Source organism: Citrobacter sp. Awk 2, assembly GCF_028069815.1.
In the GTDB taxonomy this organism is placed as follows: domain Bacteria; phylum Pseudomonadota; class Gammaproteobacteria; order Enterobacterales; family Enterobacteriaceae; genus Citrobacter.
Genome location: NZ_JANEWL010000022.1, coordinates 1 through 52,002 on the forward strand (window position 1 = coordinate 1; position 52,002 = coordinate 52,002).

General features: G+C 52.0%; 51 protein-coding genes and 3 tRNA genes. 20 read left to right on the top strand and 34 right to left on the bottom strand.

Annotation, left to right across the window (positions count from 1 at the left end):
• Positions 1 to 78: 78 nt before the first annotated feature.
• Complete coding sequence (gene ompC, locus NNO02_RS08225) at positions 79 to 1,278, top strand: porin OmpC (RefSeq protein ID WP_271454556.1); 1,200 nt, start codon at positions 79 to 81, stop codon at positions 1,276 to 1,278.
• Between the two features lie 170 nt (positions 1,279 to 1,448).
• On the opposite strand, the gene NNO02_RS08230 is transcribed toward ompC, so the two are convergent.
• Positions 1,449 to 1,538, bottom strand: a tRNA-Ser gene (locus NNO02_RS08230).
• 93 nt (positions 1,539 to 1,631) lie between these two features.
• Between NNO02_RS08230 and mtfA the strand changes: the two genes are divergently transcribed.
• Both mtfA and NNO02_RS08240 read left to right on the top strand, forming a co-directional pair.
• On the top strand, positions 1,632 to 2,429 hold the full coding sequence (gene mtfA / locus NNO02_RS08235; RefSeq protein ID WP_121584795.1) for a DgsA anti-repressor MtfA: 798 nt from the start codon (positions 1,632 to 1,634) through the stop codon (positions 2,427 to 2,429).
• A gap of 99 nt (positions 2,430 to 2,528) precedes the next feature.
• A tRNA-Asn gene (locus NNO02_RS08240) sits at positions 2,529 to 2,604 on the top strand.
• Between the two features lie 42 nt (positions 2,605 to 2,646).
• On the opposite strand, the gene cbl is transcribed toward NNO02_RS08240, so the two are convergent.
• Positions 2,647 to 3,597 (bottom strand): HTH-type transcriptional regulator Cbl, encoded by a 951-nt coding sequence (gene cbl / locus NNO02_RS08245; RefSeq protein WP_271454557.1) that lies wholly within the window; start codon positions 3,595 to 3,597, stop codon positions 2,647 to 2,649.
• Between the two features lie 101 nt (positions 3,598 to 3,698).
• Positions 3,699 to 4,616, bottom strand: a complete 918-nt coding sequence (nac, locus tag NNO02_RS08250; protein ID WP_271454558.1) for a nitrogen assimilation transcriptional regulator NAC — start codon at positions 4,614 to 4,616, stop codon at positions 3,699 to 3,701.
• Positions 4,617 to 4,942: 326 nt separating this feature from the next.
• Here nac and NNO02_RS08255 point away from each other — a divergent pair.
• The 4 genes from NNO02_RS08255 to NNO02_RS08270 all read left to right on the top strand — a co-directional run bounded on the left by NNO02_RS08255 (position 4,943) and on the right by NNO02_RS08270 (position 9,916).
• Positions 4,943 to 5,018: transfer RNA gene (locus NNO02_RS08255), tRNA-Asn, on the top strand.
• A 214-nt stretch (positions 5,019 to 5,232) separates the two neighbouring features.
• Positions 5,233 to 6,549 carry a shikimate transporter gene (gene shiA / locus NNO02_RS08260; protein WP_271454559.1) on the top strand — a complete coding sequence of 439 codons (1,317 nt, stop codon included), beginning with the start codon at positions 5,233 to 5,235 and terminating at the stop codon, positions 6,547 to 6,549.
• A 118-nt stretch (positions 6,550 to 6,667) separates the two neighbouring features.
• On the top strand, positions 6,668 to 8,122 hold the full coding sequence (locus NNO02_RS08265; RefSeq protein WP_271441747.1) for an AMP nucleosidase: 1,455 nt from the start codon (positions 6,668 to 6,670) through the stop codon (positions 8,120 to 8,122).
• Between the two features lie 15 nt (positions 8,123 to 8,137).
• Positions 8,138 to 9,916: an aminopeptidase P family protein gene (locus NNO02_RS08270; protein ID WP_271441746.1), complete on the top strand. Its 1,779-nt coding sequence runs from the start codon at positions 8,138 to 8,140 to the stop codon at positions 9,914 to 9,916.
• A gap of 54 nt (positions 9,917 to 9,970) precedes the next feature.
• On the opposite strand, the gene ptsG is transcribed toward NNO02_RS08270, so the two are convergent.
• From ptsG to yceD, 14 genes are all read right to left on the bottom strand, one after another.
• On the bottom strand, positions 9,971 to 11,404 hold the full coding sequence (gene ptsG / locus NNO02_RS08275) for a PTS glucose transporter subunit IIBC (protein WP_137383018.1): 1,434 nt from the start codon (positions 11,402 to 11,404) through the stop codon (positions 9,971 to 9,973).
• A 421-nt stretch (positions 11,405 to 11,825) separates the two neighbouring features.
• Entirely contained in the window at positions 11,826 to 12,623 is a 798-nt protein-coding gene (locus NNO02_RS08280) for a metal-dependent hydrolase (protein WP_101742067.1), read from the bottom strand.
• 10 nt (positions 12,624 to 12,633) lie between these two features.
• Entirely contained in the window at positions 12,634 to 13,638 is a 1,005-nt protein-coding gene (gene holB, locus NNO02_RS08285) for a DNA polymerase III subunit delta' (protein WP_271450144.1), read from the bottom strand.
• Positions 13,635 to 14,276 (bottom strand): dTMP kinase, encoded by a 642-nt coding sequence (gene tmk, locus NNO02_RS08290; protein WP_271441744.1) that lies wholly within the window; start codon positions 14,274 to 14,276, stop codon positions 13,635 to 13,637. The genes holB and tmk overlap by 4 nt, the downstream gene beginning before the upstream one ends.
• The gene (yceG, locus tag NNO02_RS08295) at positions 14,266 to 15,288 is read right to left on the bottom strand and encodes a cell division protein YceG (protein WP_271441743.1); all 1,023 of its coding nucleotides are present in this window, start codon (positions 15,286 to 15,288) and stop codon (positions 14,266 to 14,268) included. The genes tmk and yceG overlap by 11 nt, the downstream gene beginning before the upstream one ends.
• Before the next feature lie 2 nt (positions 15,289 to 15,290).
• Entirely contained in the window at positions 15,291 to 16,100 is an 810-nt protein-coding gene (gene pabC / locus NNO02_RS08300) for an aminodeoxychorismate lyase (RefSeq protein WP_271441742.1), read from the bottom strand.
• A gap of 130 nt (positions 16,101 to 16,230) precedes the next feature.
• Complete coding sequence (gene fabF, locus NNO02_RS08305; protein WP_005129014.1) at positions 16,231 to 17,472, bottom strand: beta-ketoacyl-ACP synthase II; 1,242 nt, start codon at positions 17,470 to 17,472, stop codon at positions 16,231 to 16,233.
• Positions 17,473 to 17,558: 86 nt separating this feature from the next.
• On the bottom strand, positions 17,559 to 17,795 hold the full coding sequence (gene acpP / locus NNO02_RS08310; RefSeq protein WP_000103754.1) for an acyl carrier protein: 237 nt from the start codon (positions 17,793 to 17,795) through the stop codon (positions 17,559 to 17,561).
• A 155-nt stretch (positions 17,796 to 17,950) separates the two neighbouring features.
• Positions 17,951 to 18,685 (bottom strand): 3-oxoacyl-ACP reductase FabG, encoded by a 735-nt coding sequence (gene fabG / locus NNO02_RS08315; protein ID WP_003036255.1) that lies wholly within the window; start codon positions 18,683 to 18,685, stop codon positions 17,951 to 17,953.
• A 12-nt stretch (positions 18,686 to 18,697) separates the two neighbouring features.
• Positions 18,698 to 19,627, bottom strand: coding sequence for an ACP S-malonyltransferase (gene fabD, locus NNO02_RS08320; protein WP_271441741.1), 930 nt, complete (start codon positions 19,625 to 19,627; stop codon positions 18,698 to 18,700).
• Between the two features lie 15 nt (positions 19,628 to 19,642).
• Positions 19,643 to 20,596, bottom strand: coding sequence for a beta-ketoacyl-ACP synthase III (fabH, locus tag NNO02_RS08325; RefSeq protein ID WP_271441740.1), 954 nt, complete (start codon positions 20,594 to 20,596; stop codon positions 19,643 to 19,645).
• A gap of 78 nt (positions 20,597 to 20,674) precedes the next feature.
• Positions 20,675 to 21,754 carry a phosphate acyltransferase PlsX gene (plsX, locus tag NNO02_RS08330; protein WP_271454560.1) on the bottom strand — a complete coding sequence of 360 codons (1,080 nt, stop codon included), beginning with the start codon at positions 21,752 to 21,754 and terminating at the stop codon, positions 20,675 to 20,677.
• Positions 21,755 to 21,876: 122 nt separating this feature from the next.
• The gene (rpmF, locus tag NNO02_RS08335) at positions 21,877 to 22,050 is read right to left on the bottom strand and encodes a 50S ribosomal protein L32 (RefSeq protein WP_003036242.1); all 174 of its coding nucleotides are present in this window, start codon (positions 22,048 to 22,050) and stop codon (positions 21,877 to 21,879) included.
• Positions 22,051 to 22,066: 16 nt separating this feature from the next.
• Positions 22,067 to 22,588, bottom strand: a complete 522-nt coding sequence (gene yceD, locus NNO02_RS08340; RefSeq protein WP_003036239.1) for a 23S rRNA accumulation protein YceD — start codon at positions 22,586 to 22,588, stop codon at positions 22,067 to 22,069.
• Between the two features lie 197 nt (positions 22,589 to 22,785).
• Here yceD and NNO02_RS08345 point away from each other — a divergent pair, with 197 nt between their 5' ends.
• On the top strand, positions 22,786 to 23,370 hold the full coding sequence (locus tag NNO02_RS08345) for a Maf family protein (protein WP_271441738.1): 585 nt from the start codon (positions 22,786 to 22,788) through the stop codon (positions 23,368 to 23,370).
• A gap of 82 nt (positions 23,371 to 23,452) precedes the next feature.
• On the opposite strand, the gene rluC is transcribed toward NNO02_RS08345, so the two are convergent.
• Positions 23,453 to 24,406, bottom strand: coding sequence for a 23S rRNA pseudouridine(955/2504/2580) synthase RluC (gene rluC, locus NNO02_RS08350; protein WP_170974373.1), 954 nt, complete (start codon positions 24,404 to 24,406; stop codon positions 23,453 to 23,455).
• A gap of 698 nt (positions 24,407 to 25,104) precedes the next feature.
• On the opposite strand from rluC, the gene rne reads away from it, so the two are divergent.
• Entirely contained in the window at positions 25,105 to 28,347 is a 3,243-nt protein-coding gene (gene rne, locus NNO02_RS08355) for a ribonuclease E (RefSeq protein WP_271454561.1), read from the top strand.
• A 41-nt stretch (positions 28,348 to 28,388) separates the two neighbouring features.
• Here rne and NNO02_RS08360 read toward each other — a convergent pair whose 3' ends face one another.
• Positions 28,389 to 29,324 (bottom strand): LysR family transcriptional regulator, encoded by a 936-nt coding sequence (locus NNO02_RS08360; protein WP_271441735.1) that lies wholly within the window; start codon positions 29,322 to 29,324, stop codon positions 28,389 to 28,391.
• A gap of 111 nt (positions 29,325 to 29,435) precedes the next feature.
• On the opposite strand from NNO02_RS08360, the gene NNO02_RS08365 reads away from it, so the two are divergent.
• Positions 29,436 to 30,635, top strand: a complete 1,200-nt coding sequence (locus tag NNO02_RS08365; protein WP_271454562.1) for an MFS transporter — start codon at positions 29,436 to 29,438, stop codon at positions 30,633 to 30,635.
• A 78-nt stretch (positions 30,636 to 30,713) separates the two neighbouring features.
• On the opposite strand, the gene flgL is transcribed toward NNO02_RS08365, so the two are convergent.
• The 11 genes from flgL to flgB all read right to left on the bottom strand — a co-directional run bounded on the left by flgL (position 30,714) and on the right by flgB (position 40,568).
• Entirely contained in the window at positions 30,714 to 31,667 is a 954-nt protein-coding gene (flgL, locus tag NNO02_RS08370) for a flagellar hook-associated protein FlgL (protein WP_271441733.1), read from the bottom strand.
• Positions 31,668 to 31,681: 14 nt separating this feature from the next.
• Positions 31,682 to 33,340, bottom strand: a complete 1,659-nt coding sequence (gene flgK / locus NNO02_RS08375) for a flagellar hook-associated protein FlgK (protein ID WP_271441732.1) — start codon at positions 33,338 to 33,340, stop codon at positions 31,682 to 31,684.
• Positions 33,341 to 33,404: 64 nt separating this feature from the next.
• Positions 33,405 to 34,355, bottom strand: coding sequence for a flagellar assembly peptidoglycan hydrolase FlgJ (gene flgJ, locus NNO02_RS08380; protein WP_121584801.1), 951 nt, complete (start codon positions 34,353 to 34,355; stop codon positions 33,405 to 33,407).
• Positions 34,355 to 35,431 carry a flagellar basal body P-ring protein FlgI gene (locus tag NNO02_RS08385; RefSeq protein WP_137383046.1) on the bottom strand — a complete coding sequence of 359 codons (1,077 nt, stop codon included), beginning with the start codon at positions 35,429 to 35,431 and terminating at the stop codon, positions 34,355 to 34,357. Before NNO02_RS08385 ends, flgJ begins: the two co-directional genes overlap by 1 nt.
• 33 nt (positions 35,432 to 35,464) lie before the next feature.
• Positions 35,465 to 36,163, bottom strand: a complete 699-nt coding sequence (gene flgH / locus NNO02_RS08390; RefSeq protein WP_003836756.1) for a flagellar basal body L-ring protein FlgH — start codon at positions 36,161 to 36,163, stop codon at positions 35,465 to 35,467.
• Between the two features lie 57 nt (positions 36,164 to 36,220).
• Positions 36,221 to 37,003, bottom strand: a complete 783-nt coding sequence (flgG, locus tag NNO02_RS08395) for a flagellar basal-body rod protein FlgG (RefSeq protein ID WP_005129045.1) — start codon at positions 37,001 to 37,003, stop codon at positions 36,221 to 36,223.
• A gap of 13 nt (positions 37,004 to 37,016) precedes the next feature.
• On the bottom strand, positions 37,017 to 37,772 hold the full coding sequence (locus tag NNO02_RS08400) for a flagellar basal body rod protein FlgF (protein WP_045441661.1): 756 nt from the start codon (positions 37,770 to 37,772) through the stop codon (positions 37,017 to 37,019).
• Between the two features lie 20 nt (positions 37,773 to 37,792).
• On the bottom strand, positions 37,793 to 39,007 hold the full coding sequence (flgE, locus tag NNO02_RS08405) for a flagellar hook protein FlgE (RefSeq protein WP_271454563.1): 1,215 nt from the start codon (positions 39,005 to 39,007) through the stop codon (positions 37,793 to 37,795).
• Between the two features lie 26 nt (positions 39,008 to 39,033).
• Entirely contained in the window at positions 39,034 to 39,732 is a 699-nt protein-coding gene (gene flgD, locus NNO02_RS08410; RefSeq protein ID WP_271441729.1) for a flagellar hook assembly protein FlgD, read from the bottom strand.
• 11 nt (positions 39,733 to 39,743) lie between these two features.
• Positions 39,744 to 40,148, bottom strand: coding sequence for a flagellar basal body rod protein FlgC (flgC, locus tag NNO02_RS08415; RefSeq protein ID WP_045441655.1), 405 nt, complete (start codon positions 40,146 to 40,148; stop codon positions 39,744 to 39,746).
• 3 nt (positions 40,149 to 40,151) lie between these two features.
• Positions 40,152 to 40,568: a flagellar basal body rod protein FlgB gene (flgB, locus tag NNO02_RS08420; protein ID WP_003036189.1), complete on the bottom strand. Its 417-nt coding sequence runs from the start codon at positions 40,566 to 40,568 to the stop codon at positions 40,152 to 40,154.
• 157 nt (positions 40,569 to 40,725) lie between these two features.
• On the opposite strand from flgB, the gene flgA reads away from it, so the two are divergent.
• From flgA to flgN, 3 genes are all read left to right on the top strand, one after another.
• On the top strand, positions 40,726 to 41,385 hold the full coding sequence (gene flgA, locus NNO02_RS08425; RefSeq protein WP_271441728.1) for a flagellar basal body P-ring formation chaperone FlgA: 660 nt from the start codon (positions 40,726 to 40,728) through the stop codon (positions 41,383 to 41,385).
• A gap of 93 nt (positions 41,386 to 41,478) precedes the next feature.
• Positions 41,479 to 41,772, top strand: a complete 294-nt coding sequence (gene flgM / locus NNO02_RS08430; protein ID WP_005129057.1) for a flagellar biosynthesis anti-sigma factor FlgM — start codon at positions 41,479 to 41,481, stop codon at positions 41,770 to 41,772.
• A gap of 3 nt (positions 41,773 to 41,775) precedes the next feature.
• Entirely contained in the window at positions 41,776 to 42,198 is a 423-nt protein-coding gene (gene flgN, locus NNO02_RS08435) for a flagella biosynthesis chaperone FlgN (RefSeq protein ID WP_271441727.1), read from the top strand.
• An 88-nt stretch (positions 42,199 to 42,286) separates the two neighbouring features.
• Here flgN and murJ read toward each other — a convergent pair whose 3' ends face one another.
• The 4 genes from murJ to rimJ all read right to left on the bottom strand — a co-directional run bounded on the left by murJ (position 42,287) and on the right by rimJ (position 46,236).
• Positions 42,287 to 43,822 (bottom strand): murein biosynthesis integral membrane protein MurJ, encoded by a 1,536-nt coding sequence (gene murJ / locus NNO02_RS08440; RefSeq protein ID WP_271441726.1) that lies wholly within the window; start codon positions 43,820 to 43,822, stop codon positions 42,287 to 42,289.
• A 221-nt stretch (positions 43,823 to 44,043) separates the two neighbouring features.
• Positions 44,044 to 44,967: a Gfo/Idh/MocA family protein gene (locus NNO02_RS08445; RefSeq protein ID WP_271454564.1), complete on the bottom strand. Its 924-nt coding sequence runs from the start codon at positions 44,965 to 44,967 to the stop codon at positions 44,044 to 44,046.
• Between the two features lies 1 nt (position 44,968).
• A complete protein-coding gene (locus tag NNO02_RS08450; RefSeq protein WP_048211222.1) occupies positions 44,969 to 45,616 on the bottom strand; it encodes a YceH family protein in 648 nt (215 codons plus the stop codon).
• Positions 45,617 to 45,651: 35 nt separating this feature from the next.
• The gene (gene rimJ / locus NNO02_RS08455) at positions 45,652 to 46,236 is read right to left on the bottom strand and encodes a ribosomal protein S5-alanine N-acetyltransferase (protein WP_271454565.1); all 585 of its coding nucleotides are present in this window, start codon (positions 46,234 to 46,236) and stop codon (positions 45,652 to 45,654) included.
• A gap of 260 nt (positions 46,237 to 46,496) precedes the next feature.
• Between rimJ and mdtH the strand changes: the two genes are divergently transcribed.
• From mdtH to NNO02_RS08490, 7 genes are all read left to right on the top strand, one after another.
• Entirely contained in the window at positions 46,497 to 47,705 is a 1,209-nt protein-coding gene (mdtH, locus tag NNO02_RS08460) for a multidrug efflux MFS transporter MdtH (RefSeq protein ID WP_137383040.1), read from the top strand.
• 116 nt (positions 47,706 to 47,821) lie between these two features.
• Positions 47,822 to 48,382, top strand: coding sequence for a lipoprotein (locus NNO02_RS08465; RefSeq protein WP_061068127.1), 561 nt, complete (start codon positions 47,822 to 47,824; stop codon positions 48,380 to 48,382).
• Positions 48,383 to 48,487: 105 nt separating this feature from the next.
• Positions 48,488 to 49,534: a dihydroorotase gene (gene pyrC, locus NNO02_RS08470; RefSeq protein ID WP_271454566.1), complete on the top strand. Its 1,047-nt coding sequence runs from the start codon at positions 48,488 to 48,490 to the stop codon at positions 49,532 to 49,534.
• Positions 49,535 to 49,608: 74 nt separating this feature from the next.
• Positions 49,609 to 49,854: a DNA damage-inducible protein I gene (dinI, locus tag NNO02_RS08475; RefSeq protein WP_202038314.1), complete on the top strand. Its 246-nt coding sequence runs from the start codon at positions 49,609 to 49,611 to the stop codon at positions 49,852 to 49,854.
• A gap of 339 nt (positions 49,855 to 50,193) precedes the next feature.
• Complete coding sequence (bssS, locus tag NNO02_RS08480) at positions 50,194 to 50,448, top strand: biofilm formation regulator BssS (RefSeq protein ID WP_003036154.1); 255 nt, start codon at positions 50,194 to 50,196, stop codon at positions 50,446 to 50,448.
• A 246-nt stretch (positions 50,449 to 50,694) separates the two neighbouring features.
• Positions 50,695 to 51,813 carry an N-methyl-L-tryptophan oxidase gene (solA, locus tag NNO02_RS08485; protein WP_271454567.1) on the top strand — a complete coding sequence of 373 codons (1,119 nt, stop codon included), beginning with the start codon at positions 50,695 to 50,697 and terminating at the stop codon, positions 51,811 to 51,813.
• Between the two features lie 52 nt (positions 51,814 to 51,865).
• A complete protein-coding gene (locus tag NNO02_RS08490; RefSeq protein ID WP_003846814.1) occupies positions 51,866 to 51,979 on the top strand; it encodes a YceO family protein in 114 nt (37 codons plus the stop codon).
• The last annotated feature ends 23 nt before the right edge of the window (positions 51,980 to 52,002 follow it).

The window sequence follows — 52,002 nt, forward strand, 5'->3', positions numbered from 1 at the left end:
CTTCATAGATAGTATCAAAATGTAGTTTTTTGGATGCACTACATATTCATATAAATTATTATCATAAGGAAATACATAATGAAAAGAAAAGTACTGGCAATTATTGTCCCCGCGTTATTAGCGGCCAGCGCTGCAAATGCAGCTGAAATCTATAATAAGAACGGCAATAAATTAGATCTGTACGGTAAAGTAGATGGCTTACATTATTTCTCTGATGATGCGAGCGATGATGGCGACCAGACTTACGTTCGTGTTGGCTTCAAAGGCGAAACTCAGATCAATAACATGCTGACGGGTTACGGCCAGTGGGAATATAACGTTCAGGCTAACAGCACCGAAGGTGAAGGCGCAAACTCCTGGACTCGTCTGGGCTTCGCTGGTTTAGGCTTTGGCGAATATGGCACCTTCGATTACGGTCGTAACTATGGCGTGGTATACGATGTAGAAGCGTGGACCGATATGCTGCCAGAATTCGGTGGCGATACCTACACCCAGACCGACGTTTATATGACAGGCCGTACCAACGGTGTTGCCACTTATCGTAACCATGGTTTCTTTGGTCTGGTCGACGGTCTGAACTTCGCTCTGCAGTACCAGGGTAATAATGAAAACCCAGGTTCAGGCGAAGGTACTGGCAACGGTGGTGACCGTAAACTGTCTCGTGAAAACGGCGACGGGTTCGGTATGTCCACCTCCTATGACTTCGACTTCGGTTTAAGCCTGGGTGCGGCGTATTCTTCATCTGACCGTACCGATAATCAGGTCGCCCGCGGTTACAACGATGGCATTAATAGCCGTAACAGCTATGCTGGCGGTGACAAAGCGGATGCCTGGACCATTGGTGCAAAATATGATGCCAATGATATCTATCTGGCTGTGATGTATGCAGAAACCCGCAATATGACTGCATACGGCAAAGGTACTTATAAAAATGCTGCTGGTGACGATGTTGATAAAGGCGGTATCGCAAACAAAACGCAAAACTTTGAAGTTGTGGCTCAGTACCAGTTCGATTACGGTCTGCGTCCGTCCGTATCTTACCTGCAGTCCAAAGGCAGTGATTTAGGCGGTCAGAGAGTCAGCCATGGTAATTGGCGTTACGTTGACAAAGACCTGGTAAAATATGTTGATGTCGGTGTGACTTATTACTTCAACAAAAATATGTCCACCTACGTTGATTACAAAATCAACCTGCTGGATGAAGATGACAGCTTCTATGAAAGCAATGGCATCGCAACCGACGATATTGTTGCCGTTGGTTTAGTCTACCAGTTCTAATTTTGTACAAGACGTATCAGGCCTGCTTCATATGAAGCGGGCTTTTTGTTTATTTGAAGCGGATTTTTATGTCGCGAAGGCAATAGAACGACAAACTTGTGAGGATACTCAAAGAAAAAAACATCTGTAGCTGCTGTCGTTGAAAGCAAGGCGTGCAAGTGTTTGAATAGTGGCGGAGAGAGGGGGATTTGAACCCCCGGTAGAGTTGCCCCTACTCCGGTTTTCGAGACCGGTCCATTCAGCCGCTCTGGCATCTCTCCGTTCTGGTGGTTGCCATGATGCCAGGTAATTTGGCATTTTAACAGACCCAGTTCCGTCAATTTCGTTCAAGTGACGAGTTTGCGAGCAAAACGATGATTAAGTGGCCCTGGAAAGAGCAAGAAACAGCCCGGAATGATGACTGGCCCTGGGATGATGCCCTGGCAATTCCTCTTCTGGTGAATCTTACTGAACAAGAACAAGCCAGGCTTATTGCCCTGGCCGAGCGTTTTTTACAGCAAAAAAGATTGGTTGCACTACAAGGATTTGAACTGGACGCACTAAAAAGTGCACGAATTGCTCTGCTTTTCTGTTTGCCTGTTCTGGAATTAGGCATCGAGTGGCTTGATGGTTTTCATGAAGTCCTCATTTACCCTGCCCCGTTTGTCGTGGATGACGAATGGGAAGATGATATTGGGCTGGTGCACAATCAACGGATTATTCAGTCAGGCCAAAGCTGGCAACAGGGTCCTGTGATCCTGAACTGGCTTGATATACAGGACTCCTTCGATGCTTCCGGCTTTAATCTGATTATTCATGAAGTGGCACATAAACTTGATATGCGTAATGGCGATCGCGCCAGCGGCGTTCCGGCTATCCCGCTGAGGGAAATTGCGAACTGGGAGCATGATCTCCATGCCGCGATGAACAATATCCAGGATGAAATCGATCTAGTGGGTGAAACGGCCTGCAGTATAGATGCCTACGCAGCAACCGATCCTGCAGAATGCTTTGCGGTATTATCCGAGTATTTCTTCAGCGCCCCCGAGTTGTTTGCACCACGTTTCCCGGCATTGTGGCAACGCTTTTTCCAGTTCTATCGCCAGAATCCAATGCTTCGGTTGCGCGATAGCCAGGAAGAAGACCATTTTCGCTCATCAAATGTGCATTAATACTGAATTTGAAGATTAATTAACCAATTGATATGGCGTATTAATTTTACTGTTGACACGTCATGGTGAGGTCAGTAATATGCGCCTCGTTCACACGATTCCTCTGTAGTTCAGTCGGTAGAACGGCGGACTGTTAATCCGTATGTCACTGGTTCGAGTCCAGTCAGAGGAGCCAAATTTAAGAAGCCTGCTTAGGAAACTAAGCAGGCTTCTTGCTTTATATTTGATAATCAATCATCACTTCATCAGGCTCCATTGCCTGGCGTTTAATCTCTTCCACAGATAAACCTGCGTTGCATAGCTCGATGAAGCGCCAGACGTAATTGCGCTGCAACTGACCGCGTTTGAGCCCCAGCCAAACGGTGTTCGCATCAAATAAATGCCGGGTATCAAGGCGGGTTAACGTCCCCTCCTCCTGCTCGTCACTGGATTGCTCCGCCACCAGCCCGATTCCCAGCCCAAGCGCGACATACGTTTTAATCACATCCGAGTCCTGTGCACTGAGGATAATATCCGGCACCAACCCTTTACGCGCAAATGCCTCATCAATACGTGAGCGCCCCGTAATACCCTGCCGATAGGTAATGAGCGGCCAGTGAGCAATAGACTCAAGCGTAAGCGGGGAAGCCTTAACTAATGGATGATCATGTGGAACGAGCAGGCTGTGCTGCCAACGAAACCAGGGAAACGCCACCAACAGCGGATCGCTGCTGAGTCGTTCACTGGCAATACCAATGTCAGCGCCACCATTTTGCAGAAGAACGTCAATTTCTTGCGGTGTCCCCTGGATAAGCTCCAGGCGAACCTCCGGGAAGAGTTCACGAAATGCTTTGATCACCGCAGGCAGACTATAGCGCGCCTGTGTGTGTGTGGTCGCAATGGTCAACACACCAGACGTATCATTGGTAAACAGGTCCGCCAGTCGGCGAACATTGCTGGCTTCATTAAGAATACGCTCAGCGATCACCAGCAACGCCTTCCCCGGTTCGGTCATGCCAAGTAAACGCTTGCCACGGCGAATAAAAATTTCGATGCCAAGTTCGTCTTCAAGTTCACGAATATGCCGACTTACCCCCGACTGAGAGGTATAAAGAATATTCGCGACTTCCGTCAGGTTGTAATCCTGGCGGGCCGCCTCGCGGATTATTTTAAGTTGCTGGAAATTCACTTTTCGCTCCGGGTACATCAGACATTACGCTATTGTTAAAGTCTGACGCCCGGCATAACAAATAATAAAAACCTGCATCTTATTCCTGGCTGGAATAAGGTTTAACTCACCAACTGTAGCTCACGATTGTCCAGAGCCGGACGGCTAACCAGCGACAACAGAATTTCTTTCACCGCCTGAGCCTGTGGTGTCAAACTGCCTCTGGCTGACATATTAAGCGAGAGGGGCAGATTCATTGAGGGCGTTGTAATCCGCGCCATCCAGCCATTCGCTGCATGACATAATGCCCGGGCTGCTGATTCAGGCAAAACCGTCACCCCCATACCGCTGGCAATCGCGGCCGTTAGGGTAGAGATAGAATCAATTTCACCTATTACTTTGGCCGTTAAGCGGCGCAGTGAGAAGGCTTCGTCAACACGGAGGCGAACCGCACTGTAATCCCGTGGCAGAAACAAATTCATCTCGGCGACTGCCGTTAAATCGACACTTGGCCCAGGACATTCACGCGTCCCCACCAGGAAAAGATCCTCTTTGAGTAACGGTTGACTGGAAATACCCGCGATCGGCGAGCGCTCGTAGAGCACCGCCATATCTAATTGACCACTGAGCAATTTATCGTTCAGCACCGCCCCGCTGTTTTCATGCAAATAGACCAGTACATCGGGCAGCTCGGCGCGAACGGTCTGTAATAACGGCATGGTAATTGATGATGCTGCAGTGCCAGGTGCCAGGCCAATAGAGACGTGTCCACTCAGGGTCTGCCCTACATTATTGACCGCAAGCTGTGCCTGTTCACACTGACGTAATATCGTCCGGGCGTGCGTATACAACACTTTCCCCGCCTCCGTCGGCGTCACCCCGCGTTTAGTGCGGATCAACAACTGTTGATCCAGTTCCCCCTCCAGCGTAGCAACCTGCTGGCTCAGCGCGGGTTGAGCGATATGCAACACTTCCGCTGCCTGGGTCAGGCTACCAATATCGACGATTTTTACGAAGTATTTCAGTCGTCTGAAGTTCATTTTGCCTCCTGTCGGAATACCAGAACCCATGCTGGCAGTCATGAAACTCAGGATTGCAAGATACTTGCCAGTTTCATCTGTCGACGATTATTTAATGTTAAGCTCCCGTTAAGTAAGGGATAGCGCAGGAAAGGGATAGCTTCTACTGATTCCGCCTTTTTCCGGACTGCCCCACAAGAGGTAGACACGCACCAGAATGGGGCAAATGCCTAAAAAGCATGAAAGATCGCCGCTTTGTTGAATTTGTCAGCAAACGAACACACAATTTCATTTACCCCTTTGACAACCCCCATCGCCCCCGCTAATATGCGCCTCGTTCACACGATTCCTCTGTAGTTCAGTCGGTAGAACGGCGGACTGTTAATCCGTATGTCACTGGTTCGAGTCCAGTCAGAGGAGCCAAATTTAAGAAGCCTGCTTAGGAAACTAAGCAGGCTTTTTGCTTATTAATTTCTTCAATCGTCTTATTTTTCATCTTGCCCTCTTGTAAGGGATAAAATCGTTTTATCTTCTCGTCTGTCGCGGTAGTCTCATTACAGTCGTTTATATCTCGACTGCAATGTGCGTAACCTAACTCCAATACTAATAATTAAAAAACAGTACAGACAGGATAACTATGGATTCCACCCTCACCTCCACGGGTCCCCAGCAGGACACCTCATCGCTTAACCGTGCCCGACGCGCCGCACTCGGCAGCTTCGCGGGTGCCGTGGTCGACTGGTATGACTTTCTGCTTTATGGCATCACCGCCGCGCTGGTATTCAACCGCGAATTTTTTCCGCAGGTTAGCCCAGCAATGGGGACGCTCGCTGCCTTCGCCACCTTTGGTGTCGGGTTTCTGTTCCGCCCACTAGGCGGAATCATCTTCGGCCACTTTGGCGATCGCCTGGGCCGCAAACGAATGTTGATGCTTACCGTCTGGATGATGGGGATTGCAACTGCACTGATTGGTATCATTCCCTCTTTCGACACCATTGGCTGGTGGGCACCTGTCCTGCTGGTGACGCTACGTGCCATTCAGGGTTTCGCCGTCGGCGGCGAGTGGGGTGGCGCGGCATTACTCTCTGTTGAAAGTGCCCCGAAAAATAAAAAAGCTTTCTACAGTAGCGGCGTTCAGGTCGGTTACGGCGTCGGGCTACTGCTCTCTACGGGGCTGGTCTCGTTGATTAGCTCGCAAACAACCGATGAGCAGTTCCTGAGCTGGGGCTGGCGTATTCCGTTCCTGTTCAGCATTGTGCTGGTTCTGGGCGCGCTGTGGATGCGCAACAGAATGGATGAATCGGCTGAATTCGAACAGCAAAAACAGGAACCCCAACCGGTGAAAAAACGACTGCCGGTTATCGAGGCACTCACCCGTCACCCAGGGGCATTTCTGAAAATTATCGCCCTGCGTCTGTGTGAGCTCCTGACGATGTACATCGTCACCGCGTTTGCTCTCAACTACTCCACCCAAAACCTCGGGCTGCCGCGCGAACTGTTTCTGAATATCGGATTACTGGTTGGTGGGCTGAGTTGTTTGACCATCCCCTGCTTTGCCTGGCTTGCCGATCGCTTTGGCCGTCGGCGCGTTTATATTACCGGAGCACTGGTCGGTACACTCAGCGCTTTCCCGTTCTTCATGGCCCTGGAAGCGCAGTCCATCTTCTGGATAGTGTTCTTCGCGATTATGTTGGCCAACATTGCGCACGATATGGTGGTCTGCGTACAGCAGCCTATGTTTACCGGCCTGTTTGGCGCAAGCTATCGCTACAGTGGCGCGGGCGTGGGCTATCAGGTTGCCAGCGTTGTCGGCGGTGGTTTTACGCCTTTTATTGCCGCTGCATTAGTGACTTTCTCCGGCGGCGACTGGCACAGCGTTGCCATTTACCTGATGGCCGGATGCCTTATTTCGGCCGTCACCGCAATGCTGATGAGAGATAAGCAACACGCGTAAACCTTTATGCGAAGGCCATCGGGTCTTCGCATAATCTTCCTCAACGTCTGACTTTTGTTTCACATTCCTGTGACATACTATCGGGAGAACAGTACATCTGTGGAACAAGGAGACAGACATGAACAATAAGGGCTCCAGCCTGACACCCGCTCAGGCACTGGATAAACTGGACGCGCTGTATGAGCAGTCGGTAAAGGCTCTGCGTAGTGCCATTGGTAAGTATATTGAAACAGGGACGCTCCCTGACGACACCGCCCGCCAAAACGGTCTTTTTGTTTACCCATCGCTTTGTGTCACCTGGGATGGCAGTGCCACAAACCCACCGAAAACACGCGCATACGGACGTTTTACCCATGCAGGCTGCTATACCACGACCATCACCCGCCCGTCGCTTTTTCGCCCTTATCTTGAAGAACAACTGACGCTGCTGTATCAGGATTATGATGCGCATATTTCCGTCGAGCCATCACAGCATGAAATCCCCTATCCGTATGTAATTGACGGTTCTGAACTCACGCTCGACCGCTCGATGAGTGCCGGGTTAACGCGCCATTTCCCTACTACCGAACTCTCACAAATTGGTGACGAAACGGCAGATGGTACCTACCATCCGGCAGAGTTTTCTCCGCTGTCGCACTTCGACGCCCGTCGGGTCGATTTTTCTCTGGCGCGCCTGCGTCATTACACAGGAACACCGGTTGAGCATTTTCAGCCCTTCGTGCTGTTCACCAACTACACCCGCTACGTGGATGAATTCGTCCGTTGGGGCTGTAGTCAAATTCTTGACCCGGACAGTCCCTATATTGCGCTGTCATGCGCAGGGGGGATCTGGATCACTGCAGAAACTGAAGCACCGGAAGAGGCCATCTCCGATCTGGCGTGGAAAAAACACCAGATGCCAGCCTGGCATTTAATTACCGCCGACGGTCAGGGGATCACGCTGGTTAATATCGGCGTCGGCCCCTCTAACGCCAAAACCATTTGCGATCATCTGGCCGTGCTGCGTCCTGACGTCTGGTTGATGATTGGCCACTGTGGTGGCCTGCGCGAAAGTCAGGCAATTGGTGATTATGTTCTGGCTCATGCCTATCTGCGCGACGACCATGTACTGGATGCCGTGCTGCCGCCGGATATTCCGATTCCCAGCATCGCCGAAGTTCAGCGCGCACTGTATGACGCCACCAAAGAAGTCAGCGGCATGCCGGGTGAAGAGGTTAAACAGCGGCTACGTACCGGCACCGTCGTCACCACCGACGATCGTAACTGGGAATTACGCTATTCCGCTTCTGCGCTGCGTTTTAACCTCAGTCGTGCCGTCGCTATTGATATGGAGAGTGCCACCATTGCAGCCCAGGGCTACCGCTTCCGCGTCCCTTATGGCACGTTGCTGTGTGTTTCCGACAAGCCACTGCATGGCGAGATCAAACTGCCAGGTCAGGCCAACCGTTTTTATGAAGGGGCTATTTCTGAGCACTTGCAAATTGGCATCCGGGCTATCGACCGACTGCGTGCTGAAGGCGACCGGCTGCATTCCCGCAAATTACGTACATTCAACGAACCGCCGTTCCGTTAAGGCCTGAAGGTAACTATGCACAACTCAACTCCCCTTTCCGCCCTGCGCAGTCTGCTATTAGCTCAGGGACTGGATGGCATGATTGTCCCCCGTGCCGATGCTCATCAGAGCGAAGATTGCACACCGCACGACAATAAACTGGCCTGGCTCACCGGCTTTAGCGGTTCCGCTGGTCTTGCATTGGTACTTCGCGATCGCGCGCTGATGTTTGTCGATGGGCGCTATCAGGTCCAGGTGCGTAACGAAGTCTCTCTCGATGATTTTGAAATCCATCATTTGCACGATGAACCTCTGGCCGACTATTTGCAGGCTTACGTAACCTCTGGTGCGCGTATCGGCTTTGAACCTCTGCTGATGGTCAACAGTCAATTTGAAGCACTGTCGGCCACTCACTGCAAACTGATTCCGATGGAACGCGATCCCTTCGACCAGATCTGGCTCGACCGTCCAGCTGCCCCCTGTGGTGTTATTCGTGAAATGCCCATTGAGATAAGCGGTGAAAGTAGCGCGCATAAGCGCGTACGAATAGTGGAGCAACTGACTCAGCATCAGGCCGACGTGCTGGCGATCACGCTACCGGATAACATCGCCTGGCTACTCAATGTACGTGGAGCCGATCTTGCGATGGTTCCGGTTCCTTTTTCGTTTGCCCTGCTCCATCGCAGCGGCGAACTGGAGTGGTTTGTTGATAATAATAAGACGCAGCAACTGCCTGCATCATTGCTGGAGACGGTCACGCTGGCCCCACAAGAGAACTTTCTCCCACGCTGCCAGCAACTTGCCCAAGGTAAGCGTTTCCTGGTTGATAAAGACTATGCGCCAGTCGCGCTGCGGTTCGCCATTGAGCAAAACGGGGGAGAGGTTCTCTGGGCCCCCGATCCCATCACATTAATTAAAGCGCATAAAAATGATGTTGAACTGTCAGGGTATCGGGAATGCCATGAACAGGATGGTGCCGCATGGGTAAACTTTCTGGCCTGGCTGGCGCATGAGGTCCCGCTGCGCGAGGCAGCAGGTAATCCTGTCACTGAACTGGAAGCACAGGCCAAACAGCTGGCGTTTCGCCAGCAGCAGCCAGGATTTATAGAACAAAGTTTCAGTACTATTTCCGCCTCTGCCAGCAATGCGGCGATGTGCCATTACCATTCCAGTGAGAAAACAAATACGCCCATCACCACACAGGCAATGTATCTGAATGATTCCGGCGGCCAGTATAAAAATGGTACTACGGATACAACAAGAACACTCGCCTTTGGTCCACAGGATCCGCAGCGACGACTGCATTACACCGCCGTGCTGAAAGGGTTTTTATCACTGATCTCATTGCAATTCCCCAGCGGCACGCAGGGTCATCAATTGGATGCGTTTAGCCGCCGGGCGCTTTGGGAGTTGGGTCTGGATTTTGACCACGGCACAGGACACGGTGTAGGCCACCAGCTACTGATCCATGAACAACCCCATCGAATTGCAAAAAAAGTAAATCCCTGGCCTTTGGTGGCGGGTAACATTATCACCATCGAACCCGGTTATTATCTGGCTGGACAATATGGCATCCGCATTGAAAATCAGGTGGAGATTATCAATAGCCGACCCGGTTTTTGCCGCTTCTCTACCCTGACGCTGGTCCCCATCGATCTGAACCTTGTGGAATTGCATCTGCTGAGTGATGCAGAGAAACAGTGGATTGATGATTATCATCAACAGGTAAGAGAAACGCTATCGCCACGCGTGGGCAGCGACGCGCGCCCATGGCTGTTCGCTGCAACGGCGCCGATTCGCGTTCAAGCTAATTAAAACATAAAAAAGGCAGCCCGCAGGCTGCCTTAGTTCTCCCCAACTTCTTACTGCTTAGCTGTTACGGATGTACTCATCCATTTCAGTTTTCAGGTTATCGGACTTGGTACCGAAAATCGCCTGAACACCAGAGCCCGCGACCACAACGCCTGCCGCACCCAGTTTCTTCAGGCCAGCCTGATCCACTTTGGCAACGTCAGCAACGCTGACGCGCAGACGCGTGATGCACGCATCGAGGTTAGTGATGTTTTCTTTACCACCGAACGCGGCAACCAGGGCCGGAGCCATTTCGCCAGTCGCGCCCGCTTTATTGTCTTCAGTCGCATCCTCACGACCCGGAGTTTTCAGGTCCAGCGCTTTAATCAACACACGGAAAATGGTGTAGTACACGATCGCATAACCGATACCGACAATCGGGAACAACCACAACTTGCTGCTGTTACCGGACAGAACGATAAAGTCGATCAGACCGTGGGAGAACGATGTACCGTCGCGCATACCCAGCAGAATACAGATTGGGAATGCCAGACCAGCCAGAATAGCGTGGATGATGTACAGGATCGGTGCCACGAACATGAAGGAGAACTCGATCGGCTCGGTAATACCGGTCAGGAACGAGGTCAACGCAGCGGAGATCATGATACCGCCCACTTTCGCGCGGTTTTCCGGTTTAGCAGAGTGCCAGATTGCAATAGCAGCAGCAGGCAGGCCGTACATTTTAAACAGGAAGCCACCAGACAGTTTACCCGCAGTTGGGTCACCTGCCATATAGCGAGGGATGTCGCCGTGGAATACCTGACCCGCAGCGTTGGTGTATTCACCGATCTGCATCTGGAATGGAACGTTCCAGATATGGTGCAGACCAAACGGCACCAGGCAGCGTTCGATGAAACCATAGATACCGAATGCGACAACTGGGTTCTGGTACGCCGCCCACTGGGAGAACGTCTGAATAGCAGTACCGATCGGCGGCCAAATGAAGGACAGGACCACACCGGTGAAGATGGCAGCCAGACCAGAAATAATAGGAACGAAGCGCTTACCGGCAAAGAAGCCGAGGTACTCAGGCAATTTGATTCGGTAGAAGCGGTTGAACATATACGCTGCGATCGCACCGGAGATAATCCCCCCGAGAACACCCGTATCTGCCAGGTGTTTCGCTGTGATCTCTTCAGCAGGTAAATGCAGAACCAGCGGCGCAACAACAGCCATGGTCTTGACCATGATGCCGTAGGCAACAACTGATGCCAGAGCAGATACGCCGTCGTTGTTGGTGAAGCCTAACGCAACACCGATAGCGAAAATCAGCGGCATGTTCGCAAAAACAGAACCGCCTGCTTCTGCCATTACGTGCGATACAACGGCTGGCAGCCAGCTGAAGTTAGCGGAACCGACACCCAGCAGGATACCTGCAATCGGGAGTACGGATACCGGCAGCATCAGCGATTTACCGACCTTTTGCAGGTTAGCAAATGCATTCTTAAACATAATTAGGAGTGCTCCTGAGTATTTGTGCTTTTATACACTTCATCCTGCAAGCCGCCTCGGCGTTGGCTGCGTTCATTTACCCCAGTGGCTTACCCACGTAAGCTCCTGACGATTCACTCACTTGCCGTCTTGACGCAAGCTTGCATGATATTGTGTATTTCTACGTTCTCACGCATTGGCGAGGGGGGAGAACCTCGCCGTGGACAGGGCATCTAAGTACCCTTTATTTATTACACAGAGTAAAATAATTCAGTTCATTTTTGTTTGACGGCTATCACAATTCAGCTGTGGATGGCCGAAAAACTCGCACATTCCGATAAAATGAGTATCTGAATGTTTCCAACTGGTTATTCACCGCCCATTTTGTGGCGGTGAACTTTACTCGCTTTATTTATTAATTACGAGCTTTAAAAAAACTCAGTTAGCGGACTGATTGCAGGCGAGAAGCGTCGATGTGAAACAGGCGGGCAAAGTTATCTGTGGTGATTTGCGCCAGTTCTTCAACGGCAACACCTTTCAATACGGCCATGTACTCTGCGACATCACGAACCATTGCGGGCTGATTCTCTTTTCCGCGATGCGGTACAGGCGCAAGGTATGGGGAATCAGTCTCAACCAACAAACGATCCAGAGGAACATAACGCGCGGCATCACGGAGCTGTTCGGCATTGCGGAACGTGACGATGCCAGAAAATGAAATATAAAATCCGAGATCCAGCAATTTACCCGCAGTTTCCCTGTCCTCTGTAAAACAGTGTAGTACGCCGCCACAATCCGTCACTTTTTCTTCGCGCAGAATCGACAGCGTATCGGCACGCGCATCGCGGGTATGAACGATAACTGGCTTGTGTAACTCACGGCCAATCTGGATATGGTGGATGAATGATTCCTGCTGGCGAACTTTAGTTTCCGGTGTGTAAAAATAGTCTAACCCCGTTTCACCCATCGCAACGACGCCCTCTTCGGCGGCAAAACGACGCAAATCCTCGACATCATAGGTTTCATCCTGGTTTAGCGGATGAACACCACATGAGAAAACCACATTGTCACGCTCACCAACCAGTTCGCGCATACTGCGGTATCCCGGTAGCGTGGTGGCAACGGCAAGACAGAACTTCACATCACGCGCGGCCGCTTTCGCCAACACGTCATCCACGTCCTTATGCAAAGATTGATAATCCAGACCATCAAGATGGCAGTGTGAGTCGACTAAGAACATAATGTCTCTCTCAAAGATGGGGAACAGGCAGTATGGTGCCTGGTTGCAGATAATGCTCAGTACGGAGAATAAGATCGGTTAATACCAGTTCACGGTTTACGCCGGTCACATTTAGCAATTGCTGACGACAGTGACAAACATCACCGAGTATCGCCTGTATCTGCGCAACGGATAACCGCTCAGCGATTGACGATATCAACGCCAGAGCGTCAGGATTGGTTAAATGGGCCACACCATACGGGCGTTTGAGGGCATCTGTAAACAACGTTGCCAGCCAGTGTAAACGGGTCGCAGCTTGCTCATGATTAAGTGCCGCCAACAGGATATACCAGTCGCCGGATTGCAATGTGTTCGCCAGTGCCACACAGAAGTCAGTCCGGTGCGCCCAGCTTTCAGCTTGTAGCAACGTTAATGCCGCTCCGGGCGACCCGGCACTCAGCCGTAATGCGCTCAGTAGCGCCTCCTGAGATGCCGTCACTTCGCGGGCAAGCCAGGAAATGGCATACGATTCAGGCGGGGGAGCAAGATGATGTAACCGACAGCGGCTGCGTAGCGTCGCCAATAATCTTGCCGGCTCTGTGCTGGCGAGGAAAAACCAGGTCTGTGCCGGTGGCTCTTCCAGCGTTTTCAGCAAAGCATTGGCTGCCGCATCGGTCAACTGAGCAGCATCGGGGATCCATACCACCTTTGCCCCTCCCAGCCGTGAGTGCTCGTAGAGCTTCTCACTGACTTCACGTACCGCATCAACACCCAGCGTACTTTTTCCTTTTTCTGGCAGCAGCGAATAGTAGTCAGGGTGTGTACCTGCCTGCATCAACTGACAGCCACGGCAGTGCCCGCAGCTTTTGTGTCCTTCCGGCTGCTGGCACATTAAATAGCGGCTAAGAGCGTAAATCAGCGCGTCGTCACCCATTCCGGGTAACGCCTGAATCAGTAGCGCATGGTGACCACGACCCGCCTGGTAGCTGGCTACCAGTTTTTCAAAATCTGGTCGTAACCATGGATACCATTTCATGCGCCCTGCTCCTTCACCCACTCGGTGATGGTATTGCGGATATCCTCCATCACGACATCAAGCGGCTGTGTTGCATCAATCGTACGAATACTGGCGTCTTTGGCAGCCAGTTCAAGGTAGCGTGCGCGGGTGCGATTGAAGAAATCGAAAGACTCCTGTTCAATACGGTCCAGTTCACCACGTGCTCGAGCACGTTTTAACCCTACCTCGGGTGTCACATCCAGATACAGGGTCAGGTCAGGGCGAAAATCGCCTAGCACGGCATCACGCAGTGTTGCCAGCATGTTTTGATCGATGCCACGGCCGCCGCCCTGATAGGCCTGAGTCGACAGATCGTGACGATCGCCAATAACCCAGCGGCCTTTTGCCAGCGCTGGCTTAATCACGGTTTCAACCAGCTGTACGCGCGCGGCATAAAACATCAGGACTTCGGCTTTATCGGTAATCACTTCATCGCCAACCGATTTGATGTCCAGCACCAGACTTCTTAATTTCTCCGCAAGCTGGGTCCCACCGGGTTCGCGGGTAAATACCATGTCGCGAATCCCAAGCTGCTCAAGTGTCTCGACCACTACGTCACGCGCAGTGGTTTTTCCGGCACCTTCCAGGCCCTCGATGACGATGTAATTACTGCCCATTTTTTTCCTTAAGCACTTTCAGATAATCCTGCACGGAGCGGTTGTGGCTGACAAGATTAGTGTTAAACGTGTGACCGCCTTTACCGTCAGCCACGAAATAGAGATACGGGGTCTTTGCCGGATGTGCGGCCGCCTGCAGCGAAGCCTCACCAGGCATGGCAATCGGACCCGGCGGCAAACCTGTGATGGTATAAGTGTTATAGGCGGTCGGCATTTCCAGATCTGCACGCGACAATTTACCATTATACCGTGCCCCCATACCGTAAATCACGGTCGGATCGGTCTGTAAGCGCATACCGATACGTAAGCGGTTAATAAAGACTGAGGCCACCTGGTCACGCTCGCTGGCAACAGCGGTCTCTTTCTCAATAATTGAGGCCATCGTCACCAGTTGATTTTTGTCTTTATACGGCAGGCCATCAGCGCGCCCTTCCCAGACCGTATCCACGGTTTTAACCATCTTTTGATTCGCACGCTTCAGCAACGCCACATCAGTAGTATTCGCGGTATACATCCAGGTATCTGGCCAGAACCAGCCTTCCACCCATTCCGGGTTTTCCAGCTTCAATGCCCTGGCGACGGTTTCGTAGCTATCATCGCTCAGCGTATGCTTGATATACGGCGCATCGCGCAATTGTTTCAGGTAATCGCTCAGGCGCATCCCCTCGACCAGACGTAACGGAAACTGTGCTTCTTTGCCGCTTTCCAGCAATTGCAGCATCTCGCGTACGGTCATATCAGGCGTTAAACGGTAGGTTCCGGCTTTAAAATGCGAAAGATCGGGTTCAACACGTAATAACCACTGGAATACCCGCGGACGATTAATAACCTTGTCCGTATACAGCTGTTCCCCCAGCGCCAGGCGGCCCGTCCCCGCTTTTAGCGTAAAAATAGTCTCTTCTTTGATCAATAACTTACTGTCCGCCAGATGGCGAACTTTCCACATTCCCACTCCCGCGGCAATGCCCAGCACAACCAGCAATAACAGGACAACGAGTAACAATTTTTTCATGACTAATTTGGGTGCTCACAAAGTGGGGCTAAAAAATTGAATAACAAACGTGAAGACAACGGCCTGTCATCACAGGTACGCACGGGGAGAACAGGCATTAATGCATTGCAGACGACGATTTCTTCAGCCTGCATAACCTCCTCCAACCCGGCATACACTTCGACAACCCTGAAAGGCGATTGTGCCAGCATACGTATACAGAATTGTCGCATAATGCCATTCACACCAGCCTGATCCAGCCGCGGCGTATAAACCACGTCGTCTTTTCGCCAGAACAAATTAGCCGCACAGCATTCCGTAACCCATCCCTCGCTGTCAAGCACCAGCGCTTCATCGGCATCCGTCTGTTCAAGATGAGAGCGGATCAGCACCTGCTCCAGCCGATTCAGATGTTTAAGCCCGGCAAGCATCGGATTGCGTCCCAGACGAACAGGACTTAACGCCAGCACGATGCCTTGCTTTCGCCAGCTATCATAATGTGCAGGGTAAACAGAAACGGAGAGGATACGAGTCGGCTCAAGACAGCTTGCCCCACTGTAACCACGACCGCCACTGCCACGACTGATAATCACTTTCAGTACGCCACGTGCATGGCCTGCAGCCAGTTTTTCCATTTCAGCTTGCAGTTCTGACCACTTATCGAAGGGGATAAACAATGCTTGGCATGCGTCCTGTAAACGCTGGAGATGCGCTGCAAAAAAACAAATTTTGCCGTCGGTAATACGCGCAGTGGTAAAGCATCCATCACCAAACTGCGTCGCCCGATCGCTGGCAGCCAGCATTTCCTGCTCACGGCCATTAATTAAGAACATAGTGGCTCCTTATTCGTGGTCCGCTAGTTTGGCAGGATGAGTCACCCAGGACAAGGACTGAAAATTGAATAAAAAAAGGCCCGACAAGCGGGCCTTTTCTCTTAGAGCCTGGTAGGTCACCTTCTGGTGTTTAGATCTTTTTGAAGATCACAGAACCGTTGGTGCCACCGAAGCCGAAGGAGTTGCACAGTGCATATTCCATACCGCTAACCTGACGCGCCTCGTGCGGAACGAAGTCCAGGTCACAACCTTCATCCGGGTTATCCAGGTTGATGGTTGGCGGAACTGCCTGATCGCGCAGCGCCAGAATAGAGAAAATAGACTCTACCGCGCCCGCAGCACCCAACAGGTGTCCGGTCATGGATTTGGTTGAACTGACCATCACGCTACGTGCAGCATCACCAAACACCGATTTCACGGCCTGGGTTTCTGCTTTATCACCTGCTGGTGTGGACGTACCATGCGCATTGACATAGCCAATACGTCCAGGTTCAATCGCCGCATCACGCAGTGCATTGACCATCGCCAGTGCAGCACCTGCACCGTTTTCCGGAGGTGATGTCATATGGTAAGCATCGCTGCTCATACCAAAGCCAACCACTTCAGCATAGATTTTTGCGCCACGTGCTTTCGCATGCTCGTACTCTTCGAGTACCACCATACCTGCGCCGTCGCCCAGCACAAAACCGTCACGCTCTTTGTCCCACGGACGGCTTGCCGCTTGCGGGTTATCGTTACGCGTAGACAGCGCACGTGCTGCGCCAAAGCCACCCACACCCAGCGGCGTACTGGCTTTTTCTGCTCCACCCGCAACCATCGCGTCTGCATCGCCGTATGCAATGATACGCGCGGCATGACCGATGTTGTGCACGCCTGAAGTACAGGCCGTGGCGATGGAGATGCTTGGCCCTTGCAGGCCGTACATGATGGTCAGATGACCCGCCACCATGTTAACAATCGTCGACGGAACGAAGAACGGGCTGATCTTACGCGGTCCACCATTTACCAGAGAGGTATGGTTTTCTTCGATAAGACCGAGACCGCCAATACCGGAGCCGATAGCGGCGCCAACACGGTGAGCGTTCTCTTCCGTAATTTCGAGGCCAGAATCCTGCATGGCCTGAACGCCAGCGACAATTCCATATTGAATGAAGGCATCCATCTTGCGCTGTTCTTTGCGCGAGATAATGTCGTCACAGTTAAAATCCTTTACTAAGCCAGCAAATTTCGTTGCATAGGCGCTAGTATCGAAATGGTCGATCAGGCTGATGCCACTCTGACCGGCAAGGAGAGCTTTCCAGGTAGACTCTACGGTATTGCCGACAGGAGACAACATGCCCAGTCCGGTCACAACTACACGACGCTTAGACACGGTTGTCCTCCAGGGAGGGAAAAATAATTCAAGTGGGAAAAAAAGATAAAACTCAGGCGGTCGAATGACCGCCTGGAGATGTTCACTTACGCCTGGTGGCCGTTGATGTAATCAATGGCAGCCTGAACGGTAGTGATTTTCTCAGCTTCTTCGTCCGGAATCTCAGTATCAAACTCTTCTTCCAGAGCCATTACCAGCTCAACGGTGTCAAGAGAATCCGCGCCCAGGTCTTCAACGAAGGAAGCATTGTTGGTAACTTCTTCCTGCTTAACGCCAAGCTGTTCGCCGATAATTTTCTTAACGCGTTCTTCGATAGTGCTCATACTCTTAAATTTCCTATCAAAACTCGCTTTCGCGATGGTTTTCGTAGTGTATAAAATGTTGAAAAATTTGCAACTAAATCCCGGCAGGTCTTACCACGATTTTACGTTATTTTGAGGCCATTCGCCCTAATAACGCAAATATTTTTCAATCGTGGTTAAACCATGTACATCCCGCCGTTGACGTGCAAAGTCTCACCAGTGATGTAACTTGCTTCGTCGGAAGCTAAAAATGCAACCGCGCTGGCGATTTCCTGAGCGCCACCAAGGCGACCCGCAGGAACCTGCGCCAGAATACCCGCACGCTGATCATCAGACAGCGCACGCGTCATGTCCGTTTCAATAAAGCCCGGAGCAACAACGTTTACAGTAATACCACGGGACGCGACTTCACGCGCCAGTGATTTACTGAAGCCAATCAGACCCGCTTTCGCCGCAGCGTAGTTAGCCTGACCCGCATTTCCCATGGTACCAACCACAGAACCGATAGTGATAATACGACCATGACGCTTTTTCATCATAGCTCGCATTACCGCTTTTGACAGACGGAAAACAGATGACAGGTTGGTTTCGATGATATCGTTCCACTCGTCATCTTTCATGCGCATTAACAGGTTATCACGAGTAATCCCGGCATTATTGACCAGGATATCGACTTCACCAAATTCTGCACGAATATTTTCCAGAACAGATTCGATAGATGCAGGATCGGTCACATTCAACATCAGACCTTTACCATTTGCACCTAAGTAATCGCTAATGGCCTGCGCGCCGCTTTCGCTTGTTGCAGTACCGATCACTTTCGCGCCACGGGCAACGAGTGTCTCAGCAATTGCGCGGCCAATGCCACGGCTTGCACCGGTAACCAGCGCGATTTTTCCTTCAAAACTCATGGTTTTCCTCTTTTATTGCTCTAGCGCCGCAGACAACGCCGCCGGCTCATTCAGTGCCGAAGCAGTCAGGGTGTCAACAATACGTTTCGTCAAACCGGTGAGGACTTTACCCGGACCGACTTCATACAGGTGCTCTACGCCCTGAGATGCCATAAATTCAACGGTCTTAGTCCACTGAACCGGGCTGTAAAGCTGACGAACCAACGCATCGCGAATGGCATCGGCGGTGGTTTCGCACTTCACGTCAACGTTGTTCACAACGGAAACAGTCGGCGTGTTAAAGGTAATTTTCTGCAGTTCAATAGCCAGTTTCTCGGCTGCAGGCTTCATTAGCGCGCAGTGAGATGGAACACTCACTGGCAGCGGTAACGCACGCTTAGCACCAGCAGCTTTACAGGCCACGCCTGCACGCTCTACAGCTTCTTTGTGCCCAGCGATAACTACCTGACCCGGTGAGTTAAAGTTTACCGGTGAAACCACCTGACCTTCAGCAGACTCTTCGCACGCTTTCGCGATAGCGGCATCATCCAGACCGATGATAGCAGACATGCCACCTGTGCCTTCCGGAACAGCTTCCTGCATAAATTTGCCGCGCAGTTCAACCAGGCGCACGGCATCAGCAAAATTGATAACACCTGCACACACCAGCGCAGAGTATTCACCCAGACTGTGACCCGCCATCAGCGCAGGCGTTTTACCACCCTGCTGCTGCCATACGCGATACAACGCGACAGATGCCGTCAACAGTGCTGGCTGCGTCTGCCAGGTTTTATTCAGTTCTTCTGCCGGACCTTGTTGAGTCAGAGCCCAAAGATCATAGCCCAGCGCCGCTGAAGCTTCAGCAAAAGTTTCTTCAACAATTGGGTAGCTTGCTGCCATATCCGACAACATTCCAACGGTTTGAGAACCCTGACCTGGGAACACAAATGCAAATTGCGTCATGTTAAAATCCTTATACTAGAAACGAACCAGCGCGGAGCCCCAGGTGAATCCACCTCCGAAGGCTTCAAGCAATACCAACTGCCCTGCTTTAATTCGCCCGTCGCGGACGGCTTCGTCCAACGCGCACGGTACGGAAGCAGCTGACGTATTGCCGTGTCTGTCCAGCGTGACGACGACATTATCCATCGACATACCCAGCTTTTTCGCTGTCGCGCTGATAATGCGAAGGTTTGCCTGATGTGGCACCAGCCAGTCCAGCGCAGAACGGTCGAGATTATTTGCTTCCAGCGTTTCATCAACGATATGAGCAAGTTCGGTAACCGCAACTTTAAATACTTCGTTACCCGCCATCGTCAGGTGAATCGGGTTTTCCGGATTCACGCGATCGGCATTTGGCAGCGTCAGCAGTTCGCCATAGCTACCATCAGCATGCAGATGGGTGGAGATAATACCCGGCTCTTCTGATGCGCTCAGTACAACCGCACCGGCGCCATCACCAAAAATAATGATTGTCCCGCGATCGGTTGGATCACACGTGCGCGCCAGCACATCCGATCCGACAACCAGCGCATGTTTGACCGCGCCAGATTTTACATACTGATCGGCAACGCTAAGTGCATAGGTAAAACCAGCACAGGCTGCTGCAACATCAAACGCTGGACAGCCTTTGATCCCCAGCATACTTTGGATCTGGCACGCCGCGCTTGGAAATGCGTGGGTTGATGACGTGGTAGCAACCACAATCAGACCAATTTGCTCTTTGTCGATGCCAGCCATTTCAAGTGCACGGTTAGCGGCAGCAAAGCCCATCGTCGCAACTGTTTCATTTGGCCCAGCAATATGGCGCTCGCGGATACCTGTACGAGTGACGATCCACTCATCAGACGTCTCGACCATTTTTTCCAAATCGGCGTTAGTACGCACTTGTTCAGGCAGATAGCTGCCAGTACCAATAATCTTCGTATACATGTACGCTCAGTCACTTTTTGGTTATATACCGCCACGAGCAAATCACTGGTACGTTGACAGCACCCTCAGCCGGCACTGTTACCTGTGCACTCGTGAGTTGATACTTTCGCCACCGTCCAGCAGTTCGAATCCAGCTGGGTATACAGATTCCAGGCGAGCGGCAATTCGCTGAGGAACTTGTCGCTGCACCGCCTGCACTGCCTGTTCAATCGCGACTTCAAATGCTCGCTGATTGGCAGCACCATGACTCTTAATCACCGTGCCGCGCAATCCTAACAGACAGGCGCCATTATACTGGTCGGGGTTGAGGTGACTAAATCGCCTTGTCAGGCTTTTTTGTAACCAACGTTTTAATAACAGCAGCCACCACGACCGTTTTTTGCCCTCACCCTGAGATTTCAGCAGTGAAAGGAACATTCTGACAACACCTTCCATCGTCTTTAATGTGACATTACCTGTAAAGCCGTCGCAGACCAACACATCAGTTTTGCCAGTCAGCAACTCATTGGCTTCAAGATAGCCGATATAATTAATGGAAGGGATTGTTTTTAGCACAGCAGAAGCATCCCGAATACTGTCGAGACCCTTAGTTTCTTCTTCACCGATATTGAGTAACGCAACGCGAGGATTGGCAATCCCAACCACCTCTTCTGCCAACACGGAACCCATGACGGCAAATTGCACCAACATCGTACTGTCGCAATCCACGTTGGCACCCAAGTCCAGTACCACCGTTTTGCCCTTTTGCTGATGCGGTAAAACCGTGACCAGCGCAGGACGCTCAATACCCTCAAGGGGTTTGAGCAAGAGTTTCGCAAGCCCCATTAGTGCGCCCGTATTACCAGCGCTGACACAGGCTTGCGCTCGACCTTCTTTCACGAGCTCCAGGGCGACACGCATTGAGCTTCCACGACTGGCGCGGATTGCTTGCGAGGGCCGGGCATCACTGGCAATAACTGACTGAGCAGGGATAATCTGCAGACGTGAACGTTGTTCGAAGTCAGCTTTGGCAAGTAATGGCGTGATTGTATCGGGATCCCCGACTAAAAGAAGAGTGAGTTGCAAATTAGAATTCAGTGCCTGCAATGCTGCAGGCACTGTCACGGTAGGGCCAAAATCTCCCCCCATGACATCTAACGCCAGGGTTAGACGTGTCAAGGTATCGTCGCTGCCCGGTTAGGTATTTCCCCAGTTACCCGGGGAAAGCCTCACTAAGCTTCATCACGCGTGTGCTCTCTGTCTTTCTCACCGAAGTGGGAAATCCATTGAGCCATGCGTGATTACTTAGCGATTACCTTACGGCCACGGTAGAAACCGTCGGCAGTGATGTGGTGACGCAGGTGTTGTTCACCAGAAGTTTTGTCTACAGACAGGCTGGTGACTGCGGTCAGAGCGTCATGAGAACGACGCATGCCACGTTTGGAACGGGTTGGTTTATTCTGTTGTACGGCCATGGACCTTACTCCTCAATTACTTACGCTTTAAGCTGGCTAATACGGCAAATGGGTTTGGTTTTTGCGCTTCATCAGGCAATTCGCCAAAGACCATGTCCGCCTCGGACACTTCACAGTGTTCAGAATCATGCACCGGAACTACCGGCAAGGAGAGGATAATCTCATCTTCAACCATTGCAAGCAGATCGATTTCACCGAATTCGTTTACCTCAATCGGCTCATACGCTTCCGGGAGTGCTTCAGCCTGCTCGTCAGAACGGACAGGACTAAAACAATATGTTGTGTGAACATGAAGTGGGAACGGTTTCCCGCAACGCTGACACTCGAGCGTGACCGAAACCTTCGCATCACCGGTTATAACGGCAAGGCGCTGGTTATCGATAGCGAACGACATGGAGCATTCCACATCACTGTCCACACTGACTACAGAATCGGCGACGCGCTCAACCAGATCAGAAGTATAGATACCTTCATAATCGAGGCGTTTTTGAGCCGTACGAACCGGATCAAGAGTCAGGGGTAATTTTACCTTTTGCATAGGGCGCGCATATTAACTTTGTAACGTCATATAGTCAAAGAAAAAGGCAGCCTGTGGTTGCCTTTTGCCAATAATTCGCACACATTGCGGGTCATCGACTTAAAATCGATCACGACAAGCCATCGCAGCCAGCTTGAAGGACGAAGTCCATAGTTTAAAATGGCTCTCATCATTACGCTATATGCGGGGGAAAAAATATGCCTCAACTTATTCTTGCGTCCACCTCTCCCTGGCGTCGCGCTTTGCTCGAAAAATTGGCCATCCCGTTTGAATGCGCAGCCCCAGAGGTTGATGAAACCCCCTTACCTGGCGAAACACCTCGGCATTTAGTGTTACGCCTGGCACAGGAAAAAGCGCAATCCCTTGCCCATCGGTTTCCATCACATTTGATAATCGGGTCTGATCAAATTTGTGTTCTTGATGGCGAAATAACCGGTAAGCCATTAACAGAAGAAAATGCCAGACGACAATTAACCAAAGCCAGTGGAAATATTGTCACTTTTTACACAGGACTGGCGCTTTATAATTCAGCTAACGGTCATCTACAAACCGAAGTTGAACCGTTCGACGTCCATTTCCGCCATTTAAGTGAAATGGAAATTGAAGATTACGTGCGTAAAGAACGCCCGTTACATTGCGCAGGTAGCTTTAAAAGTGAAGGATTAGGTATAGCGCTCTTTGAGCGTCTGGAGGGCCGCGACCCTAACACACTGATTGGCTTGCCGCTGATCGCGTTGTGTCAGATGCTGCGCCGGGAAGACATGAACCCGTTAAAAGCCTAGTTAATCTGCCTGATGGCGACGCGGTGCGTCTTATCAGGCCTACGGCGCATTGCGCGGTTGTAGGCCTGATAAGCAACGCGTATCAGGCTTTGCTGCGCAATACCTCAAGGCAGCGTTTCAGCTGATTATCCATCGGCGCTTCAATACGCATAACCTCACCCGTACCGGGATGAGTAAACTTCAGCGCAGCAGCATGCAGGAACAGCCGGTTCAACCCCGTACCCGCCAGTTGCTTATCAAACTCACGGTCACCATAGCGGTCATCAAAAGCAATCGGATGCCCGGCAAATTGCGTATGAACACGGATCTGGTGAGTACGACCGGTTACCGGGCTACAGCGTACCAGCGTGGCAAACGCATAGCGCTCTTCCACTTTAAAACGGGTTTCCGACGGTTTCCCTTCCTGATTCACCCGCACGATACGCTCACCGCTTTGCAGAATGTTCTTTAGCAAAGGTGCCTGCACAGTTTTGACATGCGATTGCCACTGACCCCTTACCAGCGCCAGGTAGTCTTTTTGCATCCCTTTTTCACGCAATTGTTCATGCAGTGAACGCAGCGCCGAGCGCTTTTTGGCGACCAGCAACACACCGGAGGTATCACGGTCCAAACGATGCACCAGTTCAAGGAAACGCGCTTCCGGACGTAAGGCGCGTAAACCTTCGATCACCCCAAAGCTTAATCCGCTGCCACCATGAACGGCAGTGCCAGAAGGTTTGTTAAGCACCAGAATATGGTCATCTTCATACAAAATGACATCAGTCAGCGCAGCGACCTTCTGCAAATTCGGAGAAATCGCTTCTTCTTCACGCTCAGCGACACGCACAGGCGGAATACGCACAATATCCCCGTCTTCGAGTTTGTACTCGGGTTTGATGCGTTTTTTATTCACCCGCACTTCGCCTTTACGCAAAATGCGATAAATCATACTTTTCGGCACGCCTTTGAGCTGGGTGCGCAAAAAGTTGTCGATGCGTTGCCCTGCTTCATCGGCAGTAATGGCAACTATTTTTACGGCTGGAGTCTCTGTTTTCATGGGGGCCGATTTTAAATAGCCATCAAGATTCGCGCCACACATTTTTCTATGCTTATATTAACTGCTATACCCTATTACTTAAGTTTGACATAACCGATTTGGTGGTTATTAAAGCAATCACCAGGCGGAAGTGTAAAAACTGTGAGTAACCGGGTGATAAATGGCAAAAGTCATCTTGCTATAACAAGGTTAGCAGTGGAATAATGAGCTTGTTTCCGTGTTGAATCTTGTTAAAACAAGAACTTTTCCGGAATGACCCAATTTTGCCCGACCGATCATCAACGCAGCAATGGCGTAAGACGTATTGATCTTTCAGGCAGTTAGCGGGCTGCGGGTTGCAGTCCTTACCGGTAAGTGCTCTATGGATTTCGCGTTGTAGGAAGGCGGCAAGTCTGGAATTCCCAGCAGCTTACTCCCGTAAGTAGCTGGGGTGAGAAGATGAAGCCAACGCACCAACAGCGTGAAAGACGACAAGCACAATGGAAGCTTCTCTGGAGAGTAATACCCAGACTGTTCCCCTGATAATTGCGCTGTGTTTCCGTATGAAATACAGGCAACCGACACTCTGCGCCTCTTTGAGCTGACGATAACCGTGAGGTTGGCGACGCGAATAGACACGAGGCCATCGGTTCACACCCGGAAAGGCATTTCTCTGCCCGCAGCTTAGTCGTCAATGTAAGAATAATGAGTAAGTTACGATGAAAAGAATGTTAATTAACGCGACTCAGCAGGAAGAGTTGCGTGTCGCCCTTGTAGATGGGCAACGTCTGTACGATCTGGATATCGAAAGTCCTGGACACGAGCAGAAAAAAGCCAACATCTATAAAGGTAAAATTACCCGTATTGAACCGAGTCTGGAAGCTGCTTTCGTTGATTACGGCGCTGAACGTCACGGTTTCCTCCCGTTAAAAGAAATTGCCCGCGAATATTTTCCTGCAAACTACAGTTCCCATGGCCGTCCCAACATTAAAGATGTGTTGCGTGAAGGTCAGGAAGTTATCGTTCAGATAGATAAAGAAGAGCGCGGAAATAAAGGCGCAGCACTGACAACCTTTATCAGTCTGGCAGGCAGCTATCTCGTTTTGATGCCAAACAACCCGCGTGCGGGCGGCATCTCTCGTCGCATTGAAGGCGACGACCGTACCGAATTAAAAGAAGCGCTGGCAAGCCTTGAACTGCCTGATGGCATGGGGCTTATCGTACGTACCGCGGGTGTCGGCAAATCCGCCGAGGCGCTGCAGTGGGACCTGAGCTTCCGTCTGAAACACTGGGAAGCCATTCAAAAAGCGGCTGAAAGCCGCCCTGCTCCGTTCCTGATCCACCAGGAAAGCAACGTCATCGTTCGTGCTTTCCGTGACTATTTACGTCAGGATATTGGTGAAATCCTTATCGATAACCCGAAAGTGATGGAGATGGCGCGTCAGCACATCGCCGCGCTGGGCCGTCCTGATTTCAGCAGCAAAATCAAACTGTACACTGGCGAAATCCCGCTATTCAGCCACTACCAAATTGAATCCCAGATTGAATCTGCCTTCCAACGTGAAGTGCGTCTGCCTTCCGGCGGGTCAATCGTTATCGACAGCACTGAAGCGCTGACTGCTATCGATATCAACTCCGCACGCGCAACCCGCGGCGGTGATATTGAAGAAACGGCGTTTAACACCAACCTCGAAGCTGCCGATGAAATTGCACGTCAGTTGCGTCTGCGTGACCTTGGCGGCCTGATCGTCATCGACTTTATCGATATGACCCCGGTTCGCCACCAGCGTGCGGTAGAAAACCGTCTGCGTGAAGCCGTTCGCCAAGACAGAGCGCGTATTCAGATCAGCCATATTTCTCGCTTCGGTCTGCTGGAAATGTCCCGTCAGCGTCTGAGCCCGTCCCTGGGTGAATCCAGTCACCACGTCTGCCCGCGTTGCTCCGGCACCGGTACCGTGCGTGACAACGAATCGCTGTCGCTCTCCATTCTGCGTCTGATCGAAGAAGAAGCGCTGAAAGAGAATACCCAGGAAGTTCACGCGATCGTCCCGGTACCCATTGCGTCTTATCTGCTCAACGAAAAACGTACTGCAGTCAATGCCATTGAGACGCGTCAGAATGGTGTGCGCTGTGTGATCGTGCCAAACGATCAGATGGAAACGCCGCACTATTCCGTACTGCGTGTACGCAAAGGGGAAGAGACGCCAACCCTGAGCTATCTGCTGCCGAAACTGCACGAAGAAGCAATGGCATTACCGACGGAAGAAGAATACGTCGAGCGTAAGCAACCTGAGCAACCGGCACTTGCAACGTTTGCGATGCCTGATGTTCCGCCTGCCCCGGCGCTACAAGAACCTGTTGCTAAACCTTCCGTTGCGCCAAAAGTTGCCGCAACAACTGCCGCAACAGCCGCACAGCCTGGTTTGATTAGCCGTTTCTTCGGCGCGCTGAAGTCTATCTTTAGTGGCAGCGAAGAAGTGAAACCAGTGGAGCAACCTGCACCGAAAGCCGAAGAAAAGACTGAACGCCAGCAGGATCGTCGTAAGCCGCGCCAAAACAATCGTCGCGACCGCAACGAACGCCGTGATAACCGCGACAACCGTGGCGATCGTGACAACCGCAACGAACGTTCTGAAAATGGCGAAAACCGCGATGAAAATCGTCGTAACCGTCGTCAGGCGCAACAGCAGAATGCTGAAACTCGTGACAACCGCCAGCAATCCAGCGATGTTGCAGATAAAGCGAAATCCGGCGACGAGCAGCAGGCTCCACGTCGCGAGCGCAACCGCCGTCGCAACGATGATAAGCGTCAGGCGCAGCAGGAAGTTAAAGAGCTGAACCTGGCTGAACAGCCTGCACAGGATTCCGAGCAGGAAGAACGCGTGCGTCAGCCGCAGACTCGTCGTAAACAGCGTCAGTTGAATCAGAAAGTTCGATTCACCGACAGTGCGCCGGTTGAAGCCGAAGTGGCCACTGCAGCTATTGTTGCTGAAACCGCCGTTGCTCAACCTGTTGAACAGCCCGCTCCGGTTCAACGTACCGAACTGGCTAAAGTCGATTTACCAGCAGTCGTTGCACCAGAGCAAGAAGACAACAACGAAGCACGAGATAACAACGGTATGCCTCGTCGCTCGCGTCGTTCTCCTCGCCATCTGCGTGTAAGCGGGCAGCGTCGTCGTCGCTATCGTGACGAACGTTATCCGGTTCAGTCGCCGATGCCGTTAACGGTCGCCTGTGCTTCTCCTGAATTAGCATCCGGCAAAGTCTGGATTAGCTACCCTGTTGCCCGTACTCAGGACATGCAGGTTGAAGAACAGCGCGAACAGAAACTGGATCAGGAACAAAACACGCCTGTGGCAGTAGAGCCTCAAGTCGCTGCTGCTGTCGTTGAGCACATTGCGGATGTCCCTGTACAGGAAAACGTCGTGCAGCCTGATGTTAGCGTAGAGGAAACGCAGACTGTTGTGGCTGAAACAGCACATCCGGAAGTGATTGCCGCTCCGGTTGCTGAACAACCGCAGATTATCGCCGTCGCTGATGCACCTGTTGCCGAAGAGATTGCCGCACAAGCTGAGCCTGTTGCTGAAGTTGCACAAAAAGCAGTAGCCGAAGAGCCTGTTGAAACCGTGGCTTCCCAGCCAGAAGTGGTTGAAGAGGTTATCGAGGTTGCGCCAGTTGTTGAGACGGCCCCCATTGTTGAAGCACCGAAAGATGTGATTAGTGCCGTAGCGCCAGCCACAGTGGCCGAAGTTGCGACAGCCAGTGTGGACGCAGAACTGATTCACAGCCATGCGACCGCACCGATGACTCGTGCACCAGCACCGGAATATGTACCAGAAGCGCCGCGTCATAGCGACTGGCAGCGTCCTGCTTTTGCCTTTGAGGGTAAAGGTGCGGCAGGCGGACACAGTGCCAGCCATCAGGCAACCGCGCCAGCAACACGCCCGCAGCCTGTTGAGTAAATCATAAGCAATGAAAAAGCCGACCTCTGGGTCGGCTTTTTTTATACGTCGTGAACGCCCCTCATCCCCGTTACCTGTGGCATAACCTCTTTCATTAATGCCAGAAATTTGCGCAAGCGGGTTGGGTAATAACGAGCCCAGGGATAAACCAAATGCACAGGCAATGACGCCGCATGCCAGTCAGGTAATAGCGTAATCAATCTTCCACAGGCGATATCGTCTTCAACCATCCAGCTTGAGACAAGGGTAATCCCCAGCCCCGCAAGTGCAGCATTTCTGGCGACGTAAATACTGTCGGTACTTAATCTGGGAGAAATATTCAGCGTGATAGCTTCTTTACGCCTGTGGTGAAGTAACGACACGTTGTGCTGATAAAATGTATTTACCGCGATCCAGGGCAGCGCCGATAACTGTTCAGGGTGAGTCAAAATCCCAAATTGCGCGAGAAGCTCGGGACTTGCCACCATACTTCGCGGGACTTCAGCTAACAATACCGAAACCGTTGCCGGATCGACCTCAGCCCCAACCCGGATAGCGCAGTCGATATTGTCGCTGAGAAAATCAACGGTCTTATCATTCAGCATCCACTCAACGGATAACTGTGGATAGCGGGAAAGGAATTGCAGAAGCGGTTCAAGGAGTTGCTGTTGGCCGAACGCATGCGGTGCCCGAACCCGCAACGTCCCCACTGGCTCATCCTCCGTGACGTTCAACCCGTCCTCCAGCGCCAGCCAGGCGTCGATAATGTGTTTGGCGTGCTGATACCCCCGTTCACCATCATCAGTCAGTTTCATTGCATGGGTGGTACGCATAATCAGCTTAACGCCCAACAGCGTCTCAAGGGATTGCAGTCGTCGACTGACGGTTGCCTGAGTGGTGCCCATTTGCTTTGCCGCCGCTGAAAGCGAACCAGCCTCAACGATGCGCACAAACGTGCGCATCAACTCCACCCTATCTATACGTTCAGTTTTTATCATTTAGTCATTATTCATACGTGTAGCGTATAACTGTTTTACCACTGCGCTCGCTACCGTGCCACCGGTTGAAGGATAAAAATAGCCGCACATCCCGTGATTGAGGAATCATTTGTGAACACACACACCGCACTTTCCCGTTGGGTTATTTTTGTTCTGGCACTGGGCGCTGGGTTCAGCGTTGCAGCAATCTATTATGCCCAGCCTCTTTTACCATTAATGGGCCAGGACCTGGCCTTAAGCATCACCGGCATGGGTCTGGTGCCAACGCTCACCCAGGCAGGATACGCACTGGGCATTTTATTTTTGTTGCCGTTGGGCGACCGTTATGACCGTCGGACATTAATCCTGCTAAAAAGCGTCTCTCTTGCCGCACTGCTGTTGGCCTGCAGTTTTACCGGGCAGCTACATTCGCTACTGCTGGTTAGCTTAATGATGGGAATGGCAGCGACCATGGCTCAGGATATCGTGCCGGCCGCAGCCATCCTGGCGCCTGAAGGCAAACAGGGAAAAACGGTGGGTACCGTCATGACAGGTCTTCTGCTGGGGATCTTACTCTCACGGACCATCAGCGGGCTGGTAGGTGAAGCCTATGGCTGGCGGGAAATGTATCAACTTGCCGCCGTCAGTATTGCCGTGATTACCGTGCTGATGTGGAAAATGCTGCCCCGCTTTGCGGTCCATTCCACGCTGAGTTATCCGGCATTAATGCTGTCCATGGCGCAACTGTGGCGACGTTATCCTCCACTGCGCCGGGCGGCGTGGGCACAGGGTTTCCTGTCTGTTGCCTTCAGTGCCTTCTGGTCAACACTGGCGGTTATGCTCTCTGAACATTACCACATGGGCAGTGCGATGGCGGGAGCATTTGGTATTGCAGGGGCAGCCGGAGCGCTGGCAGCCCCAATGGCAGGTCATCTGGCAGATAAAGTAGGTGCCGGACGGGTAACACAGTTGGGTGCGCTGTTAGTCACGCTTTCTTTTGCACTTATGTTCTTGCTTCCAGCCCTGCCAATACAGGGGCAGTGGCTGCTGATTGCCCTGTCGGCGATAGGCTTTGATCTCGGGCTGCAATCCAGCCTGGTCGCCCACCAAAACCTGGTTTATAGCCTGGAGCCTCAGGCAAGAGGTCGTCTGAATGCGTTGCTATTTACCATGGTGTTTATCGGCATGGCGCTGGGTTCCGTACTCGGAAGTCAGGTCTATGCGCTGGCAAACTGGGAAGGCGTGGTGATGCTGGCCACTTTCTGCGGTGTTGTTGCACTGGTAATTAGACTGACCGGTAAATTGCCTGTTAGCCAGACAACTGCAGCCTAAAAAAATGCCCGCTCCGGGGTGTATGTGGAGCGGGCAGACAAACATATCCAGTTTCATGATATGTTTCAAAAAGGGTCGTTACCGGTTGAGCTGGAACAGTGACATTCCCTGCATATCGGTAAACGTTTTATACGATGCCTGTAGCGCAGCCTGCTGCATAACATACGAAGAAATCGCCGCATTCCAGTCAACGTCAACCAGATTGCTCATCTGCTGGGTTTGGCCTAATGCGCGATCGGCACCCAGTGAATCAAGCGAGCTTAATTCACTAAGCTGCGTACCTAGTTCTGCACGGACGCTCAACACATTATTGAGTGAATTCTTTAAACCACGGTTGGTTTTATCAATGGCAGCAGCGGCGGTAGCTTTTGCCACGTCATCACCCTCAATAGGGGTTTTGAGCGCATCAATAGCAGTATCCAGCATTTTAAACAGGTTCTTTTCCTGAGTACCGCCACCCGGTTCCGGCACGGCATTGCTGGTGACGTTGGCAAACACCTTATCCCCAGTATGACCAATAACCATAGTGCGCGAAGCATCGACCTGTTGGGTAACGTTTGTTGTACCGCCACTGTAAGCGCCATCTGCCTGGGCAAACGGTGCCGATTCAGTTTTATATCCACCGAAAATATAGCGACCATTACCGTCGGTACTATTTGCCAGGTTCATCAGCTGATCGCGAATCCCCTGCAGATCGGTGGCCAGCGATGCACGGTCGTCATCGCTTAACGTTCCGTTCCCGGCATAAACAATTTTTTCCTGCGCAGCCTGAATTGCCGTCGTCACCTGGCTCAATACGTTCTCTTCCAGCGAGACTTTTTGCGTTGCAAACGAGCGTGCCAGCGTATATTGCGTGTTCTGTGCCTGAGCCTGCGAAAGGACCACGGCCTGTGATGCGGCAATCGGATCGTCAGACGGGTTGTTCACGCGTTTCCCCGTTGACATCTGCTCGCCAAATTTCATCCATTCAGCCTGAGAGTTGGTGATGCCGCGCATGTTCTGCTGGTACATCATCTGAGTACTGATACGCATTGAGTTCCTCTCCCTTAGCGAATATTCAGCAGTGCATCAAAGAGCGAATTCGCCGTTTGCAGCACCTGAGCGTTGGCCAGGTAATACTGCTGATAACGCTGCAAATTCCCGTACTCTTCGTCGAGGTTAACCCCGGAAATAGACTGTTGCTGATTTGAAAGCTGCGTGACCACATTGTTTTGCGTGGTGCTGCTGGTTTTTAAGGTCGCCGTTTTGTTGCCGACATCGCTCACCAGCGTAGCGTAAGCATCGTTAAAGGTTTTATTCCCGATGGTTGCCTTGGTTTGCAGATCCAGCAGTTTCTGGCCGTTACGGTTATCGCTTTTTCCTTTATCAACATTGGGATCAGCGTCATTTTTGGACACTTCAGCCATGGCGATTTTCGACTCATCGGTCACCGCCACTTTCATATTAATAATGGCGTCCCCCACGGGTTTCACCGTAAAGCTGTCATTTGCCACCGCACCATTTTTGACGGTGATTTCCAGCCCATCAAACGACATTTTTCCGCCAGTGACCGTCGGCTTAAAGCTGGTATTGTCAGCCAGACGGGTCACCTGCCAGTCAGTACCATCAAACGTAATTTTATAGTCTGTGGCTTGTACCGACGAGCTATCCGTCATTTTTACATCAAGCGCACCGGTCCCTTTATTCTTCGTATTGCTAAGGACTGCCGGGCCACCAATATCGAAAAAGTTTTTGCCCGGGTCGCCGTTGGCATCAAAACCTTCTTTGTGCTGCGTGTTAAACGCATCAGCAAAAGCGAGAGCCAACTGACCAAGGGTATTACGCGTTTGGTCGAGTTCCTGCGAACGGAACGTCAACAGCCCGCCCAGCGAACCGGTCGTGATCAACTTTTCCGGGATGGCAACTTCTCCGGCCACACCGTCAACATAAGCGACAGTCGTGCGAGAGGGATCATCGCTGGAAGGTACAGCGGCCAGTTGGCGAGCATTGCTGCCTTGCACCAGCGAATAGCCATTCGCCATGGTCACGTTATAGGTGCCGCCGTCCTGAATACTGACTTCCACGCCGACAATCTTGTTCAGCTCACTCACCAGTTGATCGCGCTGATCGAGCAGATCGTTAGGTGATGCACCCGCGCCAACGCCCGTCAAACGGGAGATTTGGTCGTTAAGGCTGGCAATTTGCTTCGAATAGTTGTTGATTTGATCGACGCTGGCTTTAATCGCAATATTGACCTGCTTATCCTGATCGCGCAGATATTGGTCCGTCGTTCTGAACTGATTGACTAAGCCATCAGCTTTACCGATAAGTGCCTGACGTGCCGCCGGATCTTCTGCGTTACTCACCAACGTCTGCAGACTGGTAAAGAAACCCTGCATCGACGTTGAGATCGAACTGGTTTTGCTGGCGAGCAGGTTGTCGATTTTTGACATTTGCTCATAACGTGTCGTCAGACCGCTGCTCTGGTTCTGCGCCGCACGTAACTGATTAGTGATAAATGAGTCATACTCACGCTGTACGCCAGAAACATAAACACCATTGCCGACCCAGCCCCCCGCACCCAGCGTGCTGTTCGCTTGCGCCATAATTGTCGTTTGTCGGGTATATCCGGCAACGTTATAGCTGGAGATGTTATTACTGGCAGTGTTCAACGCGGCCTGCGCTGCGCTGAGTCCACTCATCGCGTTATTAATCAAGCTGGACATGGAGGTTCCTTGTAATCCTTCAATACTCGGTATTATCGGCAGCAGGTCAGCAGACTTGAGCTATTTAAAAGAGATTATCGAGATTCGTGCTGTAGGTTTTACTCACCTTTTCGCTCATCGATTTTAGCTGCTGGATCATGCTGGTTAATTTACGCGCATAGTTAGGGTCAGTGGCGTAACCGGCATTCTGCAATGCCTGGGCACCCTGCTCAGCGGTCGCAGCACCGGTCACCGCGGCGTAACGCGGATTGCGAGATATCAGACCGACATAATCCGACAGTGCTTCAAGATAGGAGCTATAAACACGGAATTTCGCTTTCACTTTTTTCGCCTCACCGTTTTCGTATTCGGTGGTGGTGATTTCAGTGGTCGGCCCTTTCCAGCTTCCCGAGGCTTTTACCCCAAAAATGTTAAAGCTCGGCTCGCCGTTCTCCCGTCGAATTTGTCGTTGCCCCCACCCGGACTCCAGCGCAGCCTGCGCCAGAATCAGATGATGAGGAACCCCACTCTGTTGACTGGCCAGTTTTGCTGGCAACGAAAGTTGAGCGAGGAAGTCTTTGCTGTCACCCGACAGCGGCTCATCATTGCTTTCTGTGGTTCTGGGCATCGCTTTACGCACCAGTTGCGTCAGCGTCTGATTTTGATAGCTGGTCACCGTTTCCAGCGAGAACTTCATCGGCACCTGCGGCGCATCATCCGCAGGTTGCCCCTGACCTTGCGTCATCTGCTTGACCATCATTTCTGCCAGTCCCAGTCCTTTTCCTGCCGTCATCTGCTGGGCGATCTGTTGGTCATACATGCTGGTGTATAAACGCGTGGAGTCGCTGCTAAACACACCGTCTTTGGGTAGCGCCTCGCGCATGCTTTTCAACATCATCTGCACGAACATCCCTTCAACCTGGCGGGCGACCGGGCGGATATTGGCCGCCGGGTCCTGACCCGCTTTCGCTTTCAGTTCGTTCAGTGATTGTGCATCCCAGGCTGCGCTGGTCAGCAGTTTGCTATCACCAATCATCAGATGATTTCCAGTTTGGCGCGCAGACAACCTGCACTTTGCATGGACTGCAGGATAGACATCAGATCCATCGGTGTTGCCCCCAGCGCATTCAATGCTCGTACGACGTTGTTCAGGTTGGCACTGGAACGAACGCTCTGCAACGAACCACCGCTCTGGCGCAGATCAATCTGCGTTTGTGGCGTCACCACGGTTTGTCCACCACCAAACGGCGTATCCGGCTGGCTGACATTCGCCTGGCGGTTAACCGTAATCGACAGGTTGCCTTGTGCTACAGCGCAACTATCCAGCGTCACTTCACGGTTCATTACCACCGATCCCGTACGGGAGTTAATAATCACCTTCGCGTCCTGCGGTGTGACGTTCACTTCCATATTCTGGATATCCGCGAGGAAACGTACCTGCGAGCTATTACCACTCGGGACACGTACCTGGATAGTGCGTGCATCCAGCGCAGTCGCACTGCCAAATCCGCGAGAACGGTTAATGGTGTCGGTTATCTGCTGTGCCATGGTGAAATCTTCATTATTCAGCTGCAGATTAATGGTATTACCACCCCCAAACTGGGTAGGCAACTCGCGTTCAATAATGGCACCGTTGGTGATACGTCCACCATTGAGCTGGTTCACCTGGACACTACTTCCACCCGCTGCGGCACCTGCACCACCGACCAGAATATTCCCCTGCGCCAACGCATATACCTGGCTATCGACCCCTTTCAGCGGCGTCATCAGCAACGTCCCGCCACGCAGGCTTTTGGCGTTCCCCATTGAAGAGACCACCACATCGATGGTTTGTCCCTGACGGCCAAACGCCGGGAATGACGCAGTCACCATCACCGCCGCCACGTTTTTCAACTGCATATTGGTGCCCGTCGGCACGGTGATCCCCAGCTGAGAGAGCATGTTATTCAGCGTTTGCGTGGTAAACGGTGTCTGGGTAGTCTGGTCACCCGTACCGTCCAGCCCCACCACCAGCCCGTAGCCTATCAGCGAGTTTTCACGCACTCCCTGAACACTGGTCAGATCACGAATGCGATCGGCATGCGCAAAGGTGGTAGCCAGGACCAGGACCATTCCAACAAGAGTTTTAAACACTGGATACCTCGCTTACATCGGCGATAAATTAAGGAAGAAACGCTGCAACCAGCCCATATTCTGCGCTTCATTGATATAGCCGTTACCGACATATTCAATACGCGCATCCGCAACCTGCGTTGACGGTACAGAGTTGCTGCCGCTAATGGTGCGCGGGTTAACAACTCCAGAGAAGCGAATGAATTCAGTGCCCTGGTTAATGGCGATCTGTTTTTCACCCACGACATGTAAATTGCCATTCACCAGTACCTGATCAACCGTCACGGTCAACGTACCACTGAAGGTGTTTCTGGCGTTCGCGCCGCCTTTACCGTTAAACGAGTTGCCGCCAGAAGCCTCTACGTCGGCACGCTCGTTGCCAAACAGCCCCTGCAGGTAACGGGGTACCGTGTCAAAACCAAAGTTAGTTTTGCCATCACGACTGGCATTCGCCGAGGAGCTTTTGCTCGCACTGACGTTTTCCTGCAATACGATAGTCAGTGTATCGCCAATATTGCGCGGACGGCGGTCTTCAAATAACGGCTGGTAGCCATAATTAATCGGCTGCGCAGACTGAAATATTGATCCATTCGCCACCGGCGTCGGGCCTGGAACGGGCTGGGCAGTCGTCGCGCCCTGCACGAGCGGAGTGGCCGGTATCCAGGCACATCCTGTCAGTGAAACCACCAGCAGGGCCAAAATCGGGTATGGGTGAAGCGCGTATTTTCGCATTGCCTTCATCTTCAAAATCAGTGCGCCGGTGAGGCTTTCACCCCACCGGACGTCACTTTAGAGTTGCGTCAGTTTCTGCAGCATCTGATCGGTGGTCGATACCGCTTTACTGTTGATTTCATAAGCACGTTGAACCTGGATCATGTTGACCAGTTCTTCCGCCACGTTGACGTTAGAGGTTTCCACATAGCCCTGGTACAACAGGCCCGCGCCGTTCAACCCTGGCGTGCTTTCGTTCGGTGCACCGGACGATTGCGTTTCGGTGTACAAATTCTCACCAATGCTTTCCAGACCGGTGTCATTCATGAAGGTCGTCAGGTTGAGCTGCCCCACCTGAACAGGCGCAGCCTGGCCCTGCTGAGTCACACTGACAATACCGTCTCGTCCGATGGTGATACTCAGCGAGTTAGCCGGGATAGTGATTGCAGGCTGTACCTGAAAACCACCCGCCGTGACCAACTGACCGTTCTGATCCACCTGGAAAGAGCCATCACGTGTATAAGCTGACGTCCCATCCGGTAACATGACCTGGAAAAAACCCTGGCCTTTAATCGCCACATCTTTACTGTTATTGGTCTGTGACAGATTACCCTGGCTGTGCAAACGTTCGGTCGCAACCGGACGCACACCAGTACCAATCTGCAAACCAGACGGCAGCGTTGTCTGTTCAGAAGACTGAGCTCCCGGTTGACGAATTGTCTGGTACAGCAGATCTTCAAACACCGCACGCTGGCGTTTAAAACCATTCGTACTGACGTTTGCCAGGTTGTTGGCAATCACATCCATGTTGGTTTGCTGCGCGTCCAGGCCGGTTTTGGCGATCCATAATGAATTGATCATAAAATGTCCTGTATTAACTCATCGACAGCAGTTGGTTGGCTCGGCCCGCGTTATCATCCACGCTACTGATAATCTTCATCTGCATTTCGAAGCGGCGAGCGCTGGCAATCATATCGCTCATCGCCGCAACGGGTTTGACGTTACTGCCTTCCAGTACGCCCGACATCACGCGGATGCTGGGGTCGGCTTGCAGTGTCGGCCCGCGGGTAGCCTGCGCTGCCGCATTCAGACGGAACATACCGTCATCACCACGTTGCACTTCACTTCCCGTCGCTTTAACCAGCTTCAGACGTCCTACTGGCGCCACCGTATTTGCGGGATCGCCTGGGTTGAGCGCCGAAATCGTTCCGTCAGCGGCGATAGTCACTTCCGACCCTTCCGGTACCGCTATCGGCCCAGCTTCGCCGATCACCGGATGTCCCTGAATAGTCAGCTCACCGGTTGGACTCACCTGAATAGCGCCATTGCGGGTGTATCCTTCGCTGCCATCCGCGGTCTGCACAGCTAACCAGCCATCCTGCTGCAAGGCCACATCCAGCGGACGGGAGGTATAATCCATCTGGCCTGGCGTCATATCGGCCCCAGGCGTGGAAGCAACTACCAGCGTACGCGTCGGTAGTGAAAGCCCTTCTACGGGAACCGCACGCAGCGCGTTGAGCTGAGCACGAAAACCCGGTGTGGAGGCATTTGCCAGGTTGCTGGCCGTCACCGCTTGTTGATTCAACGTCTGACTGGCCGCGCCCATGGCGGTATATATTGCGTGATCCATTAAGCCATCCCGTCAGGCGCTTAGCGCAGGTTGACCAGTGTGTTAAGGATCTGATCCTGGGTTTTGATGGTCTGCGCATTCGACTGATAGTTACGCTGAGCGACGATCATATTCACCAGTTCTTTACTCAAATCCACGTTAGAGGCTTCCAACGCACCGTTGGTCAGCTTGCCGAAGTTACCCGTACCCGCGGTACCCAGCAGCGCCACACCGGAGGCCTGAGTTGCCGCCCAGACGTTATCGCCCTGAGACGCCAGACCTTCGTTGTTGGCAAAGTTTGCCAGCACGATCTGTCCCAGAACCTGTTTCTGTTCGTTGGAGTAGTTACCAACTACGGTACCGTCATTGTTAATCTGATAGCTCACCAGATCGCCTGGTTTATACCCGTCCTGATTAGTGGCAACAATGTTGTTTGCGCCGGTGTTCTGCTGCATGGAGTTCTGGAAACTCATTGCGAAGGTGACCGCGGGGGCGCCATTGAGCGCGGCGGTAGTGATATCGAATGTACCGCCGCCGATTAACGCCCCATTGGCATCAAATTCCAGCGTGGACGTCGGTGCGGTTGGCACAGCAGCCTTAGGATCGCTGCTATCAATGGTGTAGACAGCCCATTTGTTATCAGCCTGCTTTACAAAATAGGCGTTAACTTCGTGGGCATTACCCAGGCTGTCATAAACGGTGACAGGACCTTTTTTGTTATAGCTGTCAGCATCTTTCGGATCGAACTTTGTCGTTGCCGGAATTATTTTATCCGATGAGTTCAGGTTGATCTGCATTGAGGCCTTGCTGGTTGCCTGTGCCGCCATCAATGTATTGGGGATCGTGATCGGCCCTGGGTTCGCACCCTGCTGAACGGTCGGCGGCGTACCGGTTGCCGGATAGCCCGTCAGTTTCAGTCCCTGCATGTTTACGATGTTGCGGTTTTCATCGAGTTTGAACTGACCGTTACGGCTGAAGAAAACGGAACCATTGCTGTCAACCATACGGAAAAAACCGTTCTGGCTGATAGCCACATCCAGCCCACGTCCAGTGTTGGTGGTGGTTCCATCGGTAAAGTCCTGGGTAATACCCGCAACTTTAACGCCCAGACCCACTTTAGAACCGGCGAACATATCGGCAAAGGATGCCGTACCGGATTTAAAACCGTAGGTGGCGGAGTTGGCGATGTTGTTACCAATGACATCGAGGTTGGTCGCTGCAGCGTTCAGACCGCTGACCGCTTGTGAAAAGGCCATGACTTACTCCTGATAAGTGTGAAGGCTTAGATTATCTGCCGTACTTCGTCGAGGGTGGTGGTTCCATAGGTGCCCAGATCCAGCGTGTTACCGCCGTTACTGCGGATAACACCCTGCACCAGCGCAAACTGTAGAGGCTGCGCCACAAGCTGCGTTCCGCCATTACTGGCCGCAATCGAGACGTTATACGAACCGCTCGGTGCATCCGTGCCGTCCGTCATCGTGCCGTCCCAGGTAAAGGTATGCACACCCGCTTTCAACCCGCCAATATCGATGGTGCGTACCACCTTGCCGTCTTTATCGGTAATGGTTGCGGTAACCTTATCTGCCGGTTGCTGCAGCTCAACGCCAAACGGTGTCGTGGTCGTCGTTGCCCCTTCTTCCGCACCCTTACCGGTCAGAATGGTGGTTCCCGGGATCATGACGCCATGGCCAATCAGAGTACTGGCCTGCAACGACTGGCTGCTATCGATCTGTCCGGAGATCGATCCCAGCGTGGTATTCAATTTTTCAATGCCGCTTACGGTACTGATTTGCGCTAACTGGGTAGTCAACTCATTGTTTTGCAGCGGGTTGGTCGGGTCCTGGTTTTTTAACTGCGCAACCAGAAGCGTCAAAAAGCTGCTTTGCAGATCAGCCGCGTTGCTCCCTGTCAGCGAACTGTTGCCAGTGGCAGCATTAACACCCGACGTACTCGGGTCATTCATTTTTACAGCAACGGACATGTGCGCCTCCTTTACTGGCCCAGCGTCAGCGTTTTAAGCATCAAGCTTTTCACGGTATTGAGCACTTCAACGTTTGCCTGATAGCTGCGTGAAGCAGACATGGTGTTAACCATCTCGCCAACCACGTCGACATTCGGCATTTTTACGTAGCCATTCGCATCCGCCAGCGGATTGCCCGGTTCATAAACCAGCTTGTCCGGCGCCTGACTTTCAATGACGTCAGCAACTTTCACGCCACCGGTTGCTGCGCCTGGTGCTGCATCAACCTGAAAAACAACCTGCTTTGCGCGATACGGCTGACCATCAGGTCCGGTCACGCTATCGGCGTTCGCCATGTTGCTGGCAGCCACGTTCAGACGCTGAGACTGAGCCGTCAGCGCAGAACCTGCGATATCAAAAATATTGAGCAACGCCACGGGTTAGTTCCCTCCTTGCAGCACGTTCATCATGCCCTTGATTTGCCCACCTAACGCGGTAAGCCCCATCTGGTACTTCAGGCTGTTATCCGCAAACTGCGTACGCTCCCTGTCCATATCCACCGTGTTGCCATCCAGAGACGGCTGGTCAGGAATGCGATAGAGCAACTCCGTAGAAGGAGCCGAGACAGTCTGGGCAGGAATGTGTTGTGCAGAGGTCAGCGTCAACGAAACACCGCCTGTTTCTTCCCGCCCTCGCACCATGACTTTTTTTAATTCACTGGCGAAATCCAGGTCGCGCGCCTGATACCCCGGCGTGTCGGCATTGGCAATGTTGGCCGCTAATATTTCCTGGCGTTGGGCGCGCAAATTCAGCGCTTCCTGTTGAAAACGTAAGGCGGCATCGAGCTTATCGAGCATATCTCCTCCGCAAATGACAAAATTCAGCCGACAGCTTAAATCCCATCACGCGCGCGTTATCGCCGGAATAAACGCAAAATGCGTCGCTATTTGTTGCGTTGATGACTGCGTCACACAGGTAGAATCCTGCCACTACCTGAAAAAGCGCGAGGTTTTGATGCAAACGTTTAAACGTGGAATAGTCGTGGCAGCACTGCTGTTCAGCCCTATGACGCTGGCACAAGACCTGAATTCGCAGTTAACCGCGTGGTTTTCCCAGCGCCTGGCCGGGTTTAGCGATGAGGTGGTCGTCACTGTCCGTACGCCGCCAAACTTGCAGCCCAGCTGCGATCAGCCTGCGCTGAGCGTGTCCGGCAGTGCGAAACTGTGGGGGAATGTGAACGTGCTGGCCCGCTGCGCCAATGAAAAACGCTATCTGCAGGTCACTGTGCAAGCCACCGGCAACTATGTTGTCGCAGCGACCCCTGTTGCCCGCGGAAGCGCACTGAACGCGGCCAGCGTAACGCTAAAACGTGGTCGTCTGGATCAACTGCCGCCACGCGCCGTACTGGACATTAACCAGGTTCAGGATGCCGTGAGCCTGCGCGACCTGGTTCCCGGTCAGCCAATCCAGCTCACAATGTTGCGCCAGGCGTGGCGGATAAAAGCGGGTCAACGCGTGATGGTTATCGCCAACGGAGACGGCTTTCGGGTCAATGCCGAAGGTAAAGCGCTCAACAATGCAGCCGTCGCGCAAAACGCCCGAGTGCGGATGATTTCTGGTCAGGTGGTGAGTGGAATCGTCGATTCTGATGGGAATATTCTTATTAACCTATAATAGGTTAAAGATTTTTTAGCGAGTGCCGATAGATAATCAACCAATGATTAAAGCGGGCCGCTATAGCGTAACCCCTCGATGAGGATAGAAAAAATGAGTATTGATCGTACCTCACCATTGAAGCCAGTAAGCACTGTCCAGCCACGCGAAACCAGCGACTCGCCGGTACAAAAAGCGCGGAAGGAAAAAACAGCGACGACAAACAGCACCAGCGTAATGCTGAGTGACGCTCAGGCCAAATTGATGCAGCCCGGCACCAATGACATCAATATGGAACGTGTCGAAGCGCTGAAAACCGCGATCCGCAACGGCGAGCTGAAAATGGATACCGGAAAAATTGCCGACTCGCTGATCCGCGAGGCACAGAGCTACCTACAGAGTAAATAAAGTATGACTCGTTTGTCAGAAATACTTGATCAGATGACGACCGTCCTCAATGACCTAAAAACGGTGATGGATGCTGAGCAGCATCAGCTCTCTGCAGGGCAGATCAACGGTAGCCAGCTACAGCGAATTACAGAAGAAAAAAGTTCTTTGCTGGCCACCCTCGATTATCTGGAACAGCAGCGCCGCCTGGAGAATGACGCCACGCGTAGCGCCAACGATGAGATTGCCGAGCGCTGGCAGACAATCACGAAGAAGACACAGCATTTGCGCGATCTCAACCAGCACAATGGTTGGCTGCTGGAAGGGCAAATCGAACGCAATCAACAGGCAATTCAAGTACTGAAACCGCACCAGGAGCCGACGCTGTATGGTGCGAACGGCCACACATCTGCGGCACATCGCGGCGGGAAAAAATTCTCTATTTGATCATTGCCTGATGGCATTGTGCCTATCAGGCAACGCTATTCTGTTGGCCGGATGCGGCGTGGTACCGCCATCCGGCATAGGATGTCCATTACGCCGTCCGGCGAACGAACTCTTTCACTTTAAAGCCCAGCGCCGCAAGAGCGGCGAAGTAGGCCACGATTCCCACGACCACCACCGCCAGCAAACGCATCACACGCCACACCATTGTCCCTTGTGACCAGTCCGGCATCATGTAAAGCATCCCTACCAGCGCAGCAGACATCACCAGCACTGAAATCACCAGACGCGTCAGGAACCAGGCCCATCCTGCCTGTGGGGTGAATATTTTCTGTTTGCGCAGTTGCCAGTAGAGCAGTGAAGCATTCAGACACGCCGCCAAACCGATCGACAACGACAGTCCGGCATGCTTCAACGGCCCGATAAACGCCAGGTTCATCACCTGGGTCAGAATCAGCGTCACAATGGCAATTTTTACCGGCGTTTTAATATCCTGACGCGAGTAAAAACCAGGCGCCAATACTTTCACGATGATAATGCCAATCAGACCGACCGAATACGCCACCAGCGCACGCTGGGTCATCGCCGCATCAAACGCGGTAAATTTTCCATACTGGAACAGCGACACCGTCAGCGGTTTCGCCAGGATACCCAACGCCACGGCACTGGGTAACGCCAGCAGAAAACACAGGCGCAGCCCCCAGTCCATCAGGCGACAATACTCATCATGATTACCGCTGGAAAAACTTTTGGACAGTGACGGCAGCAGGATTGTCCCCAGCGCCACCCCCAAAACACCGGAGGGAAACTCCATCAGACGGTCAGCATAGTACATCCATGACACTGAGCCGGAGGCCAGAAACGAGGCGAAAATCGTGTTAATAATCATTGAAACCTGGCTGACGGAAACCCCAAGGATCGCCGGCCCCATTTGCTTAACGACGCGCATCGCACCTTCATCACGAAAGTTGACTCGCGGCAGTACCAGCATGCCAATTTTCTTCAAATGCGGAAGCTGATAAACCAGTTGCAGCACACCGCCCACGGTGACAGCCCACGCCAGCGCCAGCACCGGCGGATGGAAATAAGGCGCGGCAAACAGCGCGAAACCAATCATGCTGATATTCAGAAACGTCGGCGCAAACGCGGGAATGGAGAAGCGATTCCATGTGTTAAGGATTGCACCTGCCAGTGAGGCCAGCGAAATCAGCAGAATATAAGGAAAAGTTATCCGCAGCAGTTGGGTAGTCAGTGTGAACTTATCTGCAGTATCAGCAAACCCTGGCGCGGTGACCATGATCACCCACGGCGCAGCAAGCATCCCGGCCACCGTGACGACGGCCAGCGCCAGCGTCAATAGACCAGAAACATAGGCGACAAACACGCGGGTGGCGTCTTCGCCCTGCTTACTTTTGTATTCGGCAAGAATCGGTACAAACGCCTGGGAGAACGCACCCTCAGCAAAAATACGGCGCAGCAGGTTAGGAAGTTTGAATGCCACAAAAAAGGCGTCGGTCGCCATCCCTGCGCCAAAGATTCTGGCGACAATCGCGTCACGCGCAAAACCCAGCACACGTGAGAACATCGTCATCGAGCTGACGGCTGCCAGCGATTTTAATAAATTCATCTATGTTGTATTCCAGACTCTGAGGCAGAACCCCGCATAGCCAGTCCATTGGCCGGAGAAGGCGTTGAGTCCTCATCCGGCAATGTCGCAGAGCCTGATGCCGACGCTAAAGCGTCTTATCAGGCCGACAAACTGGTCTATAGCTTGAAAAGAGGTGTTTTTTGAGTGGGCATATAGTACCTGGATTACCGTGAATTACTACCGCCAGATGTTACAGGGGGTTATTCCTCCATCGCCTCCCGCCACAGTTTTTCAACCACACGCTGCGCCAGAATCGCCTGCTCGCCCGCCGTCTCAGGAACCGTCTGATTTTGTACGCAGGCTATAAAATGACGAGCGCAGCCGGCAAACCCACGTTGTTCTAACGTCGTTTGCCATCCTGCAATGGGCTTATGTACCACACCCTGCCCGCGTTCCTCGCGCCATTCCCGCATATCCGTCACATCAATCAAGCCCCCCTCCGTCACGGCCTGGATACACTCGCGCTGGCTACCAGCGCGGCGGTGCATACTGGTGGTTATCTGTAGCTGGTCGGCAGAAAAATGATGTTCAGCATACAGCATCTCACCGGTGTCATTTGTTAACAGCGTGCCGCCATTAAGTTGAACCTGTCCTCCCGCCAGCCACAGCGCGGTGTCTACCACGTGCAGATAATCATCCAGCAGCGTAAAACGCAGATCGTGCGGCCCGACGCTATCCGTACGGTGCTTGTCCATACGAACAGACGCCGCATTGCCCAACTGCATCTTTAGATCCTGGTACAGCGGCGCAAAGCGACGATTAAACCCAACCATTAGCGTCAGTTTTTTCCGCGCCGCCAGCTCCACCAGTTGTTCAGCTTCGCGCAGATTTTCTGCCAGCGGCTTGTCCACGCAAACGTGAACACCGGCATTCAGCAACTCACTCACTACAGCGTAGTGGGTGGCGGTACTGGAATGAACGAAAACGGCATCGCAGGTTGCCGCTAAATTCTGTACGGAATCAACGTATGGCATTCGCCAGGTTTCACAAATACGCAGTGCCTTTTCCCGCGAGGGCGACCATGCACCCTGCAGCGTCCAGTCCGCAGATGCGCCCAACACAGGCAACCATGCCTTTTGCGCGATGCCCCCTAACCCGACCACGCCAATACGCAATTTTCCCACGTCAGTCTCCCAGGTGTGCCAATAATGAATCGAGCCGCTGTTTCAATTCTGCCACTTCGGTTTCCAGCGCTTCAACGCGCGCCTGCAAATCTCCAGACGCCGCCTGCGGTTCATCTGCCGCAGCGAGTGACTCATCAACCTCGCCACAAAACAGGTGCATATAACGACTTTCTCGTTTTCCAGGTTCACGCGCCAGGCGGACCACATAAGGGCCATCTTCCCGGGTAGCCAGTTTCTCCAGCGTTGACTCCACTTCCGCCATATCGCTGAACTCATACATTCGGGATGCGCGGCTACGCAATTCACCCGGTGTTTGAGCGCCACGGAGTAACAGCGTGGTGATCAATGCCACTTCACCCGCGCTAAGCTTAAGATTGCCAAACTCTGAATTACAGAACCGCTGTTCGTATTTGGTCACGCGATTACCAAAGCCGCTCACCGTCCGCAGAAAATGCCTTTTTACCAGGTTATCAAGCTGGTCCTGCACGTCGGCTTCCGACAGATTCATCACCGGTTCACGGTTGGTTTTTTGATTACACGCGGTCACCACACCATTCACGGAAAGGGGATATTGTTCCGGTGTAGTAACCTGTTTTTCTAATAAGCAGCCAATCACACGGGCTTCAGTGGCGGTTAATTCGTATTTCATCGTCTTCTCCATTATTCAGGCCGCGCGCCTGAAACTTAGCGACCGGGGGTCCATTCTGATGTTGTCAACGCCGTCAGCACATGATCGCGCCACTGCCCATCAATCAGCAGATAGTCTTTTGCATACCCTTCTTTCTCAAAGCCGAGTCGCGCCAGCAAATCGCCGCTACGCTTATTGTGTGGCATGTAGTTCGCCATAATGCGGTGAATATGTTGCGTCCGCTGCACATAACGAATCGCGGCGGTCAGGGCTTCGTACATCAGCCCCTGCCCTTGCCACTTCTGCGCAATGGAATAACCGAGATAACAGGCGTGGAAAGATCCGCGCACCACGTTCGAGAAGTTCGCAACGCCGATAATTTCTTTTTCGTCGGGATCGAGCAGCGCGAAATACCAGGCTGTACCTTGTTTATGGAATTCAGAGATCATGCTCAGACGCGCCTGCCAGCCAGTGGGGTAGCAGTGGCTTTCATCGCGAATAGGTTCCCAGGGCTTTAAGAAATGACGATTCTCTGCGTAATAATCTGCCAGACGCCAGGCATCACGCTCATGCACCAAACGCACGACCAGGCGGTCCGTGGTTAAGCGCACTTTTGGCACGTTACTGCGATAGCCAAACATTCTATACCTACTCCTTCCCGTAACGTCTTCAATACGCAATTCGCATTACTATACCTGTGCAAATACACCCTGTGAAAAGAGCAAAATGCCATTTTTTGAATTATTCACACATTTTGATGAAAACTCTCTATCAAGACGGACTTTTGATAAAAAAATATTGTCCCGCCAAGGGTGGGAAAAGCGCAAACGACACCGCAGAATAGAAGGTGCTTATCTTTTAAACTCTCCACCGAGTGACGAGTTTTTTCCCTGGAGGGGAAATGTCGCAAGTCTCGCAGGCAAGGAACCTGGGTAAATATTTCCTGCTCATCGATAATATGCTGGTCGTGCTGGGTTTCTTTGTCGTTTTCCCACTGATCTCTATCCGTTTCGTCGACCAAATGGGCTGGGCCGCCGTGATGGTCGGTATCGCACTTGGATTGCGCCAATTTATTCAGCAAGGTCTGGGGATTTTTGGCGGCGCAATTGCTGACCGCTTTGGTGCCAAACCCATGATTGTGACCGGCATGCTGATGCGTGCCGCCGGGTTCGCCACGATGGGGATTGCGCACGAACCCTGGCTATTGTGGTTTTCCTGTTTCCTCTCCGGCTTAGGCGGTACATTATTCGACCCGCCCCGTTCGGCACTGGTGGTCAAACTGATCCGCCCGGAAAAGCGCGGGCGCTTTTTCTCCATCCTGATGATGCAGGACAGTGCCGGTGCCGTTGTTGGCGCATTACTCGGCAGTTGGCTGTTACAGTACGATTTCCGTCTGGTCTGCGCTACGGGTGCGATTTTGTTCGTTTTGTGCGCTGCGTTTAACGCCTGGCTGCTTCCGGCATGGAAGCTGTCCACCGTGAAAATTCCCGTGCGCGAAGGCATGAGCCATGTGATGCATGACAAACGATTTGTCACCTATGTCCTGACGCTGGCGGGGTATTACATGTTGGCGGTACAGGTTATGTTGATGCTGCCAATTATGGTTAATGACATTGCCGGTTCGCCGGCCGCCGTGAAATGGATGTATGCCATCGAGGCGTGTCTCTCTTTAACACTACTCTACCCTATCGCCCGCTGGAGCGAGAAACGTTTTCGTCTTGAGCATCGACTGATGGCGGGCCTGCTGATCATGTCTCTTAGCATGATGCCTATCGGTCTGGTCGGAAATTTACAGCAGCTTTTCACCCTGATTTGCACCTTCTATATCGGTTCTATCATTGCGGAACCGGCACGCGAGACGCTGAGCGCGTCGTTGGCAAATGCGCGCGCACGGGGCAGCTACATGGGCTTTAGCCGCCTCGGGTTAGCCATCGGCGGTGCCATCGGTTATATCGGTGGCGGCTGGCTGTTTGACATGGGTAAAGCATTGTCACAGCCAGAGCTCCCGTGGATGATGCTCGGCATTATCGGCTTTATCACCTTCCTCGCGCTGGGCTGGCAGTTTAGCCATAAACGCCCGTCACGCGGCATGCTGGAACCTGATGCCTGATAGCTGACCAGACGTCCCGGACTCAATTTCAGTTTTTTCTGCTGGTGTCCGGGTCGCTGGTGCTTGATGCTGCTTTGTGTCACGATTACGCCACAAGCATCATGTTGAGGAACCCCATGAAAAAGATTTTTTTTGCTGCTGCACTGATTGTCAGCGGCCTGTTGGTTGGTTGTAATCAACTCACACAATACACGGTTAGCGAGCAAGAGATTAATCAGGCACTGGCTAAGCATAACGACTTCTCGAAAGATATTGGTCTGCCTGGCGTCGCTGAAGCCCACATCGTACTGACCAATCTCGCCAGCCAGATTGGTCGCGAAGAGCCGAATAAAGTGACGCTGACAGGCGATGCCAATCTGGATATGAATTCCCTTTTTGGTAGCCAGAAAGCGACCATGAAATTGAAGTTAAAAGCATTGCCAGTCTTCAATAAAGAAAAAGGCGCGATTTATCTACAAGAAATGGAAGTGGTCGATGCGACCGTCACACCAGAGAAAATGCAATCAGTGCTGCAAACGCTGATGCCCTACTTAAATCAGTCGCTGCGCAATTACTTTAACCAGCAACCGGCCTATATTCTGCGTGAAGACAGCAGCAAAGGCGAAGCGCTGGCGAAAAAACTGGCGAAAGGGATTGAGGTTAAACCGGGCGAAATCATTATCCCGTTTACCGATTAATCAACATCAGGGCGCGAATGCGCCCTTTTTTTTCGTGCAAACGAAAACGTTTCCGCTTATCCTTTGTTTCCGGCAAAAAAGACTATCCTCAGCCGGAGCATATTGATGACTGCACCATCCCAGGTTTTAAAGATCCGCCGCCCAGACGACTGGCACCTTCACCTTCGCGATGGCGACATGTTGAAAACTGTCGTGCCTTATACCAGTGAAACTTATGGTCGCGCGATTGTTATGCCAAACCTCGCTCCGCCGGTCACTACCGTTGACGCGGCCATTGCGTACCGCCAGCGCATTCTGGACGCTGTACCCGCCGGACATAACTTTACGCCATTAATGACCTGCTACTTAACGGACACGCTTGATCCTAATGAACTTGAGCGTGGATTCAACGAAGGTGTCTTCACCGCCGCTAAACTGTATCCCGCCAATGCAACAACCAACTCTACACACGGTGTAACCTCAGTCGATGCCATTATGCCGGTACTGGAGCGCATGGAAAAATTGGGGATGCCACTGTTGGTGCATGGTGAAGTAACGCATGCTGATATCGATATTTTCGATCGCGAAGCACGTTTTATCGAAACGGTGATGGACCCCTTACGTCAGCGTTTAACCGCGCTAAAAGTGGTGTTTGAACATATCACGACCAAAGATGCCGCCGAGTACGTTCGCGAGGGCAACGAGCTTCTTGCAGCAACCATCACGCCTCAGCATTTAATGTTTAACCGCAACCATATGCTGGTCGGCGGAATTCGTCCGCATCTGTACTGTCTGCCGATACTCAAACGTAATGTTCACCAGCAGGCGCTGCGCGAACTGGTTGCCAGCGGATTCAGTCGTGCATTCCTTGGCACCGACTCCGCACCGCATGCGCGTCATCGTAAGGAGTCCAGTTGCGGCTGTGCGGGCTGCTTTAATGCGCCGACCGCGCTGGGCAGCTATGCCACTGTGTTCGAAGAGATGAACGCTCTGGACCATTTCGAAGCCTTCTGCTCACTCAATGGCCCACAGTTCTATGGTTTGCCGGTGAATGAGACCTTCATTGAACTGGAGAAAATTGAACATCAGGTCCCGGAGAGCATCGCACTGGAAAATGACACGCTGGTACCATTCCTTGGCGGTGAAACCGTACGCTGGTCAGTAAAACGCTAAAAAAGTGTAGCCCACTGTTGTCAACTGGCGCAGTTAACTGTATAAATAACCAGTATATCCAACAGGGGGCTATTATGCGTATTGAAGTCACTATTGCCAAAACTTCACCTTTACCAGCCGGTGCTATCGACGCGCTGGCAGGTGAACTCTCCCGCCGTATTCATCATCATTTTCCGGATAACGAAGGTAACGTTACCGTTCGTTATGCCGGGGCCAACAATCTGTCGGTTATTGGCGCATCAAAAGAGGACAAAGAACGCATCAGCGAAATCCTGCAGGAAACCTGGGAAAGCGCGGATGACTGGTTCATCAACGAATAAAAAATGATATGCAGTGATGTTTGTTTGCCGGGTCGCCCCGGCTTTTTTATAGGTGCTTCCTTTAAACCAATCTTGCATTTACTACGCTGGCAGATAATTTATATTAAACACTTTGATTATCTTTTAATCAAATCACCAAAATAATTGCACAACATGCTAAAAAAAAATGAATAACATGTTGTTTTATTAGTCAGATAACACTGAAAACAAAAAATTTATGCGCCGCCCTCTTTAAATTTTCAATGAATACCCTTATTTATTGATATACTGAAGTTGCTTCAGAAAAAAACGCATTGAACCTCGAAAACCGTTGTCTAGTAACACGAATTAGGGGGCATGATGGAAAAGAATAATGAAGTCATTCAGACTCATCCGCTTGTAGGGTGGGACATCAGCACTGTTGATAGCTACGATGCGCTGATGCTGCGTTTGCACTACCAGACCCCGAATCGTCCGGACCCGGATGGGACTGAAGTCGGTCAAACGCTCTGGTTAACCACTGATGTTGCCAGGCAATTTATTTCGATATTAGAAGCCGGAATCGCCAAAATTGAATCTGGCGATTACCAGGTAAATGAGTATCAGCGACATTAAACCTGATACATCACACCATCAAAAGGCACCTTCGCGGTGCCTTTCTTATTTGCAGGTTGAATATTCCGGTTCAGTTATTTACCCTGCTATACCTGTCATACTTCAAGTTGCATGTGCGTTGGCTTTACTCGGCCTTTGGCCTCGCCCCTTTGGGGCCAGCGTAAGCGCTGTTCAAAACCGCCAGGGCGTTTTGTCCTGCAACTCGAATTATTTAACGTATGCTATCGCGATTGCAGAGAGAAGCGGATGAAATACGACTTAATCATTATTGGCAGCGGTTCCGTGGGTGCCGCAGCCGGATACTACGCCACTCGCGCTGGTCTCAACGTTTTGATGATCGATGCGCATATGCCACCGCATCAACAGGGCAGCCATCACGGCGATACACGATTAATTCGTCATGCGTATGGCGAAGGTGAAAAATACGTTCCACTGGTGCTACGTGCGCAAACATTGTGGGATGAACTTTCCGCACAAAATGAAGAGCCTGTTTTTGTTCGCTCTGGCGTTATCAACCTGGGCCCAGCAGATTCAACCTTCTTAGCGACCGTGGCGCAAAGTGCCAAACAGTGGCAGCTCAATGTCGAACAGCTGGATGCAGCAGCCATCATGGCTCGCTGGCCAGAAATTCGCGTGCCTGAAAACTATATCGGCCTGTTTGAAGCTGAATCCGGTTTTTTACGTAGTGAGTTAGCCATTAAAACCTGGATTCGCCTGGCTGAAGAGGCGGGTTGTGCACAGCTGTTTAAATGCCCCGTCACGGCGATTCATCACCACGATGATGGCGTAACGGTTGCAACAGCCGATGGTGACTACCACGCGAATAAAGTCGTCGTCAGCGCCGGTACCTGGGTCAAAGCATTGCTGCCGGAACTGCCGATACAACCGGTGCGTAAAGTATTCGCATGGTATCAGGCTGACGGGCGCTACAGTGTCAAAAACAAATTCCCGGCATTTACCGGTGAACTGCCTAATGGCGATCAATACTATGGTTTTCCGGCTGAAAATGACGAGTTAAAAATTGGCAGGCATAACGGCGGACAGGTCATTCATTCACCTGAAGAACGTAAACCGTTTGCCGCTGTCGCCAGCGATGGTTCTGAGGCTTTCCCATTCCTGCGCGCTATTTTGCCAGGCATTGGCTGTTGTCTGCATGGCGCATCCTGTACTTACGATAACTCGCCAGATGAAGACTTCATTATCGATACGTTGCCAGACCATGACAACACGCTGGTGATTACCGGACTCAGCGGACACGGTTTTAAGTTTGCTTCCGTACTGGGCGAAATTGCGACTGATTTTGCCCAAGGTAAACCGTCAGCCTTTGACCTGACGCCATTCAGGCTGTCCCGTTTTAAGCGATAATTGATCAATGGCCTCGTTGGTGAGGCCATTTTTAATGACAGGAATAACATTGATGCGCCGCATCTTTCACTATCTGGTTAATAATATTCGCGAGCATTTCATGCTCTACATTATTTTATGGTCGCTGCTGGCGATTATGGACGTCATATATATTATGTTCTTCTAATCGATATGCGCTGACATTAATTG

Excerpts from the sequence above, each read along its gene's own strand:
- fabH (WP_271441740.1), bottom strand. The coding sequence starts at position 20,596 with ATGTATACGAAGATTATTGGTACTGGCAGCTATCTGCCTGAACAAGTG.
- flgA (WP_271441728.1), top strand. The coding sequence starts at position 40,726 with ATGCAAACGTTTAAACGTGGAATAGTCGTGGCAGCACTGCTGTTCAGC.
- flgB (WP_003036189.1), bottom strand. The coding sequence starts at position 40,568 with ATGCTCGATAAGCTCGATGCCGCCTTACGTTTTCAACAGGAAGCGCTG.
- flgE (WP_271454563.1), bottom strand. The coding sequence starts at position 39,007 with ATGGCCTTTTCACAAGCGGTCAGCGGTCTGAACGCTGCAGCGACCAAC.
- tmk (WP_271441744.1), bottom strand. The coding sequence starts at position 14,276 with ATGGGCAGTAATTACATCGTCATCGAGGGCCTGGAAGGTGCCGGAAAA.
- NNO02_RS08385 (WP_137383046.1), bottom strand. The coding sequence starts at position 35,431 with ATGGTCCTGGTCCTGGCTACCACCTTTGCGCATGCCGATCGCATTCGT.
- flgH (WP_003836756.1), bottom strand. The coding sequence starts at position 36,163 with ATGCGAAAATACGCGCTTCACCCATACCCGATTTTGGCCCTGCTGGTG.
- acpP (WP_000103754.1), bottom strand. The coding sequence starts at position 17,795 with ATGAGCACTATCGAAGAACGCGTTAAGAAAATTATCGGCGAACAGCTT.
- pyrC (WP_271454566.1), top strand. The coding sequence starts at position 48,488 with ATGACTGCACCATCCCAGGTTTTAAAGATCCGCCGCCCAGACGACTGG.
- nac (WP_271454558.1), bottom strand. The coding sequence starts at position 4,616 with ATGAACTTCAGACGACTGAAATACTTCGTAAAAATCGTCGATATTGGT.
- NNO02_RS08450 (WP_048211222.1), bottom strand. The coding sequence starts at position 45,616 with ATGAAATACGAATTAACCGCCACTGAAGCCCGTGTGATTGGCTGCTTA.
- dinI (WP_202038314.1), top strand. The coding sequence starts at position 49,609 with ATGCGTATTGAAGTCACTATTGCCAAAACTTCACCTTTACCAGCCGGT.
- NNO02_RS08465 (WP_061068127.1), top strand. The coding sequence starts at position 47,822 with ATGAAAAAGATTTTTTTTGCTGCTGCACTGATTGTCAGCGGCCTGTTG.
- flgD (WP_271441729.1), bottom strand. The coding sequence starts at position 39,732 with ATGTCCGTTGCTGTAAAAATGAATGACCCGAGTACGTCGGGTGTTAAT.
- ompC (WP_271454556.1), top strand. The coding sequence starts at position 79 with ATGAAAAGAAAAGTACTGGCAATTATTGTCCCCGCGTTATTAGCGGCC.
- solA (WP_271454567.1), top strand. The coding sequence starts at position 50,695 with ATGAAATACGACTTAATCATTATTGGCAGCGGTTCCGTGGGTGCCGCA.
- rluC (WP_170974373.1), bottom strand. The coding sequence starts at position 24,406 with ATGAAAACAGAGACTCCAGCCGTAAAAATAGTTGCCATTACTGCCGAT.
- flgK (WP_271441732.1), bottom strand. The coding sequence starts at position 33,340 with ATGTCCAGCTTGATTAATAACGCGATGAGTGGACTCAGCGCAGCGCAG.
- mtfA (WP_121584795.1), top strand. The coding sequence starts at position 1,632 with ATGATTAAGTGGCCCTGGAAAGAGCAAGAAACAGCCCGGAATGATGAC.
- mdtH (WP_137383040.1), top strand. The coding sequence starts at position 46,497 with ATGTCGCAAGTCTCGCAGGCAAGGAACCTGGGTAAATATTTCCTGCTC.
- NNO02_RS08360 (WP_271441735.1), bottom strand. The coding sequence starts at position 29,324 with ATGATAAAAACTGAACGTATAGATAGGGTGGAGTTGATGCGCACGTTT.
- rne (WP_271454561.1), top strand. The coding sequence starts at position 25,105 with ATGAAAAGAATGTTAATTAACGCGACTCAGCAGGAAGAGTTGCGTGTC.
- rpmF (WP_003036242.1), bottom strand. The coding sequence starts at position 22,050 with ATGGCCGTACAACAGAATAAACCAACCCGTTCCAAACGTGGCATGCGT.
- fabG (WP_003036255.1), bottom strand. The coding sequence starts at position 18,685 with ATGAGTTTTGAAGGAAAAATCGCGCTGGTTACCGGTGCAAGCCGTGGC.
- NNO02_RS08265 (WP_271441747.1), top strand. The coding sequence starts at position 6,668 with ATGAACAATAAGGGCTCCAGCCTGACACCCGCTCAGGCACTGGATAAA.
- ptsG (WP_137383018.1), bottom strand. The coding sequence starts at position 11,404 with ATGTTTAAGAATGCATTTGCTAACCTGCAAAAGGTCGGTAAATCGCTG.
- flgG (WP_005129045.1), bottom strand. The coding sequence starts at position 37,003 with ATGATCAATTCATTATGGATCGCCAAAACCGGCCTGGACGCGCAGCAA.
- yceD (WP_003036239.1), bottom strand. The coding sequence starts at position 22,588 with ATGCAAAAGGTAAAATTACCCCTGACTCTTGATCCGGTTCGTACGGCT.
- NNO02_RS08280 (WP_101742067.1), bottom strand. The coding sequence starts at position 12,623 with ATGTTCTTAGTCGACTCACACTGCCATCTTGATGGTCTGGATTATCAA.
- flgN (WP_271441727.1), top strand. The coding sequence starts at position 41,776 with ATGACTCGTTTGTCAGAAATACTTGATCAGATGACGACCGTCCTCAAT.
- NNO02_RS08490 (WP_003846814.1), top strand. The coding sequence starts at position 51,866 with ATGCGCCGCATCTTTCACTATCTGGTTAATAATATTCGCGAGCATTTC.
- pabC (WP_271441742.1), bottom strand. The coding sequence starts at position 16,100 with ATGTTCTTAATTAATGGCCGTGAGCAGGAAATGCTGGCTGCCAGCGAT.
- flgM (WP_005129057.1), top strand. The coding sequence starts at position 41,479 with ATGAGTATTGATCGTACCTCACCATTGAAGCCAGTAAGCACTGTCCAG.
- shiA (WP_271454559.1), top strand. The coding sequence starts at position 5,233 with ATGGATTCCACCCTCACCTCCACGGGTCCCCAGCAGGACACCTCATCG.
- flgJ (WP_121584801.1), bottom strand. The coding sequence starts at position 34,355 with ATGATTGGTGATAGCAAACTGCTGACCAGCGCAGCCTGGGATGCACAA.
- fabD (WP_271441741.1), bottom strand. The coding sequence starts at position 19,627 with ATGACGCAATTTGCATTTGTGTTCCCAGGTCAGGGTTCTCAAACCGTT.
- NNO02_RS08400 (WP_045441661.1), bottom strand. The coding sequence starts at position 37,772 with ATGGATCACGCAATATATACCGCCATGGGCGCGGCCAGTCAGACGTTG.
- flgL (WP_271441733.1), bottom strand. The coding sequence starts at position 31,667 with ATGCGTATCAGTACTCAGATGATGTACCAGCAGAACATGCGCGGCATC.
- holB (WP_271450144.1), bottom strand. The coding sequence starts at position 13,638 with ATGAAATGGTATCCATGGTTACGACCAGATTTTGAAAAACTGGTAGCC.
- murJ (WP_271441726.1), bottom strand. The coding sequence starts at position 43,822 with ATGAATTTATTAAAATCGCTGGCAGCCGTCAGCTCGATGACGATGTTC.
- bssS (WP_003036154.1), top strand. The coding sequence starts at position 50,194 with ATGGAAAAGAATAATGAAGTCATTCAGACTCATCCGCTTGTAGGGTGG.
- yceG (WP_271441743.1), bottom strand. The coding sequence starts at position 15,288 with ATGAAAAAATTGTTACTCGTTGTCCTGTTATTGCTGGTTGTGCTGGGC.
- rimJ (WP_271454565.1), bottom strand. The coding sequence starts at position 46,236 with ATGTTTGGCTATCGCAGTAACGTGCCAAAAGTGCGCTTAACCACGGAC.
- NNO02_RS08270 (WP_271441746.1), top strand. The coding sequence starts at position 8,138 with ATGCACAACTCAACTCCCCTTTCCGCCCTGCGCAGTCTGCTATTAGCT.
- NNO02_RS08345 (WP_271441738.1), top strand. The coding sequence starts at position 22,786 with ATGCCTCAACTTATTCTTGCGTCCACCTCTCCCTGGCGTCGCGCTTTG.